This window comes from Psychrobacillus psychrotolerans (assembly GCF_900115805.1).
In the GTDB taxonomy this organism is placed as follows: Bacteria; Bacillota; Bacilli; order Bacillales_A; family Planococcaceae; genus Psychrobacillus; species Psychrobacillus psychrotolerans.
Map to the genome: position 1 here is coordinate 1 of NZ_FOXU01000011.1, position 57,671 is coordinate 57,671.

A 57,671-nucleotide genomic window follows, 5' to 3' on the forward strand; every position below is an offset into this window, starting at 1 on the left:
AGGCAAAATTAAAAATGAGTCCGGTGCAATACCGAACCCATTTTTACCAAGTTGCTTAATGAAATAACCGTGTCTAACTTTTAGGGGTCACTTCATATCAGGCTCTTTTTTTTAAGGAAATAAATAAAAGCGTCTTGTAAACACTGGTTTTATAGAGCTTGAAAGAATGAGAAATACTACTGATTTCGGCCTCAGGTGGTCACTTTCCGCGGGCTTGGCTTCAGCCTCCTCGTCACTACGTTCCTGCGGGTCTTCAGCTCAAGCTACCCTGCCGGAGTCGGCGCCTTTGCGCTCCAATCAATATAATGAGTAGTACTAAACCATAAGAGAAAACATAGCCTCTCGCTTCGAAGATAATAGCAGTCTAAGTTAAAAAGGATAAAACCATCTGCCCGATCAGGAATACTATTTTAGAATGAAAGAAGAGGTACAAGTTCTTATTTATGAGTCCTTTTCATCATTACTTATTTTAATTTAATGCACCTACATTTACGTGGTTTTATATCCAATTATCCAAATATATAAAGTGAATCTAGTTGATTAGAGTGCAGAGCGGCGACTCCCGTGCCCACGGAAAGTGTCCACTGGGAGCGGAAATCAACGGCATATCTACGTTTCTATTTTTAGAAGTTCGGGCGTCTTTTTATCCAGTTTTTTTATTCACCTGTATCTGCGTCGTTGCTCTACCTCCAAAGCATGAAAGTGTATTGTAACGGAAATAAGCGGTGGATTATTGATGGGACAACTAGATTACCCGCTCGATATCTATTTATTTTTATTGTTTTATTTCGATTATTTTTTTCCATAAAAATAACTCTTTTCAACTAGAGGTAAATTTAGTATAGTCTTCTTAACTCCATATAATTACCTCTTATGAAAGAGGCTGATAAATCTGCTCCAACTATTCATCCAAAAATATAAGAAAAAGCTATTACTCCCAGTAGTAGTTATAGGAATAATACTGTTTATCAGTATTCAATCCTTTTTAAAATCGGCAACCCCCCAAGCCGATTCCATTCCAACTATCCCATTAAAAGAAAATCTTACTGTAGAAGAAACAATTGAATATGTAGAAGACCCCATTGTATTCGTAGAAGTAAAAGGTGCTGTGATGAAGCCAGGAGTCTATGAGCTTTCTGAAGGAGACCGTGTGTTAAAGGCGATTGAAATGGCTGGAGGTTACATAGAGTCTAGTAATCCCAAACATATCAATCATGCGGAGCGTGTAAAAGATGAAATGGTTATTTATATTCCAAAAGAAGGCGAAGAAGTAGAAGAATCACCTTTAGCTACTAACGGTAGTTCACAGTCATCATTAGTGAACATAAATAATGCAGATGCCACAGTTCTGACTACTTTACCTGGTATTGGCGTTGCTAAGGCGGAGGCTATTATTGCTCATCGGGAGCAGTCTGGAGCCTTCAAGGACAAACAAGATTTGACGAAAGTGACAGGTATTGGACAAAAGACATTTGAGAAACTCGAACCATTAATAACGGTAAAATAATAAATGCATTATTGATGTTTCTTACACAAACTACTACACTTAAAGAAATATTATTTTGGGGGTAGTTATATGGAGAGAATTACTTGGGATCAATTTTTCATGGCTCAGAGCCATTTACTTGCACTAAGAAGCACATGTACACGTCTTGCTGTTGGTGCAACGATTGTTCGTGACCGCCGTATTATGGCTGGAGGATACAATGGATCTATTTCTGGTGGCGACCATTGTATTGATCATGGATGTTATGTTGTAGATAACCATTGTGTTCGAACGATACATGCAGAGATGAATGCTCTTTTACAATGCGCTAAGTATGGGATTACAGTAAGTGGCGCAGACTTATATGTCACTCATTTTCCATGTCTTCCATGCACAAAATCGATTATTCAATCTGGTATTAGTCGTCTCTACTATGCTCAAGATTATAAAAACAACACCTATGCCATTGAATTATTAAACAAAGCTGGAGTCGAGGTTATCTATGTGCCTTTTGATGAAAGAAAGATAGACTTTCTAAGTGATGAAAAAGTTGCGCTTTACGCAGAGCTGATTTCAAAGCTAAGAGAAAAAGGAGCCAGTAGTGAAGAAATGGAACCGTATGAAAAGAAGGTGGCTGACCTATTTGGATTAACAACTTCCGTGGGAATTTAATATATATTGCAATAACAGCTATAATCGGTGTAATAGCTGCATATGAATCTACCCTTATCCTTTTATTCCTGATTATAATTCTACTTCTGCTTTTATATAAAAAGTTTCGGATATCTTTAATAGTCATTGCTTTAAGCGTTGGAGTCGGTTGCTTTTTTTGGACGGAGGATAGGATGCCTGTTCTTCCATCTGAGCAAAGAGTCACTGAAATTACATGGACTGATACTTATCGCATCAATGGGAGCACTATGAGGGGTTTTGCTATATCGGAGAACAAGGATAAGTGGTATGTTCAATTAAAACTTGAAAGTGAGCAACATAAGGAAGCCTTCCAAAGACATTCGCTTGCCGGTTTGACTATGAATGTTGTGACAGAAGAAACTCCTAATAGGCCTAAGGCACATAAATATGCATTTGATATGGAAAGTTATTTAAAAAGTAATGGTTCTGTTGGACAACTTCAGATATCTCAATACGAACTACTTGAACAGAAATCGGGTTTTATAACGTTTATGGCAGGGCAACGTTTTAAAATGAAACAACATATCCAGGAACACTTCCCAATATCCCTCCAAGCAGAGGCTGAAGCGCTTCTAATAGGAAGTAGGGAGCAGATGTCCACTGATATGCAAACAGCCTATGAGACGCTCGGTATAACCCATTTATTCGCTATTTCAGGTCTCCATGTGGCGTTAATCGTTTGGTTAATCTATGAAATGATGATTCGTTTGGGTGTAAGGAGAGAAACAGCGAACTGGTTGCTTATAATTACTTTACCTTTATATGCTTTGCTGGCAGGTGGAGCTCCTTCCGTTTGGAGATCCGTTTCGGTGACAGAAATCGTACTGATTTCAATGCTTTTACAAAGAAAAATAGCTATAGATGATGCTTTTTCACTAAGTATTATCGGATTTGTTTTTTTAACACCTTGGATTATATTCCAAATTGGTTTTCAACTCTCCTATTTAGCCGCTTTTTCCCTTATTTTCTCCTCCATATTATTGAAATCAAGTCATTACTATTTATTTCAATCCTTTATTATTACTGCAGTTTGCCAACTCATCGTATATCCCATTCTTCTTTATCACTTTTATGAAATTTCTATTTCTTCATTTCTCGCAAATTTAGTTTTTGTTCCGTTATTTTCTTTTGTCATTTTACCCCTCAATCTTTTGATTCTATTGCTAACCTTTATTTTACCGTCCATCACAGAAGTATTATTTCTTTTCTATGAACCTGTTAGAGGGATGCTAGATATCTTCATTTTGAAGTTAGGTACTCTACCATACCAGATGTGGAATCCGGCTAATCCTGCTGTTGAAATTATATTAATAGCATATTTAAGCGTTTGTTTTTTACTTGTTTCTTTAGAAAGAAAAAAGAGTAGGTTTATAAGCATCATCTTATTCTTATTCGTTATAGGATTTATTCAGATTTCACCTTATTTCGATTCCTCTACAAGAATTTCTTTTGTAAATGTCGGACAAGGTGACTGTATACTCATTGAAATGCCTTTTCGAAAACAAATAATTATGATTGATACTGGGGGATTATTAAGGTTTGATCAAGAAAGTTGGAAGCAAACAAATGAACCATATGAAATTGGTCGGCAGGTTGTATTACCTTTTTTAAAAGGAAAAGGGATCAATACTATCGATACGTTAATTATTACGCATGCAGATGCTGACCATATGGAAGGTGCAGAAGAAGTATTGAGGGGAGTAGTAATTAAAGAAATTCATATTACACCGGGATCTGGGGAGAAAGAAGTGATGAATGATTTGTGGATGGAAATTGAGAAACGAGGAATCCCGGTATACGAAAAGAAAGCAGGAGATATTATCGTTTCAGATTATTTTCACTTTCAATATTTATATCCAATGGATGAAATATATGAAGGAAATAATGACTCCCTTGTGCTTTCTATGAGAAATAATTACTTTCATGGATTATTCATTGGTGATTTAGAGGAACAAGGTGAGTTGGATTTGGTGGAGTATTATTCACATGTATTACACCAAATGGATGTCTTAAAAGTGGGGCATCACGGCAGTAAAACATCTAGTATTGAACAGTTTTTGACATTAGTACAACCAGATGTAGCGATTATCCAAGCTGGATTTGAGAATCGATATGGTCACCCTCATCCGGAAGTAGTGGAGCGATTAAGAAAATTAGATATTCCCTATTTACAGACGGGAACGAACGGTACAATCGAAGTCAAAATTAATAAAAGTGGAGACATGTCTGTTATGATTCCATAAAGTAAACGAAAAAAGGGTTTTACCTTCACAAGGCAAAACCCTTTTCATTTTCAATCAGGATGATTGAAGAATATCTCACTAATTGAAGTTTACTTTATCGAGCTACGAACTCAATAACTGTTGCAATAACAAACATGATTGCAAAAAAACCAAAGGAGACTACAAAACCTACACCAGAATCGATCGCGTCGTTACGTTTCGACTGGACATTTTGTTCAAATTCATTCATTGTTACCCCTCCTATTTCCACCTTATTATAAAGGATTGCCTATGAAAAATCTATAAACAAACTTTTCTTTTTCTAGTTAGGCACATAATGTCACAATTTATCCATGTATTTACGATATAATGAAATTTAACTATACATAGCAGGGAGCACTTAATATGATTTCAGAAAAGTGGATGCAAATATCCAATAATAACATTTCTTCTGTGTATTTATTATACGGGATAGAAGCGTATTTTATCGAAGAAACTTTAAAAAGAATTAAAAGACAATTAAGTGACCAAGGCGAATTAGAAGTGATCACTTTTGATATGGAGGAAAGCAAAGTAGACGAGGTGATGTATGAGGCGGATACTATTCCTTTCTTTTCAGATAAGAAACTTGTAATTGCCAAAAATGCTTTCTTCTTAAAAGCAACGGAAAAAGGAAAAGAAAAAATAGCTCATGACACATTGAGTCTAGAAGAGTGGCTTAAATCACCTTCACCATCGGCAATAACCGTTTTTATAGCACCATATGAGAAACTAGATGAACGCAAGAAAATCACCAAGGCAATGAAGCAAGCGGCAAATGTAATAGAGTCAGCTAGTTTACAGGTTCATGACTTAAAAGGGTGGATTTTACATGAACTTTCTTCCCATGGGAAAACGATGTCTGATGGGGCGATAGATTGCCTAATTGAACTTGGAGGAACCGATCTTGTACATCTGCAAACGGAGCTAACAAAAATAGCTACATATGTTGGTGAAGAGCCAGAAATTGATGTGGATACTATCAAGAAGCTTTTAGTTCGGACATTAGAGCAGGATGTTTTTACACTAGGAAATGCATATCTTTCGGGCAATAAGAGTGTTGCGATTGAAATTTATCACGATTTATTAAAGCGAAAAGAAGACCCATTGAAACTAAATGCATTAATAGCAACGCAAGTTAGATTAATGGTGCAAGTTAGTCATTTAAAGAAAAAAGGCTATCATGCACAGCAGATTGCCAATCAGTTGAAAGTACATCCATATCGAGTGAAGTTATTAATAGATCACCCTATGCTTCATAATGAACAAAAACTATTGCAAACACTGAATGATCTAGCAACAGTCGATTTGCAATTAAAGACACTCAATATAAACCGTGATCGCATCTTAGAGATGTTTTTGTTGAAATAGAGAAATTTATAGATGAAAGAGATTCCATAACTGTTAATAGGGGGAATAATTGATGAAAATAACTAAATTTATATTAGCATTAATTATTATTGTTTTTTCAAGTTACGGTCTATTAAGTAAAAATTTCGAGTCACTGCCTTTTATGATGTTCTTCTTAGGTGCGTTTATGCTGCTCTCAGGTTTATCTGAATTTCAGAAAGACAGAAAAAGATTTGAAGGGTACATGTTCATGGCGGTTTCTATATTTATTTTCTTTGTTTCCATACAGGGGTTTTTATTGAATTAATGGAAAAAAAGACTCTAAAATTATTTTTGGGGGACCTAAAATGTTCGATACAATAGATTACTTACAATTAGGAAATGAAAAACAAATTAATGCTTATAATGCTATTAGTAATTTAGAAATAATGGCTGACTTAAGGGAATATAACCCAACACTCTGTGGTACATTTCCCATTGGAATTGATATAGTAGGTTCTGATTTAGATATTATAATGGATGTCTCTGATTTATTGCTGTATGAGAAAAGGATTGAAACATTGTATGGAGGTAAAGAAAAATTCTTTTTAAAAAGGCTAATAATCAGAGGGGTCCCAGTAGTTAAAGCAAAATTTGTATTTGGCGGGTTTGAATTTGAATTATTCGCTCAATCGCAGCCCATAAAAAAACAGTACGCTTTTCTACATATGATAATTGAAAATGCTTTATTGGAACAATTCCCCTACATTAGAGCTGAAGTAATACGATTAAAAAAAGAAGGTATGAAAACAGAGCCTGCTTTTTGTGAAATTTTTGATTTAGATGGAGACCCATATGAGAGTTTGTTACAGTATGGAAGACGTTTGGAAATTATTTAAGTAATGGATGAATTAGATAAAAATGTAACTTATTCTCTTTTCAATCGTATAAAAGTTAAGGAGGGGATATAAATGAAATATACCTTAGTATTATTCATTTCAGTATGTTTGATGCAAATAATAATTTTGACGAATATCACTCTTTTTGATGGACAACTGAATGGAATTACAATGTGGTTATGTACTGCTATTTTTATCTTTTCTGCCACCGTATTTGGTTTAAGTAGAAAACCTGTTATGGATTCAAAGAGGAATAAATATGAAAATTAATACTTATTTTATTCAATTAGCTAGCACGATTATTGTTATTTTTGGAGGCACTTTTACAATTCGTTATTTTAGAGCTGGAGAACTTTTATTAGATCAACTTATTGGAGCAATGGTTGGTATTTTGCTTCTAATGGCAACAATTATTTGGAAAAAGTCTTTGTTAAGCAAACCGTTGCTAAAGTGAACTATAAAATATGTATACTTTAGTGAAGCTACCTCTTATGAATTTGTAGGTTTAGCTGTATTTGAGAATGAGAAACCATTTGGATTTGAAAATGGTTTCTTTTTTTACGTCAAAAATTAATGAAGCACACACCCTTTCAGCATGAAAAAGAATGAGTATCCCCAAAATACTTATAATAGGAAAGCAATTATGAAACTTTTTGAATATTCTAACGTAAATTAGTACAATTATATATAAATTTACGATTGGGAGGGATAAAGATGAATATTGTATTTATGGTGATTTTTGCAGCTATTGCTATTACCGTTGTATATAAAATAGCCCATCTCATCTATTTAGTATTTAAACTGGGTTTTAGCTTCGAAGTGATTAAATTCATACTCATCATTGGCCTCATGGCTACCTTTACAGTATTTATATTAGTAGCAACAGATTTTAGTACAGCAAGTTTCCTTATTTCGTCACTAATAGGTGGCGGTATTTTACCCTCATTATTTGAAATTACAAAGATGAAGCCAAAATCCCATTATGGAGAGAAGAGACCTGTTACCGTATCAGCAAGCACCTACGCATGGAGTTACTATGGTGGAGGAAATGGGGATTGTGGAAATGTAGGTTTTAGTAGCGGTAGTAGCGCTAGTTTTCACGGAGATAGCGGTAGTGGAGGGGATTGTGGTGGAGGTGGAGGGGAATAACATCGCCCACTTCACAATATCAGATCTTATTCTATTAAAATCTTTGGAATAAAAAATAAAGACTATCCCAAAAAATCGGATAGTCTTTTTTTTATTACGCTTTTTTCATTAATTGAGACTTCTTACGAGAAGCTACGTTTTTATGAATTAATCCTTTAGAAGCTGCTTTTTCAAGTTGTTGAATTGCAGTTTTAATAAGATCTTGTGCGTTTTCTTCGTTATTAAGAGCGGCAGTATCAGCTTTTTTTACAGCAGTACGCATTGCTGATTTTGCTTTTGCGTTTTGAGTGTTTAATCTCTCATTTGTCTTAACACGTTTAATAGCGGATTTAATGTTCGGCATACCTTTCACCTCCTAAATAGGTCTGAGATGATACATTTCTTTCTAATACAACAAGCATTATTTTAACAAACACAAAAACAAATTGCAATATATAAATGCAAAGAATATTTACTTGACACTTCGACCACACTAAAAAAGAGGTGATTATATGTGGGGAAGAACTGATTTATTAGACGAATCGGATGAAATGGTAAAGCATCGAACTGGTGGCGAAAAAAACACATTAAAAAACTCCGAGGGCATTTCATTCGACGAAAATCGAGAGGGAGCAGTACTTATTACATCCATTGAGGTAAATGAAGAGGGAGAAAAGAAACTAGGAAAGAAGAAGGGTAAGTACATTACTTTAACAGATTTGACGGTGAGTCCAGATGAGGAAGATAGCTTTAAGCCAATAGAAAAAATATTTATTCAAAAGCTTAAAGAAATGCATCAAGATTTAAATCTTTCGAAGGATTCCAGAATATTAATCATAGGACTAGGTAATGCAACTATTACGCCTGACGCAATTGGTCCGAAGGCAATAGAGTATTTGCAAGGTTCTTCTTTGACTCAAAATACAGAGAAGATAAAGGTGGTAATGTATGCACCAGGAGTAACAGGACAAACCGGATTTGAAACGAGTGATTTTGTCGAAGCGATTAGTAAAGCATATAAACCAGATTTAATCATTGTATTAGATGCTTTAGCAGCTAGGAATAGCGAACGCTTATGCAAAACGATTCAGCTGACGAATACAGGGATACATCCAGGATCAGGTGTTGGTAACCAACGAAAAGAGATTTCAGAAGAGGTATATGGTGTTCCTGTCACAGCTATTGGGATTCCAATGGTTGTAGATGGACCGGTTTTATATGCAGATGCAATGGAGCAGGTAATTCATTATATTGCCTCAAAGGTGGAGGAAAAAGGGAGTCCCTCTGCTGCATTAGCAGTTACTCCAATGGTGTCTAGCAAAAAACCATCCATAGATAAATCTGTACTACAGCCGATTTTTGGAGAATGGGTTACGTGGTCTACAGATGAAAAAAGACAATTATTTGAGGAAGTATTTGTTGGTAAGAATCCATCTTTGTTCGTAACCCCTAAAGAGACGGATGCATGGGTGGAACACTATGCATATTTACTTTCAAATGGCATAGAAAGTTGGATAACAACAAGATAAATTGTTCTAAAATTACTGCTCTCTTCATACGATTGTGTGAGGAGAGTGGAAATTATGGCTAAGTCCTTAAAGAATGTAGTTAGCATTTTATTACTTTTATTTTTAGCACCTATTATTATTGCAACCGTCCAAACGCCTCTTTTTCCGCAACAAAAGCTTCAGACAGCAACAGAACAAGAAGCACCCCCGAAAGAAGAAAGTAAAACAGCGGTTGTATATGCTGCACAGTTAGATACAAAAACTGCTGCTGTTTCCGAAATTTTGGAACCCAAAAAAGCTTTTGTCTATTTTACCCATTCTCAAGAAGCCTTTAAGCCCATGCTAGCTGCTAAAGGTGACAAAATTGCAACTTATCATCCGGAAAACAATATTACTTCTTTTCAAGAGCAGATAACTTCTCAATTTGCATTTCATCAATTAGAAACGGACATATTGGGGCCTGAGACTACAGGAGATGCGAGGCAGTATAATTCGATACGGCCTTTTGTTCAGGAAGCATTGGCGCATGATGAGTATGATATTGTCTTAGACCTTCATCGAGATGCAGTTAAGGCAGACATAGCTACTCTTCAAGTTGGGGATGAGAGTTATGCAAAGATATATATTGTAGTTGGTGGAGAACATGCCAACCACAAATGGAATGAACAGCTAGCTAATAATCTTTCTATCCAATTAAATAAATTAGTCCCAGGGATTTCTAGAGGTGTAGTAGTGAAATCTGGAAAAGGTGTAAATGGTGTATATAACCAGGATTTATCGAAGAATGCTATTTTAATAGAATTAGGCGGAATCGATAGTACAGAAGTGGAAGTAAATAGAACGATTGCTATTTTGGCAAAAGCTGTTTCAAATCTTTTTCATCAACAAATTACATCCTAACATTGATGAATCGCTTGTTCACTGCTATAATTCATTATAGTTTAATTAGGAGTGAACAAGCATGAATAATGATGAGAGACTGGCACGACAGAAAAAAATACGTAACTTTTCGATTATAGCCCATATCGATCATGGGAAATCTACCCTTGCGGATCGTATATTAGAAAAAACACAAACTGTAACATCTCGAGAAATGCAAAATCAATTACTCGATTCAATGGATCTAGAACGAGAACGCGGGATTACCATTAAATTGAATGCTATTCAATTGACTTATAATGCAAAAGACGGCGAAGAGTATATCTTCCATCTTATTGATACCCCTGGACATGTCGATTTCACTTATGAGGTGTCTCGTAGCTTAGCAGCATGTGAAGGAGCTATTTTAGTTGTAGATGCAGCACAAGGGATTGAAGCACAAACACTTGCAAATGTTTATTTGGCTTTAGATAACGACTTGGAAATCCTTCCTGTTATTAACAAAATCGACCTTCCAGCAGCTGACCCCGAACGTGTGAGAGGCGAAGTGGAGGATGTCATTGGTCTGGATGCTTCCGAAGCGGTATTAGCTTCCGCAAAAGCAGGAATTGGTATTGAAGAAATTCTGGAACAAATTGTAGAAAAAGTGCCTGCTCCAACTGGAGATCCAAATGCACCATTAAAAGCATTAATATTTGACTCCTTATTCGATCCTTATCGTGGAGTTATCGTATATATCCGTATCATTGATGGAACAGTAAAACCAGGTGACAAGATTAAAATGATGTCATCAGGTAAAGAATTTGATGTCGTAGAAACGGGTGTATTTACACCTAAAACAACACAACGTTCTGAACTGACTGTTGGAGATGTTGGTTTCTTAACAGCTTCTATGAAAAATGTAGGGGACTCAAGTGTTGGGGATACGATTACATTAGCTGACAACCCTGCTACTGAAGCTTTGGCTGGATATAAAAAGATGAATCCTATGGTATTCTGTGGGTTGTATCCAATCGATAATACAAAATATGTTGACTTACGTGATGCTTTAGAAAAATTACAATTGAATGACTCCGCACTTGAATTTGAGCCAGAGACTTCCCAAGCATTAGGTTTTGGATATCGCTGTGGTTTCTTAGGTCTCCTACATATGGAAATCATTCAAGAACGTATTGAACGTGAATTCAATATTGATCTAATAACTACTGCTCCAAGTGTTATCTATGATGTGAAACTTACGAATGGAGAAATCCTAAAAGTGGACAATCCTTCCATGATGCCAGAATCACAAAAAGTAGATAAAATTGAAGAGCCATATGTTAAAGCATCTATTATGGTCCCAGAAGAATATGTTGGTTCCGTTATGGAACTGTGTCAACGCAAACGTGGGAACTTTGTAACTATGGACTTTTTATCTAAAGCTCGAGTGAATATTATTTATGAAATTCCACTATCAGAAATTGTGTATGACTTCTTTGATGCATTAAAATCAAGTACAAAAGGATATGCTTCTTTTGACTATGATTTAATAGGCTATAAAGAATCCAAATTAGTTAAAATGGACATTTTACTAAACAGCGAAAAAGTAGATGCACTTAGTTTTATCGTTCATAGTGACTTCTCCTATGAACGCGGTAAGCTTATAGTCGAAAAACTTAAAGCATTAATACCGAGACAACAATTTGAAGTTCCAGTACAAGCAGCTGTCGGGCAAAAAATTGTTGCTCGTTCCACTATTAAGTCAATCGGTAAAAACGTTTTAGCTAAATGTTACGGTGGCGATATCTCTCGTAAACGAAAACTTCTAGATAAACAAAAACAAGGTAAAAAACGGATGAAACAAGTAGGTTCTGTGGAAGTTCCACAAGAAGCTTTCATGGCTGTTCTGAAAATGGACGAGCCAAATAAATAATAAAACGAAGGGGGAGGCACTAGCAGCCTCCTTTTTCCTATATGGAAGAAGAAAGTAGGGATAGTTATGGTACGAGGCGTATATATACATATTCCTTTCTGTCATCAAATTTGTAATTACTGTGATTTCAATAAATTTTTCTTTCATAACCAACCGGTAGATGAATATATTGAATCACTTGGAAAAGAAATGGCATTGTGGGCAAATGATTTACAAAAAGCAGAAATTGAAACGATATTTATTGGAGGTGGTACTCCAACTTCTTTATCAGTAGACCAATTAGATCGATTATTAGAGCTGATTACCACATATATACCAATGGAGCATGTCACAGAATTCTCATCGGAAGCTAATCCAGATGAGCTGACACTTGATAAAATGCAAAAGATGCGCGAATTCGGTGTGAACCGGTTAAGTATGGGAGTCCAAACCTTTGATCAGGACCTTTTAAAAGTATTAGGAAGAACCCATTCGAATGATCATGTCTATGAAGTGATTAATCATGCCAAACAAACTGATTTCCCTTCGATAAGTATAGATTTGATGTATGGACTTCCAAACCAAACGATGGATCAATGGAAAGCATCCTTGCAGGAAGCATTCCGCTTAAAAATTCCACATATTTCGGCTTATTCATTGTTAGTTGAGCCAAAAACAATCTTTTATAATCTACTATCCAAAGGGAAACTTTCTCTTCCAGGAGAAGACTTAGAAGCGGAGATGTATGGTTATCTTTTAGAGGAAATGCAAAGTCATGGTTATATTCAATATGAGATAAGTAATTTCGCATATGTAGGAAAAGAATCAAAACATAATTTACTTTACTGGAATAATGATGAATATATCGGTTTAGGTGCTGGTGCTCATGGATATGTGAATGGTAAGAGATACTCCAATCATGGACCAATAAAAAAATACATGCAGACAATCGAAACAGGGGAACAACCTCTTATGATGCAAAAAGAAGTGACAAACGTGGAAAAAATGGAAGAAGAAATGTTTCTTGGTTTACGTAAGAATGAGGGTGTATCACTTGCTAAATTTGAGGAAAGATATGGTCTAACCCTTCGTGATGTTTACGGAAAAGAACTAGATGAGCTACTTCAGAGGGAATTATTAGTTCTGGAAGATAATTTTGTAAGACTGACTTCCCGTGGAAGGTTTATGGGAAATGAAGTGTTTCAATATTTCTTGAAATAATTAAAGCTAAATCGTTGACAGTTTTCTGTAGATTTGATAAGTTTTATATGAGTATTAGCACTCTCTTTGAACGAGTGCTAACAGAGGTGATAATCATGCTAACAAACAGGCAATTATTAATATTGCAAGTAACGGTAGATGATTTTATCGATACCGCTCAACCAGTTGGATCTCGTCAGCTTTCGAAAAAGGAGGAAGTACCATTTAGTCCTGCTACTATTCGAAATGAAATGGCAGATTTAGAAGAAATGGGCTTTTTAGAAAAAACACATACTTCGTCTGGTCGTGTGCCTTCACAAAAGGGATACCGTTATAATGTCGATAATATGTTAACTCCACAAAGAATTTCGCAAAGCGAGATAAAACAAATTCGTTCTATCTTTGAGGAACGAAAGGTGGAGACGGAGCAAATAATTCGCAAATCCGCTGAAATTATATCGGAACTAACGAATTATACCTCTATTATGTTAGGCTTAGATGTGAGAAAACATCGTGTTAAACGATTTTCGATTGTACCACTTTCCAGTGATTCTGCTGTAGCGATAATTGTTACAGACAGTGGTCATGTAGAGAATCGACTATTTTCTATCCCTGAAAATTTTCAGGCATCTGATATCGAACGTATGATCAATCTGATCAACGAACGTCTAGTAGGGGTATATTTGCATGAACTCCCTGCAATGCTAGAGGCGGTAACGCTAAATGTGTTGCAACAAAATAACGGTCGTCTGAATCATCTTTTTGGATCGCTTAACCAAGCGATGACTATTGAGCATGAAGACAAGGTGTATTATGGTGGGAAGTTACAAATATTGAACCAACCAGAATTTAATGATGTAGAAAAAGCACGGAGTATTATGAATTGGATGGATCATGTAAACCAAATTCCAGGTATTTTCCATTTGGATAAAAAGGGAATTCAAATTCGCATTGGATCAGAAAACAATGATCTTGCCATGGAGGGATGTAGTGTTATTACTGCCTCATATGGTATTGGTGAAGAGCAAGTGGGTTCGATAGCGATTATTGGTCCGACTCGAATGGATTATAGGAGAGTCGTGTCATTACTAGATGTCATGAGTAGTGATTTATCTAGAGAATTATCGAAAATATTACATGGACATCAAGGATAAGGAGAGTTCCGAACAATGTCAGAAATCAAAGATGAAAACTTAGAAGAGCAAGAAGTAAAAGAAACTATTCAAGAAGAGTCTGAACAGCCGAAAGAAGTTGTGGAAGAAGTAGATGAACTAACTCTGGCTAAACAGCAAATCGAAGAAGAACAAGATAAGCTTATTCGTCTTAGAGCGGACTTTGAGAATTACAAGCGTCGGGTACAATTAGACAAAGCAGCGGATTATAAATACCGTGCTCAATCCGTTTTAACGGATATTCTGCCTGTGCTTGATAATTTTGAACGTGCACTTGCAGTTGAAACGACTTCTGAAGAAGCAGCTTCTTTAGTTAAAGGAGTAGATATGGTTTACCGTACTCTTCTAGAAGCAGTTAAAAAAGAAGGTTTGGAAGCAATCGAAGCAGAAGGTGTAGCATTCGATCCGAACTTCCACCAAGCTGTTATGCAAGAGCAAGATGATTCAAAAGAATCCGGAGTAGTGCTTCAAGAGCTGCAAAAAGGGTACAAGTTAAAAGACCGAGTATTAAGACCTTCCATGGTCAAAGTAAACGAATAAATCATTTTCATCATTACTTATTTTTATGAAATTGATTGGAATACCCAAAAAAGAATAGCTAGTTATATATTAGGAGGAAAATTAAATGTCTAAAATTATTGGTATTGACTTAGGAACAACAAACTCATGTGTATCTGTATTAGAAGGTGGAGAACCAAAAGTAATTCCGAATCCAGAAGGTAACCGTACGACTCCATCTGTTGTTGCTTTTAAAAATGGTGAAAAACAAGTTGGGGAAGTTGCAAAACGCCAATCTATCACTAACCCTAATACAATCGCTTCAGTTAAGCGTTTAATGGGTACGAACGAAAAAGTTTCAGCTGAAGGAAAAGATTACACTCCACAAGAAGTATCAGCAATGATTCTTCAATATTTAAAAGGATTTGCAGAAGAATACTTAGGTGAAAAAGTAACGAAAGCTGTAATTACAGTTCCTGCTTACTTTAATGATGCAGAGCGTCAAGCAACTAAAGACGCTGGTCGTATTGCTGGACTGGAAGTAGAACGTATTATTAACGAACCTACTGCTGCTGCACTTGCATACGGTTTAGATAAAATGGATCATGACGAGAAAATCCTAGTATACGATCTAGGTGGCGGTACATTTGACGTATCTATCCTTGAGCTTGGCGATGGCGTATTCGAAGTACTTGCTACTGCAGGGGATAACCGTCTTGGTGGGGATGATTTTGACCAAGTATTAATGGATTACCTAGTACAAGAATTCAAAAAAGATAATGGTATCGACTTGTCTAAAGACAAAATGGCAGTACAACGTCTAAAAGATGCTGCTGAAAAAGCGAAAAAAGATTTATCGGGTGTAACATCAACTCAAATCTCTCTTCCTTTCATCACTGCAGGAGAAGCTGGACCGCTTCACTTAGAAGTAACGATGACACGTGCGAAATTTGACGATTTAACTGCTCATTTAGTTGAACGTACAATGGTACCAACTCGTCAAGCGATGAAAGATGCTGGATTATCTGCTTCTCAAATCGATAAAATCATTCTTGTTGGTGGATCTACTCGTATTCCTGCTGTACAAGACGCTATTAAAAAAGAAACTGGAAAAGAGCCGCATAAAGGCGTAAATCCTGATGAAGTAGTAGCAATGGGTGCTGCTGTACAAGGTGGAGTTTTAACTGGTGATGTAAAAGACGTTGTACTACTTGACGTAACACCACTTTCTTTAGGTATTGAAACAATGGGTGGAGTATTTACTAAGTTAATCGAACGTAATACAACAATCCCTACTTCAAAATCACAAACATTCTCGACTGCAGCAGATAACCAACCTGCCGTTGATATTCATGTACTTCAAGGTGAACGCCCAATGTCTGCAGATAACAAAACACTTGGACGTTTCCAATTAGCAGATATTCCACCAGCACCACGTGGAGTTCCACAAATCGAAGTAACTTTCGATATCGACAAAAATGGTATTGTAAATGTTAAAGCAAAAGACTTAGGTACTCAAAAAGAACAAAATATTACAATTCAATCGAATTCTTCCCTTTCTGACGAAGAAATCGAGCGTATGGTAAAAGAAGCTGAAGCAAATGCAGATGCTGATAAAGTACGTAAAGAAGAAGCTGAAGTGAAAAACGAAGCGGATCAATTAGTGTTCATGACTGAAAAAACATTGAAAGATTTAGAAGATAAAGTGTCAGAAGAAGAGAAAAAATCTGCTGAAGATGCTAAAGAAGAGTTAAAAGCTGCTTTAGAAGCTGGAAACTTAGAAGACATCAAAACGAAAAAAGATAAATTAAATGAAATTGTACAACAACTTACGATGAAATTGTATGAACAAGCACAAGCAGATGCTGCAGCTAATGGCGAACAAGCTGGTCCAACTGATGACGGTGTTGTAGATGCAGAATTTGAAGAAGTAAACGACGATAAAGACAAGTAAGATTGTTGAAGTGTCGGTAAGCAAAAAGTCAAAGACCGGTTCCGGCTTTGGCTTTTCTTACTGTATAGGCAAAACAGGAATGTCTCATTTCTCATTAGGTTGATATTTAAGCATATATGATTTTAAAGTCATATTCTTAGGTTGAAACAGGCATGATCCGAATGATTAAATTTTCAAAGTTTTGCTATTAGGATTTTGTACATGGTACAATTATTCCTATGTGCAAGTTAACAGAGCAGGAGAGTGAAAGATGAATAAACGTGATTATTATGAGGTTCTTGGTGTATCTAAGAGCGCAACTCAAGACGAGATAAAAAAAGCTTATCGTAAACTTTCAAAACAATTCCACCCAGATATTAACAAAGATGCTGGAGCGGAAGACCAATTTAAAGAAATTTCCGAAGCATACGAAGTATTAAGTGATGAACAAAAACGGTCATCTTACGACCAATTTGGTCACGCAGGTCCAAACCAAGGATTTGGTGGATTTGGTGGCGGTAGTGCTGATGGGTTTGGTTTTGAAGATATCTTTAGTTCATTCTTTGGTGGTGGCGGAGGTTCAAGAAGACGTGATCCCAATGCTCCAAGAAAAGGGAATGATCTTCAATATTCCATGACTATTGAGTTTGAAGAAGCAGTATTTGGTAAAGAAAGAGAAATAGAAGTATCTAAAGAAGAAAACTGTGAAACATGTTCTGGCTCAGGTGCAAAACCTGGTACAAAACCAGAAAAATGTTCACACTGTAATGGTCATGGTCAAGTAAATGTAACGCAAGATACGCCATTTGGCCGCGTTCAAACTAAACGCGCATGTAATCACTGTCAAGGAACAGGGAATATTATTAAAGATAAATGTGCTACATGTCATGGTAAAGGCGCAGTTAACAAACGCAAAAAAATTAAAGTTACCATCCCAGCAGGTGTGGATGATGGGCAGCAGCTTCGTGTAAGTGGTCAAGGTGAACCTGGAGCAAATGGTGGACCAGCGGGCGATTTATATATCGTTTTCCGTGTTAAAGCAGATCCACGTTTTGAACGCGATGGCGACGATATTTATTACGAGCTACCTTTGACATATGCACAAGCAGCTCTTGGTGATGAAATTGAAGTTCCGACAGTCCAAGGAAAAGTAAAACTTAAAATTCCAGCTGGAACTCAATCACAAGCCAATTTCCGTTTAAAAGGAAAAGGTGTTAAAAATGTTCATGGCTACGGTGTTGGGGATCAACATGTAATAGTAAAAGTAATTACGCCGAAAAAGTTAACAGAGAAACAAAAACAATTATTACGTGAATTTGCAGAAATCAGTGGAGATATTCCAGAAGAGCAAGGCAGTTCATTATTTGATAAGATCAAGAAGACATTAAAAGGCGAATAAAGGAGTTGGCGCAAGTGAAATGGTCTGAACTATCCATCCATACTACAAATGAAGCGGTTGAAGCGGTAAGTAATATTTTGCATGAAGCTGGTGCAAGTGGTGTAGTTATCGAAGACTCAGATGAATTAGGAAGAGAAAGAGAAGATTTATTTGGTGAAATTTATAGCTTAAACCCAGATGACTTTCCGGTAGATGGTGTACGTGTGAAGGCTTATTTAGCTGAAACAAGTTTCTTATTAGAAACAGTGGAAGAGATCAAACTTGCTATCAACAATTTAACAAACTTCGACATAGATCTAGGACATAATGTTGTATCTGTTCAGGAAGTAGACGAAGAGGATTGGGCTACGGCATGGAAAAAGTATTACCATCCTGTGAAAATATCTAATCGATTTACTATTGTACCGACTTGGGAAGACTATGAGCGAGTGAACACAGATGAACTAATCATCGAACTTGATCCTGGAATGGCTTTTGGAACAGGTACGCATCCGACAACAGTTATGTGTCTCCAAGCGTTGGAGAAAACGGTTCAAACAGATTCAAGTGTAATTGATGTAGGGACTGGATCTGGGGTACTTTCTATCGGAGCAGCAAAACTAGGAGCTTCTAAAATTCATGCGCTAGATTTGGATGAAGTAGCTGTTAGATCTGCAATAGAAAATATTGCTTTAAACAAAGTAGACCATATTGTTCGTGTAACACACGGTAATCTTCTAGATAATGTGGACGAACAAGCAGATATAGTCGTAGCGAATATATTAGCAGAAATCATCATGACATTTACGGATGATGCATTCACTATTGTAAAAGAGGGCGGATTATTCATCACTTCCGGAATCATTGCTACGAAAAAAGATGATGTAAGAGAATCATTACAACATGCAGGATTTGAAATTGAGGAAGTCATGATGATGGAAGATTGGGTAACAATTATTTCGAGAAAACCTCTTAAATAAAGGAGATTGTCATGCAACGTTATTTTACAAATGAACCTATAAGTGAGAATAATACAGTGACAATTACCGGAGATGATGCGCATCATATGATTCAAGTGATGCGCATGTCACCAGGTGATCTAGTTTTTGTTGTGGCTAATAACCAAACATATACGATGGAAATTTTAGATGGGTCTTCAAAAGCTGTCCATTTAAAGGTTAAAGAGGTTCTACTCAACACCAATGAAATGCCAAAGAAAGTGTCAATTGTTTGCGGTCTACCCAAAGGAGACAAGCTGGAATTGATCACGCAAAAAGCAACAGAACTGGGAATGTATGAACTCTATCCATTTGAAGCAAAAAGATCTATCGTGAAATGGGATAAGTCTAAAAACGAAAAGAAAGTAGCTCGATTGCAAAAAATTGCTAAAGAAGCAGCTGAGCAATCACATCGTTCTACCATTCCACAAATACATAATCCAGTCTCTATAAAAGAGTTAGTTGAATTGTCCAAAGCATACGATGTAAAGTATGTAGCGGATGAGGAAGACGCCAAAACTGATGAACGACAAAAGTTTGCTGAACAATTAAAAAACGTGTATGATAAACAATCGATACTCATCGTATTTGGTCCAGAAGGTGGGCTCGATCGAGCAGAAATAAAGCTATTATTAGATAATGATTTTCAGACAATTGCGCTAGGACCTAGGATTCTTCGAACTGAAACTGCACCGTTATATGCGCTGTCAGCAATTTCTTATGAATTTGAATGAAAGAGGTGTGAGAACTTGTCATCCGTTGCATTCCATACGTTAGGTTGTAAAGTAAATCACTATGAAACTGAAGCCATTTGGCAATTATTTAAGGAAAATGGGTATAGCCGGACTGAATTTGAAAAACAGTCAGATGTATATGTTATTAATACCTGTACTGTCACGAATACTGGAGACAAAAAAAGTCGTCAAGTTATTCGTCGTGCTGTTCGTCAAAACCCAGATGCTGTTATTTGTGTAACTGGTTGTTATGCTCAAACTTCTCCTGCAGAAATTATGGCAATACCAGGAGTAGATATAGTTGTAGGTACACAGGAAAGAACCAAAATGTTGGATTATATTCAACAATATAAAACAGAACGTAAACCTATCAATGCTGTAGGGAACATTATGAAAAATCGAGTATATGAAGAATTGGATGTGCCATCATTCACAGACAGAACTCGAGCATCCTTGAAAATTCAAGAAGGTTGCAATAACTTCTGTACTTTTTGTATCATCCCTTGGGCTCGTGGACTAATGCGTTCAAGAGATCCACAAGAAGTAGTGAGACAAGCGCAACAACTAGTAGATGCTGGTTATATGGAAATAGTTCTAACAGGTATTCATACAGGTGGATACGGGGAAGATCTAAAAGATTATAATTTAGCACAACTTTTAAGAGATATTGAAAACAATGTAAAAGGCTTAAAACGACTGCGTATTAGCTCGATTGAAGCAAGTCAATTGTCAGACGAAGTAATTGATGTTTTAAGAGATTCTAAGATTGTGGTAAGACATTTACATATCCCTATTCAATCTGGTTCGGATACTGTATTGAAAAGAATGCGTAGAAAATATACAATGGAATTTTTTGCGAATCGCTTAGATCGTTTAAGAGTTGCTTTACCAGATCTTGCGATAACATCGGATGTTATTGTTGGTTTTCCAGGGGAAACAGAGGAAGAATTCATGGAGACATTTAACTTTATACGTGACCAAAAATTCTCTGAACTGCATGTTTTCCCATACTCAAAACGTACAGGAACGCCTGCAGCAAGAATGGAAAACCAAGTGGATGAACATGTGAAAAATGAACGAGTACACCGATTAATCACATTAAATGATCAATTGGCGGTAGAATATGCTTCTAGATTTGAAGGGGAAGTACTTGAAATTATACCGGAGGAAGCTTATAAACTAGATTCAGCTGCTAATATGGTTGAAGGCTATACAGATAACTACCTAAAGGTTGTCATTCCTGGATCTGAGGATTTAATAGGGAAATTAGTTCGTGTGAAAATCACAAAAGCTGGTTATCCCTACAATGAAGGACAATTCGTTCGTGTTCTAGATGAAGTTGCAGAGTTAGTATAAATATAAAGCCGGTGATTAATATTTCACCGGCTTTTTTATTTGAAATTAGGAGGTGCTGTATTGGAAGTGACGGCTTTACTACCAGGTTTGCTATTTATATTTTATTTCGTTCCCGTAATTTTTGTTATTTGGTTTATGGTTACAATTGTAGGGCAACTCAAGGCCCAAACAAAGCTACTAAAACAAATTCATGAGAAAATAAAAATTCCAGAATAAATAGCCATATAGAGAGAAAAATACTATTGACCCGCAAAGTAACCACTATGCTTGCACTTTACCGGCAATTAAGAGTATTATTAAGAGGTACGTACATCTTGAAAGGGGAATAACTAATGACTGAAAATATTGCAGCATTAATAGATCATACTTTACTAAAACAAGACGCAACTAAAAATCAAATTGAAAAATTATGTGAGGAAGCTAAAACATATAATTTTGCATCCGTATGTGTTAACCCTACATGGGTAAATTTAAGTGCATCTCTTCTAAAAGAAAGTCCAGTAAAAGTTTGTACTGTTATCGGATTCCCTTTAGGCGCAAGTACTTCAGCAGTGAAAGCATTCGAAACTACTAATGCTATTGAAAATGGTGCAGATGAAATTGATATGGTACTAAATGTTGGTGCGTTAAAAGACCAAGATTATAACTTAGTACAAAAAGATATCGAAGCTGTAGTAAATGCTGCAAAAGATAAAGCGATTGTAAAAGTTATTTTAGAAACTTGTTTATTAACAAATGAAGAAATTGCGAAAGCAAGTGAATTATCTAAAGCGGCAGGTGCTGACTTCGTGAAAACTTCTACCGGTTTTTCTACTGGAGGAGCAACAATCGAAGCTGTAAAACTAATGCGCGAAACTGTAGGACCTGACTTAGGCGTGAAAGCTTCTGGTGGTGTTAGAAACTTAGCAGACGTTGAAGCAATGGTTGAAGTTGGAGCAACAAGAATTGGTGCAAGTTCTGGAGTAGAAATTGTAAAAGGATTAGAAAGTAAATCTGATTATTAATTTTTACTTGGGCATAATTGCTCTAGATTAGTTGTTAGATTAAATTTCTAACTAAATAAAGTAAAAATTATATCTCAAAGTATTGACCAAGTCTTTACAATACGGTATAATTTTTTAGTACATAGCACTAGGTTATGTGCTTGACGTGTGTTCGGAGGGAGGGAAAAAGAGATGTCAAAAACTGTCGTTCGTAAAAACGAATCGCTTGAAGATGCTCTTCGCCGCTTCAAACGTACTGTATCTAAAAGTGGTACAATTCAAGAGGTTAGAAAGCGCGAGTTTTATGAAAAACCAAGCGTAAAGCGTAAAAAGAAATCTGAAGCTGCCCGTAAACGTAAATTCTAATTTACTTTATTTACTAAGCTTCGAAGCTATGGTTTCTAAAACCTGAGCGGAAACGTAAAAAGAAATCAGAAGCTGCACGTTAACGTAAGTGGTATTTATTCCCAACCATCCCTACGTTCAAAACACGTACTTTATGATTAAAATTTACAATTATGTAAACCGAGAAAATTTATTTTCTCGGTTTATTTTTATTTTATGAAACTTTTTGAAAGTTCATCCGTAAATAGGAGTATACATATAGAAGAAAGGAGGTTAAGTGGTGAAATTGACTCGCTATGTCGTTTCTCTTTGTTTATTCGTCTTATCATTTGGAATGATGATTCCTATTATAACAGCACAAACTACAGAAGTTTATAAAGTACCAGTATACGATGAAGTGGAAAAAGGATTATATGCTTTTCTGAAACGTTCAATCCATGAAGCAGAAGAGGCTGGAGCAGAGGCAATTATTTTTGAGATTAATACACCTGGAGGTTTTGTAGATTCGGCAGAAGATATTGCTAATTTATTGGATTCCACATCGATTCGTAAAATTGCGTATATTAACTCTGAAGCATTATCAGCAGGTGCTTACTTAGCACTTCATACAGATGAAATTTATATGTCCCCTAGCGGAACAATCGGTGCAGCAGCAGTCATTGAAAGTAGTGGAAACACTGCAGGTGAAAAAGCAAATAGTGCATGGAAAGCGAAGATGAAAAACGCTGCTGAGTTAACGGGTAAAGAACCTATATATGCTCAAGCTATGGCAGATGATACCGTAGACTTACCTGAATATAGAGCCCCTGTCGGTAAGTTATTGACACTTTCTTCAGCGGAAGCATTAGAAGTAGGCTATTCAGAAGCAACCGTTAGTTCATTTGATGAATTACTTGAAGTTACTAAGCTTTCTGGAGCGAAAATAATTGAAACAGAAGAGACCTTTATGGAAACGCTTGCACGTTTTATAACCAATCCAATTATCGTTCCAATCCTGTTATCAATTGCAAGTTTAGGTTTAATCGTCGAATTGTATTCGCCAGGTTTTGGTGTCGCTGGTACAATGGGGTTAGTTTCGTTAGTTCTGTTCTTTTTCGGACATTTAGTTGCAGGTCTTGCTGGCTATGAAACAATCATTATTTTTGTGATTGGTGTTTTACTTATTGTCGCGGAGTTCTTCCTGCCCGGAGGAATTAGTGGTATATTAGGGGCGGCAGCTATTATTATAAGTATAGTATTAGCTGGTGGCGATATTGAGCAAATGATTATCGCCGTTATAATTGCATTAACAGTAGCTATAGTGGGAATGGTGATTATTATGAAATTCTTTGGTAGGGAATTAAAAGTGTTAAATAAAGTAATCTTGTCGGATGCGACTACAACTGAAAAAGGATATGTTTCCAATAAAAATCGAGTGGAACTTGTCGGAAAATTTGCAGTGACAATGACACCGCTTAGACCTTCGGGAACTATACGTATCGATAATGAAAGAATTGACGCAGTTTCAGATGGTAGTTTTATCGGAAAAGATAAATATGTTAAAATTATTAAAGTGGAAGGCTCTCGTATCGTCGTTCGAGAAGCAGTAGAAGGGGAGGTAACAGAATGATTACAGGCTCAACAGTTACTTTAATCATCGTTATAGTATTAGCATTTGTAGTACTATCAGTATTTTTCACATTTTTCCCAATTACGTTATGGATTTCTGCACTAGCAGCAGGAGTAAAAATTAGTATCTTTACATTAGTAGGGATGAGGTTACGTCGTGTTATTCCTTCACGTATTGTCAACCCATTGATCAAAGCTCATAAAGCGGGTCTTGAAGTTTCTATCAATCAGCTGGAAAGTCATTACCTTGCTGGAGGTAACGTAGACCGTGTGGTTAACGCTTTAATAGCGGCACATCGTGCAAACATTGAACTAACATTTGAAAGAGCTGCAGCGATCGATTTAGCTGGTCGTGACGTATTGGAAGCGGTGCAAATGTCCGTAAATCCAAAAGTTATTGAAACACCATTTATCGCAGGTGTGGCTATGAACGGTATCGAAGTTAAAGCAAAAGCGCGTATTACGGTTCGTGCCAATATTGACCGTCTAGTCGGTGGTGCTGGTGAAGAAACAATCGTAGCTCGTGTTGGTGAAGGGATTATTTCAACAATTGGTTCTAGTGTAAGTCATGAACGCGTACTTGAAAATCCAGATTTAATCTCTCAAACTGTTTTAGCAAAAGGATTAGATTCTGGTACTGCCTTCGAAATTCTATCGATTGATATTGCGGACGTTGATATAGGTAAGAACATTGGTGCAGAACTACAAACAGAGCAAGCAGAGGCAGATAAGAAAATTGCCCAAGCAAAAGCTGAGGAACGTCGTGCAATGGCTGTAGCATCTGAACAAGAGATGAAAGCAAAAGTTGTAGAGATGCGTTCGAAAGTAGTAGAAGCGGAAGCTGCTGTTCCATTAGCAATGGCTGAAGCGCTACGTGAAGGTAATATTGGTGTGATGGATTACATGAATTACAATAATATTAAAGCTGATACTGGTATGAGAGATTCTATTAGTAAAGTTGGCGGAGAAAAACCTTCTACTGACGAGCTAAAATAATATAGCAGAAAGGAGGCAATCTCCTTGGAAGCCTTTATTCCTATAATCATCGCATTACTTTTTAGTGTTTTCTTTAATAAAAAGAAAGAACCAGACAAAAAGACGGTTGAAAAACCTGTAAATAGCACTCCTTCACGTAAAACTGTTTCAGAAAATCCTTTTAAAGAATTAGGTGATTTTGCTAAACAGTTTACGAATGAACGACAGCAGGAGAAAAAAACAAAACCTCCTGTCGTAAGAGAAGTGCCTGTAGTGGAGAAAATGGAGCGAGAGGTTAAGCGAAATCAAGGAGTGGCAAGATCTTCTGGTAGATTGAGTACTCATCAGGAAAGTGCCCCTCTACGTCCAGAAACTACTCCGGTAAACTCTATGCTGCCTAGCAGTGAGGACGAATTGATCAGAGCAATTATTTTTTCCGAAATACTTGCTCCACCAAAATCTAAAAGATAACTCATGAACACCCCTTTACATGCATAAATTCATGTAAAGGGGTGTTTTTTGTGAAGCAGTTATTTCCACTCCATGCGAGTATTATGTTAGATAATTTTGATGATATTGTATTGGATTATGAATTTTCCTTAATACGGTTAAAAGAAAATAGTTTAGTCTGTTCCTATGACCATTTTCTTTTAGAAATTCATGCCGAAAAGTTGCACATAAAATCGATGTCCAGTGATAAGTTGCATCTACATGTGCATAATCTTCAGTTCTTTAATATAACTAGGAAGGAAAAAACGGTATGAAGCGTCTTATCAAAATTCAAGCACCAATTTCTACAGATCAGTTTACGCTTTATAAGGCTTTAAAGGAACAAAATATTGAAGTTTATCGGCTTCATACAAACGATACTCATATAAACTTTTCTATCCAAGCAAAAGATTTGAATGCGTTTCGGAAATTAAGAAAAAAACTGAAGATGCCGATTAAATTAGAAGATGAACTAAAAGAAAGTACCATCTCTTTTTATTCATGGTCCATAATGGGAGTTTTCTTCTTTATCGTAATTCCAATTATATTTGCCCAATTTATATGGACCGTTCATATTGAGTCGGATTCACCGGAAAGTAATATTCTACTAACTGAGCAGTTAAAAGAGATGGGTATTAAAGAGAGAATGTTTGTCTCAAAGTTGCCGTCAGAGCAAGAGATACGCCAAAATATTTTATTAAAGCATAAAGAGTATTCATGGGTTCACTTTTCAAAATCCGGGTCTATATTTACGGTAGCTCCAATGTTGGCGCCACCTCAAACAGCAAAAGAGCTAAAGGATGCACCTGCTGTAAATCTTGTAGCCAAGAGAAGTGGAGTCATTACAGATTTTATCTTAACAAAAGGGGTGAGAGCTGTTGAAAAGAACATCTCTGTAAAAAAAGGAGATGTCTTAGTTAATGGTTTTGTCACCCAAGGAAACAAAAGGATTTTAACAAGTGCAGAAGGAAAGGTATACGCTAGCTATTGGATAGAGCTATCATTTGAACTGCCAACGCAAGTTGCTGTTACTAATCCGAATTCAAAAGAATTGATCATCCAGAAAAAGGTGGACAATAAACAGAAGTTTTGGAAAGAAATACAGTTACCCGCTTTCATCCAGAAATACGTTCAGGCAGGTTATGTACAAAAGAATCACCATATAACTTATTCACTAACGGAACAGTCCATAGAACATCTCATAAGACCATTACTTTTTCAAAAAATTATGAAAGAATTACCTACAGGAACTCAATTATTAGAAGATAAAGTTTTACAGGTATCAATACAAGATGATAAAGTAAAAGGGAAGATACTTTTACTGATAAATGAAAATATTGCAATACCAAATGTTATACCCCAAGGAGACGAATCATGAGCGAAACTAAACAATTAGATATTAATTTGCAAGATCCAGCAGAAGCGGTAATGCTGCTTGGCATCTCGGATAAAAATGTAAAACTTATTGAAGCGGAGCTAAAAGTTCAACTTATTACTAGAGGTGAACAAATTCAGATTATTGGTGAAGAAAAGAATGTAGAAGATGCTAGACAGCTTATGATTCAACTATTAGCAGTCATTCGAAAAGGGATCAATATCAATTTGCGTGATGTATCTTCCGCAATTGAAATGAGCTTGAACGGTACAATTGAGTATTTTTCAAGTTTATATGACGAAGAAATAGCACGAAATACAAAAGGTAAAGCGATTAGAGCAAAAACAATAGGGCAACGGGAATATATCCAAGGAATTAGACATACAGATCTTACTTTTGGAATTGGGCCTGCAGGTACCGGTAAAACGTATTTAGCGGTAGTAATGGCTACACAAGCACTTAAAAATGCTCATGTGAAAAAAATCATTTTAACTCGCCCAGCAGTCGAAGCAGGAGAAAGCCTAGGATTCCTACCCGGAGACTTAAAAGAGAAGGTAGACCCTTATTTACGGCCGTTATACGATGCGCTCCATGATGTATTAGGAACAGAACAAACGGATCGACTTATGGAGCGAGGTACAATTGAAATTGCACCTTTAGCCTATATGCGAGGTCGTACATTAGATGACGCATTTGTTATTTTAGATGAAGCACAGAATACAACAAAAGCTCAAATGAAGATGTTCTTAACACGTCTGGGATTTGGTTCTAAAATGGTAATCACTGGTGATAAAACACAAATTGACTTACCAAAAGGTGCAGAATCTGGTTTAATCGTTACAGAAAAAATATTGAAAAATGTGGCGGGAATTCATTTCCAATATTTGGAGCAAGGGGATGTAGTACGCCATCCGTTAGTTGCTAAAATTATACAAGCATATGAAGAACTATAATATCCAATTCTTAAAAGAAGCAATTGTCTATGTTTAGACGGTTGCTTCTTTGTTATTTGGGAAACATTAGTGAATTGTGAAAAAAATAAGGTATAATGGAATAACTAGTTGGTGGGGGGATGAGAAGAAATGAAAAAAATCCTTATAAAGTGGAGAGAATGGAAAAATAGTAGGTATCTCCCTTTCATCGTTACTTTTATAACAGCGATTTGTTTGTTCTTTTTACTCATTGGAAATGTAAAGGAAAGTAAATACGATTTTGAATTATTCCAGCTTTCACCTGATACAATCAGAGCAGTTAAAACTATGGAAGACACGGAAAAAACAGAGCAAGAACGTAAAAGAACAGAGCTAGAAGTCCCAGCTGTTTATCAATTTCAAGATGAAACGGCTGCTAACCAGGCTGCTATAGTTAAATCTATTTTTGATAGTGTTTTACACGTAAAAGAAAATGCAAAGCCTGAAGAAGATACCCCAGCAACTTTAGTAGGAAAATTGAAAAAAGATATGGAAGAGCTGGCAGAGAATGCGAGTTATGTTCCACTTAACGATGAAATGTTAGCTACATTAATTAACCAAAATAATAGTATTTTAGAAGATTCAAAAACGAAATTATCGGAACTAGTAGAGAAGAACTTAAGTGAACCAATTAGACTGGAGAATATTTCTATTTCCAGAGAAAAAATTGGTCAGCAAGTAAATAACATTTTTTTATATTCACAGGATTATAGAAATGTGCTCATTAATATTGCAAAAACCTCTATTGTGCCAACGGAAGTAGAAAATGAGATTTTAACACAAGAACGAATAGAACAGGCGAAAGCAAGTGTTGAACCTACTCGTATACTTCAAGGACAAATTCTCGTTCAAAAGGGTGAAATTATTGATCGAGATGTTTATCGACAGTTGGAATTGCTTGGCATGCTTACGAATAAGGCATCCTATAAGCCATATCTTGGAGTAGCTATATTTGTTGCACTCACCATGTGGGTATTATTTGGACAAACAATCAGTAAAAGGAAAAAAACGATAAACAATTCAAAAAATTTAATTGTTGTTGCCTTCAGTGTTATTTTATCTGTACTAATGATGAAGGTAATTCAATCTGTTGCATCTAATTTTGATGTAATTATTGCGTTTTTAATACCTACTGCAATGGTTGCAATGCTAGTTTATTTATTGGTCGATGAACGTGCAGCGTATATTTCCAATTTTGTATCAGCTGCATATGCAGGTATTATCTTTCAAGAAGGCTATACACTCGTATTTCAAATGGAAGCTTCTTTATACATATTATTTGGGGGCGTTGCAGGAATTTTCGCCATGCAAAGGATGCAAACTAATTCTCAAATATTGCGCTCTAGTCTAATCGTATCTTCTGTGAATATTGTCTTTATTATATTTTATTTGTTAATGACGAAGGCTTCATATGAAATTACGGATATATTATTTTACATCGGAGCAGCTCTTGCTTCAGGGATATTATCTGGGGCAATGACTATTGGGATATTACCTTTTTTTGAATCTTTCTTTGGTATTTTATCTTCCATGAGACTCATAGAATTATCAAATCCCAACCATCCTTTGTTAAAGAAAATTTTAACCGAGACACCTGGTACATATCATCATAGTTTAATGGTGGCCAATTTAGCAGAAGCTGCTTGCGAAGTAGTTGGGGCAAACGGTTTATTGGCACGCGTTGGCTGTTACTATCATGATATTGGTAAAACAAACAGGCCAGGATTTTTCATCGAAAATCAAGTCAATGGTTATAATCCTCATGATTCTTTATCACCAGAAGCGAGTAGAGATATTATTATTGCACATGCAGTGGATGGTGCGAAGATTTTGAGGAAACATAAATTACCGAAAGAAATTGTAGATGTAGCGGCGCAACATCATGGTACAAGCCTATTGAAATTCTTTTATTTTAAAGAGAAAGAGATTAATGATAAAGTGGAAGAAGACGAATACCGTTATCCAGGTCCAAAACCGCAAACAAAAGAAATTGCCATCATATCGGTTGCAGATAGCGTTGAAGCAGCTGTTCGCTCGATGAAAGAGCCAAATGCTGATAAAATTAAAAAATTGATACAGTCTATTATTAAAGAAAAAATACTAGACGGGCAATTCGATGAATGTGATCTATCACTAAAGGAAATAAAGAAAATGGAAGAAAGTTTTTGTACTACCATGAATGGAACATTTCACTCTCGGATTGAATATCCAAAATAATTTATGAGGAGCCAAAAATATGCTAGAACTAGATTTAATGGATGAAACAAATTCTATACCCGAAGAAACATTAGCTCTTGTAGGGAAAGTATTACAATCTGCTGGAGAACAACTTTCTGTAAAAGAGGGCAGTGAGGTTAGTGTAACCTTCGTAACGAATGAGGCAATTCAAGAAATTAATAAAACATATCGCAACAAAGATATGGCAACAGATGTAATCTCCTTTGCAATGGAAGAGATGGAAGAAGGGGAAGTTGAAATTATAAATGCAGATATTCCAACCCTTTTAGGGGATATTATCATATCTGTCCAACGTGCAACGGAACAAGCAGAAACTTATCAACACTCATTTGAGCGAGAGCTGTGTTTCTTGGCCGTTCATGGCTTCTTACATTTGTTAGGTTATGATCATGGGACTGAACAGCAAGAAAAAGAGATGTTTGGACTACAGGAATCTATATTACAAGCTTTTGGGTTAAAACGTGAAGGCCATGAACCCTCGTAAATTTTTTCGGTCGTTTATCTATGCTGCTAATGGAATTTATCACGTAGTTAAAAGTGAACAAAACTTTCGTTTTCATTTACTAGCAGCAATAGTTGTTGTAATAGCAGCAGCGGCAACTGGTCTATCTGCATTTGAGTGGATAATCATTGTGATTTCGATTTTTGGCATGTTCATGATAGAATTAGTAAATGCGTCCATAGAACGTGTCGTCGATTTGGTGACGCCGGAATTACACCCACTAGCTAAACAAGCAAAAGACTTAGCTGCTGGAGCCTGCTTAATATATGCTATTTGTACTGTAATTGTTGGTTTAATCATATTTATCCCGAAATGGTCGGGAATCATATTATAGAGGTGAATTATTTTGAATAAAGAAATGTTATTAAAAGCGTCCATAACAGCAAGAGAAACAGCGTATGTTCCATACTCAAAATTTCAAGTAGGGGCAGCACTTTTAACAAGAGATGGAGAAGTATTCCTTGGTTGTAATATTGAAAATGCATCATTTGGATTAACAAATTGCGCAGAGCGTACTGCCATCTTTAAGGCCGTGTCAGAAGGAAAAAAAGAATTTTCTGCAATTGCTATTTCAGGCGATACAGAAGGACCTATTTCTCCTTGTGGAGCATGCAGACAAGTTATAGCTGAATTTTGTGATCCAGATATGCCTGTTTACTTAACAAATTTAAAAGGAAATGTATCGGAAACGACGGTAGCAGAATTATTACCTGGAGCCTTTAAAACGGAGGACATGGATTATGCTGCAAAATAATGAGAATTATAAATCAGGATTTATATCAATAATAGGTAGACCAAATGTAGGGAAATCTACATTTTTAAATCGAGTAATTGGGCAAAAAATAGCAATAATGAGTGACAAACCCCAAACAACTAGAAACAAAGTACAAGGTGTGCTTACTTTAGAAAACAGTCAAATGATTTTCATCGACACACCAGGAATTCATATTCCGAAACACAAACTTGGCGATTTTATGCTTAAAGTTGCCAAAAATACTCTTCGTGAAGTAGATGTAATTATATTCATGGTTAACGCAGTAGAACCAAGAGGCAAAATTGATGAGTATATAATGGAAATGTTAGAAAATAACGAAACCCCTGTATTCCTTGTGATCAATAAAATAGACCAGGTTCATCCTGAAAAATTAGTAGATATAATTGAGTCCTATACAAAGAAATATAATTTCGCGGAGGTTCTACCAATTTCTGCTCTTCAAGGTAATAATGTGGAGAAATTACTAGAAACGATTCAATCCTATTTACCACAAGGACCACAATACTACCCGGCTGACCAAGTAACAGATCACCCAGAAAGGTTTATTATTTCTGAACTAATCCGTGAAAAAGTTTTGCATTTGACGAGAGAAGAAATTCCACATTCAATTGCGGTTGTAATTGATAAAATCAAAAAAGAAGAAGATACCGAAAAAGATATGATTCGTGTTTCTGCAACAATTATAGTAGAACGAGATTCCCAAAAAGGAATTGTCATCGGTAAAAAAGGTGCTTTACTGAAAGAAGTTGGAACAAGAGCACGTAAGGATATCGAAATGTTGTTAGGAACAAATGTTTACTTAGAATTATGGGTTAAAGTACAAAAAGATTGGCGCAATAAATCAGCGCATTTGAAAGATTATGGTTTTAGAGACGATGAGTACTAAGAAAGAAGGGAAGGCAATTGCTACAAAAAGTAGAGGGTATTGTCTTACGAACTTCTCCTTATGGCGAATCGAATAAAATCGTTACCATTTTTTCACGTGAATTAGGGAAGAGAGCAGCGATGGCTCGAGGGGCAAAAAAACCAACGAGTCGTTTAGCTTCGATCTCACAGCCTTTTACGTACGGCTATTTTTTGATTCAGCAAGGAAAAGGAATGGGGACTTTGCAGCAAGGTGAAATTATTGACTCGATGCGGTCTATTCGAGAAGATATTTTTACTACAGCGTATGCAAGTTTTATAATGGAGTTAGTAGATAAATTAATCGATGATGAGGCACCAAAGCCACAGCTATTTGATATTTTGCAGCAAGCGTTACATGCAATTTCAGAAGAGTATGATCCAGAGGCGATAAGTTTGTTTGTGGAATGGAAGCTTCTCCCGACAGCTGGTATTTATCCAACGCTTCATCAATGTACCAATTGTGGTGCAACAGATGGGGAGTTTGCTTTTTCTTTTTCTCAAATCGGATTTCTTTGTCATCGTTGTTTTTCCATTGACCCATATATAATTAGACTTTCTCCATCCCAAGTGAAGCTTATCCGAACTTTCTATACAGTTCCTATCGATCAAGTAGGGAAGTTAACACTAAAAAAAGAAACGAAGGGCTTTATCAAAAAGATTGTGCGCACTATTTATAGTGAACAGGTCGGAATTCGATTAAAGTCCCAACACTTCTTGGACCAAATGGAGAAAACCCCAGAGTTTTTCACACCTAAAAAAGAAAAACCAAGTCCCGAAGAAGAGTAATTCTTTGGACTTGGTTTTTTTATTGGCTATTTTAATGCTATGCTTCACACAGAGAGTTGTGAACTTATATTGAATTGTGGAGTTAATGCATATACAAAAGAAGAGGTTTAATTAAGAATGTGAAACGATGTACTTAAACTAACGAGTGTTTTACTTCAAGAGGAAGCAAAATCATTTTTAAAAGAAAATATAGAGGTGTTAGATGACAATATTTAATGCTAAATCAATAATATTGGATAAATTCGGTATTTCTAAATCAAATTTTTTAGGTTCAGGCATGGAATCCGAGGTTTATGCTTATGACGATAATAAAGTTGTGAAATTGTATAATGATATGTCCGATTCAAATAAGCAAAGAATTCTAAAAGGTTTTTACTCCAAGATTGATTCAAGTTCTTTGAGCTATGAGCTTCCCTTTATTTACGATACCTTTGAGGAAAACGGCATATTAGTAACTATTGAAAAACGAATTGAAGGTAATAATTTACAAAGTATGCTCTCAAAGATGAATTATATAGAACAAAATAATATGATGGAAACTTATCTTAATGCAAATATTGAATTGAAATCTGTGAAAATAAAACCTAATCTCGAAGGATACATCCTATTCAATGATCAGCAGATTTCATCATTAAATATAAATAGTTGGTTTGATTTATTGAAAGAAGAAATTTTTCGAAAACGAAAGGAACTGGAGTCTTATTTAAAAAGAGATGTTGTGAATTATGATGCTAAAGTTAAACAATTAGTAGAAATATTGTCATTAGGGTATGAAGGTGAATATTCTTTAATTCACGGAGATTTTTATCCTGGGAACGTAATGATTAATGAGAGTGGGAAGGTTACAGGATTAATAGATTTTGGATTAATGACAATGTACGGGGACAACTTATTCGATATAGCAATAGGATGGGTATGTTTTGATATGTATAATGAGTTGAATACAAATATATATGAGAGATACCTAAACATAATTATTTCAACACTAGGTGAAGATGTTAGAAAGAGATTATATTTCTATGTTCTAATATATAGCTATATATCTGCCAATTTTTATTCTCATAATTGCGAAGACGGTCATTATCAATGGTGTGTTAGAAATTTAAATAATAAAAATTATTGGGAAGTTCTATAAGAAACGAAAAAAATAACTATATCCTTAAAATAATCAATTAGTAGCAAAGATTGTAACTGGAATACCTTCAATGTAACGCCGCTGTTTAGTTGAAGATGAGAAAGGGAGTTCTATGTCGCATTTTACTTATAATACGACATAAAAAAGGAAATAGACTTAATCGTCTATTTCTTTTAGCATCGCTTTCAATTTTGCTTTATGTTTAGCTTTAGGAATTGCGTAATATTGCTCAAATCGGCACAGCTTACAAGAACAGTGAACTTTTCCTTTGCTTAATGTACCGCGTATAGGCAAGTACTCGTCTTCCAATTGAAAGACAGTGTGTAAAATCGACAACTTTTTTTGAATGATTCGCTCTCGCTGGTGACGAGTATAGGCTTTGGTACGGTTTTTCATGTGAATCAGCTCCCTTGAGAAACCCGAGCTTGCAAGGAGCATCAAGGAATGTAGCGGTACTCCCTACAAGCTCGGTATGCTGATCAACTTGTTTAAAATATTCATGGCAAAATTCCTTTCAATATGTACTAAATGATAGTACCACAGAATGACTGAAAACACTTAGCAAGTTGGTTAATAAGCAGTGCGGCCATAAGGTAATAAAAGAGAAGGTCTTATTCAACTTATGGATGTTTTAGTTCAAGAAGGATTAAATTCTCTTTTGAAAAATTAGCTATAGTGATACATGAGGTCTTCGATAAAATATTTTTGGTGAGTGAAAAACATTCGATTAATAATTGTTATCCAAGTGCATTAAAAATTTGGAACAAAATTAACAGCAGTGAATTTCCAAATGTAAAAAAACGACATAACAAATAAAAACGACATTAAATATTGTTAAGCTAACGGGTGTTTTACTTTAAGAAGAGTAAAGCCTTTTTTATTGAACTAAAGGTGCAGGTTAGTTCAATAAAACAGGAGATATGGGTTTTCTTGTTGAATTAAAGAGGTAGCGTAGTTTAGAAAATAGATAGTTACTTATTATAGTGAAAGGGGTTTTTATATTGACAGAAACAGTTCATATATCATATGGAGATCACCCGTCCCAATTCGGTGTATTGCGTATGCCGGATTTATCTGGACTAAGTCCAGTAGTTATTACGATTCATGGTGGTTTTTGGCAATCGAAATACGGACTTGAAGAAAATTCACCAATTGATGAAGATTTGACTCGTCGTGGTTATGCTACTTGGAATATTGAGTATCGTCGAGTCGGAGAAGATGGTGGAGGTTGGCCGGGAACATTTATTGATGTTATAGATGCTGTAAATCACCTCACCCAACTTAAGGAACGCTTTCAGCTCGATCTCTCTCGGGTAGTTATCCTTGGGCATTCAGCAGGGGGACATTTGGCTCTCTGGTTGGCATCCCGATTTAACAAAGTTCAAACGAACGAGATCGGTAAAACGTTGCTGATACCTATACGGAGCGTAATAAGTTTGGCAGGGGTCTTGGATTTGAGGAGGATGTGGGAAATCCATGAGGAAAAAGGGATGAATAGTCCCATAGCGTCTTTTATTGGAGGATCACCCCAAGAAGTATCTGAACGTTATAGGTTAGCTTCACCGATAGAATTGTTGCCTTTGAATGTCGAGCAAATTTTGATTCATGGTGAATTAGACCTCCATGTGCCAGTTGATTTGAGTATTGAGTATCATCGTAGGGCTATTGAACAGGGCGATAAAGTTCGTTTGGTAGTACTTCCAGAAGTAGAACATTTTATGGTTATCGATCCGTCATCATCGGCATGGAAGTCAGTGACCGATTCACTGGAAACTTTAAAAGAAAGTTCATGTTCTTGAACTAATGAGGTGCTTTAGTTAAAAATCATGGGTTGCCAAAGGCAGCTTTTTTTCTTATTGATATAAAAGCCGTAGGTTATTTTAGGTGGGAGTTGGCAGAACAATATAAAACCGCTAGAGAATGTACTTCTTCTCTAGCGGTTTCCTGTCTTTAAGTTAATTCAATTATAGCATATTATTCCATAAATTATCAGTCTGTTTATCTTCAAGTTTCCTAGGTAGTATGAGTGAAGAAAAGGGAATTAAAGAATATATAGGGAATTGTCATTTTAGGAATAAAAATTATTTGGGGAGGTATTTTGATGGATTATGTTTATCATATGGTGCCAAAAGAAATGAAGAGGGAACTTCTTATTTCTCTTAATGAGATAAAATTGTTGCATCCCGAGCTTTATGAAACCTACTCAAAAAAGTATTTTAACCATCCAGAAAGGGCGAGCTTATTATTGAAAAGCATTCCCAAATTAAATTGTTTATGGAATGATGTAATTTTTTTACTACCCCTTCATCCTTACTATGTCTATGAAGCTTTACATTCTCTTGGAGTAAGTATTAAAAAAGATTTGGTGTTTTATGAAATACCAACGAATAAATTGATAGAAAATAAGAATGCTATATATTTCTATAATAAAGAAAATTATAACGGTCCAGCTAAAGATATACCTGATGAGGAAGTTCAAATCATTGATATAATTTCATATCAAGAATGTTCGTTTTTGCCATCGGACACATTAGCTTACTTCTCAGTTGAACATAAAAAAGGTGTTAACTTTGGGATGTTCGCATATATTCCTCATATTTTGAGTTTAGGAAACATTAATGTAAAAGGTGTTAATAAGATTAACTGGAGTGTTGCTCCAGTTAAAACATAATTAGTTTAAATAATAAGTAAGATAAGTCTGCGACTTGTTCTACTAAGAGGAGTAAAGCCTTTGTTCTAATTGAACCTACGCCGCAGTTCAGTTGAAGAAGAAATATAGAGATGATTTTAAAGGAGGTAGTTGTTATGTCGGAGTGGAAAAAAGAGTTGATTGAAACTAATCGTGGACGCTTTGAGGTGTTTGTAAAGGGAGAGGGTGAACCTGTTTGTATAACTCATCATTATTCGGAATTTAATGAGTCTGGAGACTACTTTGCAGAAACATTTATAGAAAATAATAAAGTCTTTTTAGTTAATTTAAAAGACGCAGGGAACTCCGATAAAGCAGGAAATGCACATGAATTAAGCATGGTGGACGCAGTACTTGACCTTGAAGAGATTCGAAAAGTGTATGGATACCTATCCTGGACATTTGCTGGACATTCAACTGGTGGAATGATTGGTGTTCTTTATGGAATTCATTTTTCATCTTCTTTAAAATCCCTTATTATTGTAGGCTCCTCTGCAAGAGAATATAGTTCAACATCAAGTAGGTGTATTTACAATGAAGGACATCCTAAATTTAAACGGATGCAAGAATTGATGGAACTACTAAAACCGCAAAGCCTTACGGGAGATGAACGGAATAGATTGTCTAAAGAAAGAACTCAACTATCTTTATTTGAACCAGAAAATTTTGAACAATACTTCTCGAAAAATATCTCTAAAAAACTGTCTGCAAATAGATTGAACTTTTTTAGTAGAGAACAACTGATTTTTGATGTTACTCGTCAATTATCAGCAGTTAGAGCAAAAACTATCATTCTTTGTGGTAGACATGATGTTCAATGTCCTGTGGATTTTTCAATTGAAATGAGTGAACTAATTCCAAATGCTTCACTCCATATCTTTGAACAAAGTAACCACTATCCATTTTTAGAAGAAGAATTCGAATTTAAGGAAGTTTTAAAAAGTGTAATATAATAAAAATATTCTTCAAGTGGGTGCTTTAGCTTGCAAGTGGCTGCCTGTAAGGGGTGCTTTTTCTTATTGAACCAACGAGGCAGTTTAGTTGAAGAAAAAAATGCCACTACCTCATGGTAATATAAGGATAAATACAAAGGGGGAATACTTAAATGTCACTTATAACCATTGCAAAAGCTACCATTACGGATGCTGAAAAACTAACAGAAATTAAGAAAAGGACTTTTGATGAAGAATTGAAAAAGTGGCTTCCAAATCAAGAAAATGTAGTTGATTACAATATTCAGCCACCAGGATATACTTCTATTGAGATGACTAAGTATATGATTAGAGAATTGGAGTATTTTAAAATCTTGCGGGATAAAGAAATTGTAGGTGGAATAATAATAACTATTTCTGGTGCGAGTTACGGAAGAATTGACCGTATTTTCATTGACCCTAACTACCAAGGTAATGGAATTGGTTCAAGGGCAATAAATTTAATAGAGGATGAGTTTCCTAATGTTAGAACTTGGGACCTTGAAACGTCAGGTAGACAAATTAACAACCATTACTTTTATGAAAAAATGGGCTATAGAACAACCTTTGAAACCGAAGAGGAATATGGTTATCTAAAGCAAATAGAAACTTCATCGGAAATAGAAAACTTAGTTAAAAATAAAAATATTTCAAGTACCCAATACGAGAATTGCGATATGGCAACAACGGAGTTTTATGGTGTAAATTTAGAAGGAAGTTCATTCAGTAACAGCAATGTAATGAATAGTCATATAAGCAATTGTAATCTCAGCCACTCAAAGTTCCAAAATTTAAATCTTAGAAATTCACTCTATGCCGATTTAAATCTTTCTAACAGTGAAATGATATTCGTCACTTTAGGTGGAGTTAATTTTATTGATACAAACCTTGGAGATGCAAGTATGCCAATCACATTTGAAAGATGTGATCTGGAAGGAAGTAAATTTAGTAACAGTAATCTAAGAAATGTAGAAATACAAAATAGTGATTTGTCTGGTATGAAAATAGATAATGTTCCAGTAGAAGAGCTTATTGATGCTTACAATCAATTGAATAAAAATAATCAAATGAGTATCAGAGAATTTTAAATTTATGCTCTGAATCTACAGTTAATGGCCCTTTTGCTATTAACAAAGAACAAATAGAACTTTCGCAAAAATTCATGAAGCATGCTCTTATCTCTCTGTTAATAAAAACGCAAGAATGATGGTTTAACTTGATAACCATCATTCTTGCGTTATTAATTTTAATAAAGTTTCACTTAGAACTGTAAGTGATCTTCGATATATGCTTTTACATCGGCGATTGGCATTCTTGTTTGTTCCATCGAATCGCGGTGGCGGACAGTTACTTGGCCATCTGTTTCTGAATCGAAGTCATATGTGATACAGAAAGGTGTTCCAATTTCATCTTGACGGCGGTAACGTTTACCGATAGATTGGGATTCATCAAAATCTACCATGAAATGTTTACTTAAGTCTGAGAATAGAGCAGTTGCACCTTCAGACAGTTTTTTAGACAGTGGTAAAATTGCTGCTTTGATCGGTGCTAAAGCAGGGTGGAAGCGTAATACTGTACGAATATCTCCACCTTCTAATTCTTCCTCATCAAATGCTTCACATAGGAATGCCAATGTTACACGGTCAGCTCCTAAAGATGGTTCGATGCAATAAGGTACATAGCGTTCGTTCGTAATTGGGTCAATATAATTGAAATCTTCCCCAGAATGCTCCATATGTTGTTTTAGATCAAAGTCAGTACGATCTGCAATACCCCATAGTTCACCCCAACCGAATGGGAATTTATACTCGATATCTGTTGTTGCGTTTGAGTAATGAGAAAGTTCATCCTCTGAATGATCACGTAAACGGATGCTATCCTCAGACACTCCAAGGTTTAACAACCAGTCCTTACAATAGGTACGCCAAAATTCAAACCATTCCATATCTTCGCCTGGTTTACAGAAGAATTCTAATTCCATTTGTTCGAATTCTCTTGTGCGGAACGTGAAGTTACCTGGTGTAATTTCGTTACGGAAACTTTTACCTACTTGTGCAATACCGAAAGGCATTTTTTTACGCATAGAGCGTTGCACGTTTTTATAATTTACAAATATACCTTGTGCTGTTTCAGGACGTAAGAAGATTTCATTAGTAGAAGCTTCTGTTACACCTTGGAACGTTTTGAACATCAAGTTAAATTGGCGAATTTCTGTGTAATCAAAAGCACCACAAGATGGACAAACTACATTGTGCTCTTTCATGATTTCTTCCATTTTCTCGAATGAAAGTCCGTCAATTACCATCTCAATACCTTTTTTGTCTAAAGCGTCTTCAATAATTTTATCAACGCGGTGACGTGACTTACACTTTTTGCAATCAATCATAGGATCATTGAAGTTACCAATATGACCAGATGCTACCCAAGTTTTTGGATTCATTAAAATTGCTGCGTCTAAACCTACGTTATAAGGTGATTCTTGTACAAATTTTTTCCACCAAGCTTTTTTGATGTTATTTTTTAGTTCCACTCCAAGGGGGCCGTAATCCCATGTATTTGCTAGACCGCCATAAATTTCAGATCCAGGAAATACAAAACCTCTTTGTTTTGCTAAACTAACTACGTTTTCCATTGTAATTGTCATTTAAAAACCTCCATTAATTTTTTCTTTTAACCCGGAATACAAAAAAACTCGTCTCCGGGCAAAAATGCCCGGGGACGAGTTTATAACCCGCGGTTCCACCCCGATTGATTGCTAAAAAACAATCCACTTTAAAAGCATAAGCTCCGAGCTGCCGTTTTCCTACAATGTGGTCTTTCACTATCTCCACTCGCTTTAGTGTAGTACTTATTAATGCTCTTCAACGCTTTATTATTTGTAGCTATTGTATCACGAGCCACTTTACTTCGCAATCACTTAGAAAGAATAGACAAACAACAAAGTGATAAGTTTCATTGATCCCATAAGTATATTAGTAAACGATTTACTAACACGGTCGTTGCGTAAATAATTGCTAAAGTTGGTTTACCTGAAAAGAATAATGCTAATGCAGCTAAACCAAATATTAATAGTTCTAGCAATAGCCGATGAAATCTTTTGAAAGGTATTGGAGCTGCAGGGGATCCAAAAACACCCCATAAAATTGCAATAAACAGCGGTAATCCTATGCCCAATAGCAACCTTATAAGAAGGTCTTGACTACTTTGAAATCCCCAGTACGCCAAAAAAGCAAGGGCACATACTTCTAAAATAAACCGTAACGCTATATTAATTACCATTGAAACCATCCTTTTTAAGTTTATTAGTCTTTATACTTAAACTTTGAGTAAATAGTTTCGTATTTTTACAGGTCTGAAAATGTGACTTTGTAGTAGAAAACTAGAAATATAAAAGCTGAAAACCACCAACCAGGGTAATGGAAGGTGGTTTATTTTAAATATGAAAGGATGGTCCATTTTTGTACTTACGCTTGTCAAGATTATGTTTTTTGTTCCCCCTAAAAATTCTCTAAAATAACTAATATTAGTTGGGTTAAAGGAAAAGCACAAATATGACTTAATTCCTTGAAACATTGGTATATCCAGGATTCTTAATTTTGATTGTAGGGTTTCAATATGCTACAATACTTTAGTATTAAGTATAACACTTTGAGGCGGTGAATCCAATCGAACTCAACAAACGGCAAAATGAGATTTTGGACATAGTAAAAGGAAACGGTCCTATCACTGGCGAACAAATAGCGGAGCGACTTAGTTTAACTAGATCCACTTTACGTCCTGATTTAGCTATATTAACGATGGCAGGCTTTCTAGATGCTCGACCACGTGTGGGATACTTTTATTCTGGCAAAAAAACGAGCCAAGCAATTTCAGACAATATAGCTCAAATGATGGTGAAAGATTTTCAATCAATTCCTGCAGTTGTTGATGAAAGTATGACGGTGTATGATGCTATATGCCATATGTTTTTAGAGGATGTAGGGTCATTATTTGTACTAGATAAAAATTCAATGCTTTCAGGAGTTCTTTCCAGAAAAGACTTTTTACGAACAAGTATTGGTAACCATGATTTGAACAAAATCCCAGTACATATGATTATGACAAGAATGCCTAATATAACATATTGTTTGAAAGAGGATACACTTTTTGAAGTGGCCAAGAAGTTAATGAATCGTCAAATTGATTCTTTACCTGTTGTAAAAGAAGGAAAAGAAGGGTTAGAAGTAATTGGTAGAATTACAAAAACTAATATTACTCGTGCCTTTTTATCATTAGCCGATGACCATGATCTATAAGGAGTGAAACGATGAAAATGCTAAACCTGTTTATAGTCTCGGATTCAATTGGAGAAACGGGCGAACTAGTAGCAAAAGCGGCAGTAAGTCAGTTTAGACCTGGTCTACAGCACACTAAATTTAAGCGATTTACTCATATTGATTCTTTAGACCATATTAAAGAAATTACAGAACTTGCTAAAGAGCAAGGTGCTATAATCTTGTATACACTGGTACAAACTAAAATGCGTCAAGCATTAGTAGAATACTGTAACTTATACAATTTGGAATCTGTAGATTTAATAGGACCGGTTATTAATCTATTTGAAAAAGAATTAAATGAAAAACCATTTGAAGAGCCTGGTTTAGTAAGAAAGTTAGATGAAGACTATTTCAAAAAAATTGAAGCCATTGAATTTGCAGTTAAGTATGATGATGGAAGAGATCCCCGTGGCTTACTCCAAGCTGATATCATTCTAATAGGGGTTTCGAGAACTTCTAAAACGCCATTATCGCAATACCTCGCAAACAAAAGATTCAAAGTGGCGAATGTTCCACTCGTCCCAGAAGTAGAGCCACCAGAGCAACTTTTCCAAGTAGATCCAGCTAAATGTGTGGGTTTGGTAATCACACCAGAAAAATTAAATTCTATTAGAAAAGAAAGACTGAAAGCAATTGGTTTAAATGATGATGCAAGTTATGCTAAAATAGAGAGAATCAACGAGGAAATTCTTCACTTCGAGAAAATAGCTAAAAAAATAGGCTGTAAAGTTATTGATGTGACGAATAGAGCTGTTGAAGAGACTGCTAATTTAGTAATAAATCATATTCAACAAAAATAATTTAGGAATTTTTAAACCGATTCACGTTTGTGAAAAGGTTTTTTCTATTGTTTATCGAATAAATAAAGAATAGATTAATAATCTAAAATGTTTTATAATAGTAGTTTGTGGAAAAATAGCTATTAAGAGATATTTTATATGATTTTTTTGTCGATTCTTGCAGGATTTTTCTTTCCTTTCACGAATTATTAAAGGAGCAAGTAAAGATGGTGAAAAAGTGTCGGGTCGTATAGAAGAAGAGGTAATCGAACAAGTTAGGAATAACAATGATATTGTCGACGTCATAAGTGAATATGTTCAACTGACAAAAAGAGGTCGAAATTATTTCGGTTTATGCCCTTTTCATGGTGAACAGACACCATCTTTTTCAGTAACACAGGAAAAGCAAATTTTTCACTGCTTTGGTTGTGGTGCTGGTGGAAATGTAATTACATTTTTAATGGATATTGAAAATCTTTCCTTTCACGATGCGGTTAGTAAACTTGGTAGTCGAATTGGTATGACTATTGAAGAACGTACTTCTGGTGATACAGAGTCAAAAGCGCCTGTTTCTAAAGAGGTTACTCTGATGAAAAAAGCACATGAGTTTGCAAGTGATTATTATCATCATTTACTACTTCATACAGAGGAAGGAGAAAATGCATTACTTTACCTGGAGGAAAGAGGGTTTTCTAAGGAGATTATCGAAAAGTATAAAATAGGGTGGTCCCTACCGAAATGGGATGCTTTAACTACGTTACTTGAACGTAAAGGTATGGATTTACAAGAAATTGAGAAAACTGGGCTCATTATCCGAAAAGAAAATGAATTAAAGTATTTCGATCGATTTCGTGGAAGAATTATGTTCCCAGTTTTTGATGAAACTGGGCATGTTATCGCTTTTTCCGGTAGAATACTCGAAAAGCATGAGAATGAAGCTAAATATATGAATAGTCCTGAATCTCCAATATTCCAAAAAAGCCATGTGCTTTATAACTTGGACAAAGCAAGATTAGATATTCGAAAACAACGTAATGTAATTGTTTTTGAAGGTTTTCTCGATGTAATCGCTGCCTCTAAAGCAGGTATTGAGAACGGTATTGCAACTATGGGTACCGCTTTGACGTCATCTCATATAACAAAACTAAATAGACTCACTTCTCATGTTACGTTGTGTTTTGATGGGGACCGAGCAGGTATGGAAGCTGCTAAAAAAGCTTCTACTGCTTTACAGGCCCAACAAATACAAACGGAGATTGCAATTATTCCGGATGCAATGGATCCGGATGATTACATTAAAAACTATGGGGAAGAAGCATTTAGAACAAAGATTATTGAAAAACCACATTCTTATTTATCATTTATGATGATTGTTTCAAAAAGGGACAAAAATTTTAATAATGAAAATGATACTTTACAGTATATCCAAGAGATATTGGAAATACTGAGTGATAGAAGTTCTTCAGTTGAACGTGATTTGTATATACGTCAGCTTTCACAAGAAACGAATGTATCAGAAGAAGCAATTTATCAACACCTACGCAAAATTCAAGGAAAAAAAGCAAAACAATCTAAACAGGAATCTTCTATCCCTATAACAATTAAACCAGAAATGACGAAGATAAAGAAAGCAATATCCGCAGATGAAAGAGCTGAGCGGATATTATTATCCCATATGCTTCATAATCCTAGTGTAATTGATATAGCAAGAAGAGACTTGGAAGATCAATGTTTTATCAGAGATGCCTATGAAGTAGTATTTGTTCGTTTAACTGGGTTTTATGAAGAGTATCCAGATGGAGATTATCAACGTTTTTTAGAAGTATTAAACGATGCTGAGTTAAGAAAAATAGTAATGGAAGCAGCGCTCTCAGAACGTGATCCAGAGCATGAAACAGAGGAAGTCATGGACTGTTTGCGCCATATACGAAAATACCGGATTGAACTGCGTATTAAACGTAAGTTACATGAAGCGAAAGAAGCAGAAAAAATGAGTGATATTTCAAAGGCTTTAGAACTCGCTCAAGAAGCAATACAGTTGAAAAAGTCTTTGAAAACTTTAGAGTAACTATCCGGTAGCAAAAGGAGGAATTTCTTATGGCGGACAAGTCCGAACGCACAAAAGAAACAGAAATTGAATTATCTTTAGAAGAGGCAAAAAAACAATTAATCGAATTAGGTAAAAAAAATGGTGAACTAACGTACCATGATATTGCAGAAAAATTAGCTCATTTTGAGCTTGAATCTGATCAAATTGAAGAATTTATCGATAATCTTGAAGGTAGAAATATCGAACTTAGCCGTAAAGATGGCGATGAGGAAGATTTGGATCGTTTAATGAAAGGGAAAGAAGAGACTTTCGACTTAAATGATTTGAGTGTTCCACCAGGTGTCAAAATCAATGACCCCGTTCGTATGTACCTGAAGGAAATTGGACGAGTAGACCTACTAAAAGCTTCTGAAGAGATCGCTTTAGCTGAGCGTATCGAACAAGGTGATGAAGAAGCAAGAAAACGTTTAGCAGAAGCTAACCTTCGTCTAGTAGTAAGTATCGCGAAACGTTATGTTGGACGTGGCATGCTATTCCTAGACCTTATTCAAGAAGGTAATATGGGTCTTATTAAAGCTGTTGAAAAGTTTGACCATCGTAAAGGATTCAAATTTAGTACGTATGCAACTTGGTGGATTCGTCAAGCGATCACACGTGCAATTGCAGACCAAGCAAGAACAATTCGTATTCCAGTGCATATGGTAGAAACAATTAATAAATTAATACGTGTTCAACGTCAATTATTGCAAGATTTAGGTCGTGAACCATCTCCAGAAGAGATCGGGGAAGAAATGGACTTACCAGCAGAAAAAGTGCGTGAAATTCTGAAGATTGCCCAAGAACCAGTTTCCTTAGAAACACCTATTGGGGAAGAGGATGATTCTCACTTAGGAGACTTCATAGAAGATGCAGATGCACAATCACCATCTGATCATGCAGCTTATGAACTGCTTAAAGAGCAATTGGAAGACGTTTTAGATACGTTGACTGACAGAGAAGAAAATGTATTACGTTTACGTTTTGGTCTTGATGACGGACGTACGAGAACACTTGAAGAAGTTGGTAAAGTTTTTGGAGTTACTCGTGAGCGTATTCGTCAAATTGAGGCAAAAGCATTACGCAAACTACGTCACCCTTCTAGAAGCAAGCGTCTGAAAGACTTTTTAGAATAGAATGAAGACATCCACTGCGGATGTCTTTTTCAACATTCTATGAATCTGATAATACTGGTTTACCAGATGAAAAGAGGACTAACATGTCACTTCAGCGTAAACAAATAATAATGAATGAAATTTCATTTTGGAAAAAAAACAAGCTGCTGCCGGAGCATTATTGTGATTTCCTTCTCACTTTATACGCTCAAGGTGAAAATCAGGAAGAAGAGCAAACGGAGAATGCGTCGAAAGCAGTATTAGCAAAAAACCAAAAATATAAAGTTATATTGTATGTAGTAGTTGGTTTGTTGACTGCAATCTTGTTAGCGAGCTTATTTGTGATGACGACTGCTGTTTTTATACCTATTATTCTTGTGGCAGTTGCAATTCTTTCTTTTTTATACATAGCTATTAAACTAGTAAAAAATAAATCTCTAATGGCACCCCTGCTGTTCGTATTTTCCGCGCTTTTGCTGTTAGGTTTATCTTTTAAAGTATGGGACATATATTTTGTTGAGGAACCTTTAGTGTTAATCGGATTAATCTTCGGAAATTGTCTATTATGGCTGTTTTCCGGCTTAATGATGAAGTTAGTATATTTTAGTATTTCCGGAGTTTTAGGAGTTTTATTAATAATTGGATATTATATATTCATTTAAATTTATCACTTGCATCAATAAAAAATACAAATACCAACAAACATTCAGAAATGTGAATGATTGTTGGTATTTTTTTATTAGATGATAAATTATGATATTCATTTGGAAAAGTGAGTATCTAAACCGAATAGATAGACGAGGGAGTCGTGTATTATTGAAGCATTTCCTAGCATTAATTGACGAACAATTGTAAATAGTACTTGATATTGAAAACCCTTTCAATATATAATCATTATAAACCGATTTACTAAACCGATTTATGAAAAAGAATATATTGTTATAGGGGGTTAGGTTCAATGGATACAGATTTTGGTGTACTAACATTAGGAGATGCTTTAATAACATTTAATCCATCTGTAACTGGACCAATGAGATATGTACCGACATTTTCAAGAAAAGTAGGGGGAGCAGAGTTAAACTTTGCGATTGGTTGTGCCCGTTTAGGACTCAACTCTAAATGGGTGAGTCGATTAGGTGGGGACGAATTTGGACGAGTAATATATAACTTTGCACGTGGTGAGGGTATCGATGTTTCTGAGGTTAAGTTGGTCGAGGGCTACCCTACATCCTTGAATTTCAAGGAAATTCGAGAAGATGGATCAGGAAAAACGTTTTATTATCGTTACCAGTCCCCAATATTAACGATGGAACCTAGTGATATTACAGAACAAATGTTAGATGGGATTGACTTAGTTCATCTAACTGGTGTTTTTATGGCAATAGATAAAAAAAATATAGAAATAACGAAAAAACTATTGATACTTGCTAATCAAAAAAATATACCAGTATCATTTGATCCAAATATTCGTTTGAAGTTATGGACAATTGAAGAAGCAACCGCAGCATATATGAATATTTTCCCCTATGTAGATATACTGCTTACTGGGTTAGATGAAATCGAGATGATTTTAGGTGATTCAACAGAACAGGCCTTAGTTGAATGTGCAAAGCGCTTCAAGATTTCAGAGTTAGTCATAAAAGATGGTGGGAATGGTGCAAGAGTTTATACCAATAATAATTGGTATAAACAAGAGGCATTTCAAGTGACGCCAATAGATACAGTTGGAGCGGGAGATGGCTTCGATGCCGGCTATATTTATTCATATCTTCATGAATATGAACCAAACGAGCGACTGGAGTTTGCTAATGGAGTTGGTGCACTTGTGACTACGGTTTCCGGGGATAATGAAGGGCTTCCTGAACTATCGGAAGTACTAGCTTTTATACGAAACGATAAAGTTATTGAGCGATAAGGAGGAAATATAAAATGACAAAGTATTCTACATTGACACAAGTTACAGAGTCAAAGGTCGTTGCAGTAATTAGAGGAAATAGCGCTGAGGAAGCTGTTCAATTAACAAAGGCAGCAGTTGAAGGTGGAATTCGAATTATTGAGTTAACTTATACAACTCCTCAAGTCCAGAAAGCATTTGAAGAACTTCAAGAAATAGATGCAGTTTTAGGTGCAGGTACAGTACTTGATGCGGAAACTGCTCGACATGCAATCCTAAATGGTGCAAAGTTTGTCGTTAGTCCACATTTTAGTGAGGAAGTGGCAACCGTTTGTAATAGATATGCAATTCCATATTTACCAGGGTGTATGACAATTCGTGAGATGGTAAAAGCGTTAGAGTCAGGATGCGATATATTGAAACTATTCCCGGCTAACAATTTTGATCCTTCTTTTATTAAATCTGTTAAAGGTCCTCTTCCACATGTTCAAATAATGCCGACAGGTGGCATTAATGCGAATAATATGCAGGAATGGCTAGCAGCTGGCGCAGTTGCAGTAGGTGTTGGAAGTGATTTGAACAAAGCGTATAAAGTTGGTGGATATGACGCAGTTGTGGAAGCAAGTAAAAAGTATATAGATGCTAGTAAAAACTGAGAGGAGAGAGTATATCATGAATATGACTTTTCGTTGGTACGGAAGAGGCAATGATACAGTAACACTCGAAAATATAAAACAAATACCAGGTGTTAAAGGAATCGTATGGGCCCTCCATCAAAAGCCTGCAGGGGAAATATGGGGAAAAGAAGAGATTAAAGAGGAAATCGATTATATACATTCATACGGTTTTCATACCGATGTAGTGGAAAGTGTGAATGTCCATGAATCTATTAAATTAGGGAACGAAGAGCGTGACCAATATATTGAAAACTACAAGCAATCGATTCGAAATCTTGGAGAATACGGTGTAAAAGTAATTTGTTATAATTTCATGCCAATATTCGACTGGACTCGTACGGAAATGTTCCATCCACTAGAAGATGGTTCAACTGCATTGTTTTTCGAAAAGTCAAAAGTAGATAATATAGATCCACAAGAATTAGTTAAAACAGTAAGTGAATCCTCTGACTTGTCCTTACCAGGATGGGAACCAGAAAGAATGGCTCATATTGCTGAATTATTCGAAGCATACAAGGAAGTTGATGAAGCTAAGCTTTGGGCTAATCTTGCTTATTTCTTAAATGAAATTTTACCAGTAGCTGAGGAAGCTGGCATTAAAATGGCTATTCATCCTGATGATCCGCCGTATTCAATCTTTGGTCTGCCACGTATTATTACTGGCGAAGCAAGCTATGAGAAACTAATTGCAATTTCGAATTCATCTTCCAACGGATTTACCATGTGTACTGGCTCAATGGGTGCAAATCCTGAAAATGATATGGTCCAAGTGGCTAGAAAATATGCAACACGCTCTCCATTTTCACATATTAGAAATATAAAAATTTATGAAAGCGGTAACTTTACTGAAACTTCGCATTATACGAGCGATGGATCTATCGATATAAAAGGTGTGGTAGAAGAGTTAAATAAACAAAATTATGATGGGTATGTGAGACCAGATCACGGTCGACATATTTGGGGAGAGGTCTGCCGCCCTGGATATGGCTTATATGACCGAGCTTTAGGCATCATGTATTTACTAGGGTTATGGGATGCTTTTGAAACAAATAAGGAGGATTCGCAATGATTCCTATTCATGAAAATATAGATGGTCGGGTTGCTGTAATTACAGGTGGTGGCGGTGTGTTATGCTCCCGAATGGCAGTGGAACTTGTACGTCATGGGGTAAAAGTTGCCATCTTGAATCGAACTGCCGCTAAAGGTCAAAAGGTGGTAGACGAGATAACTTCCAAAGGTGGAGTAGCAATCGCCATAGAAACGGACGTCTTAGATCGTGAGTCTCTTGTTCGTGCAAAAAAAGCTATCTTGGAGCAATTTGGTCGAGTTGATATTTTGATAAATGGAGCCGGTGGTAACCATTCAGATGCGATTACTGGCCCTGAAAAATACGAAGAAGATGCGACGAGTAAATCCTTTTTTGATTTGGATGAAAGTGGATTCTCAGATGTTTTTTCCTTGAATTTCACAGGTACATTTCTACCTAGCCAAGTTTTCGGCAAAGATTTACTAAAAGCGGAATCTCCGACCATTATTAATATCTCATCGATGAGCGCATATGCACCATTAACGAAAATTCCAGCATATAGTGCAGCAAAAGCATCTATAAATAATTTTACAATGTGGATGGCAGTTCATTTTGCGGAAGCTGGATTACGTGTAAACTCCATTGCACCTGGATTTTTTGTAACGGAACAAAATAAAGATTTATTACTGGACGAAAATGGCAACTATACAGCTCGCTCAAAAAAAATAATGGCAGCCACTCCGATGAAAAAATTTGGAAAGCCTGAAGAACTATTAGGAGCGCTGTTATTTTTAGTAGATGAATCATATTCGTCATTTGTCACTGGCACAACGATGGCTGTTGATGGTGGTTTTATGGCTTACTCAGGAGTATAAGAGATGAAAAACATTACAATTGCCGATGTAGCAAGACATGCAGAAGTTTCTAAAAGTACTGTTTCCCAATATTTAAACAAACGATATGAGTATATGAGTGAGACAACACGAAAGAAAATTGAGAAAACAATTAAAGAGCTAAATTATAGACCGAATGTTGTTGCTAGAAGCTTAAAGCAAAAATCGACTTTTACGGTGGGAGTCATTGTGGCTAACATTCTACATACATTTTCGACTCAAATTATACGCGCAATCGAAAATAATTTTCACCAAAAGGGTTTTCATATTATTGTTTGTAACGCAGATGATGAACCAGAAAAGGAAAGAAATTATATTGAAATGCTAATGGCTAAGCAAGTCGACGGTTTTATCATCTTTCCGACAGGCGGTAACGTAGATTTATATAAAGAAATGATTAACCAAAATATCCCATTAGTATTTATGGATAGAACGATTGATGAAATGGATATACCAACTGTAATGCTCGATAATATGGATGCTTCAAGGCTTGCAGTACAAAGTCTAGTGGATAAGGGCTATAAACGTATTTCTATTATAACTACTTCAATCATTCGAAACATAAGTCCTCGTGTGGAAAGGATACAAGGTTATAAGAAGGCATTAGAGGATTTCCAAATGCCTGTAGTACCAGATTATATAAAATCTCCGGATGTAAAAAATTTAAATTTAGCTATCGGTGAACTGTTCCAATTAAATGCACCGCCTGATGCGATTATTGCAGGGAATGATCGGGTGTTAATCGGTGTATTGAATTATATTAAAGAACATGATTTGAAGATTCCAGATGACATAGCAGTTATTGGAATTGATGAAGTTTCATTCGCAGGCTTTTTCACTCCTACTATTTCGACCATTTCTCAACCTACCGTAGAAATGGCAAATCAAGCAGTGAAACTATTATTAAATCAAATTAACCAAGAGGTAGATTTGGGGGAGACGGGAGTTTATCGTTTGAAAGCAACTTTAAATTCACGAGAATCCTATTAAGTTAAACAGAATTATAGGTAAGGATATTCTAAACATGTTATAAAATCATCTCAATGAAAATTGAAAAGGGTTAGGGGAAATGAATATGGATTGGTTTATCGAATACGCTCCAATAATTTGGGTAGCATTAGGGGTAGCACTTTTATTATTTCTAAATATAGTTGTGAAACTTAATAGTGTATTGGCTCTATTAATTGTAGCTACATTAGTAGGTATTTTAAATGGTTTAACATTAGATGCAGTTGTTATCTCTATAAAAACTGGATTTGGTAGTACACTTGGAAGTTTAGCAATCATAATTGGTATGGGTGCTGTACTAGGGAAATTAATGGTAGACTCTGGAGCTGCTCAACGTGTAGCTTCCACCTTACTGAATAAATTCGGTGTAAAGAATATTGAATGGGCAATACTAATTGTCGGGACAATATTTGGGATTTCTGTTTTTTATGAAGTAGCATTTATCATTCTTGCACCTCTTGTAATTAGTATTGCTATTGAAGCGAAAATTCCTTATTTAAGATTAGGGATTACAATGGTAGCTGCAGCAACGATGGCACATAGTATTTTTCCGCCACAACCAGGACCAACTGCACTGGTAGATGCTTATGGTGCAGATATGGGTATGGTTTATATTTTAGGAATTGTTGTTGTAGTTCCATCCGTTATTTGTGCTGGTATTATTTTACCAAGAATGTTACGTAATTTAGACTTACCTGTTCCACCTCTTTTGAAGAAATCAAAACAATTCTCAGAAGAAGAAATGCCTGGATTTGCTGTTAGCTTATTAGTGCCTTTACTACCAGCAATTATTATTACTGCCGCAACCATCATCAATATTTTTGTAGATAGAGAGACCACTTTCTCTCAAATTATTAATTTCTTTGGTAGTGCTGAGATTAGTATGATTCTAGCTGTTCTCGTAGCGATTTATGTTTTCGGTACAAGTAGAGGGAGATCGATGAAAGAAGTCATGGGTTCCTTCTCTGGGGCTATTGAAGGAATTGCAATGATTGTCTTTATAGTAGGAGCAGGTGGGGCCTTCAAACAGATCATTCTAGATACTGGTATTGGTGACTTTATCGCTGGAATGATGCAAAATACTAGTGTATCGCCACTAATCATGGCATGGTTAATTACAGCTATTCTGCGTATTGCGACTGGGACAGGCGTTGTTTCAGCCATTACTGCAGCAGGTATAGTAGGACCACTTATTCATACTTTTGATGTTAATCCTGTTCTAATGGTATTAGCAACTGCAGCTGGAAGTAACACTATTACACATGTAAATGATGCATCCTTCTGGTTGTTTAAGGAGTATTTCAATTTATCTATTAAAGACACGTTCAGAACTTGGGGACTTCTTCTATTCACCAACTCTATTGTAGGATTAGGAGTCGTATTATTACTTAGCTTGTTTATATAATTCATGTAAAAATGCTTTGCGATGCTACTGTTTTAGTAGTATAGCAAGGCATTTTTTATATGTAAACCGATACTTCCATTTCCTAAATAGGCATAATCGAGTAATTCTTTTTAGGAATTTACAGATATACTTTGAACAACTGTTGATCTTTGTTTACCGAGGTCAATATAATGATCACGGCTTCTAATTTCAAGTTCGATTATATCTCCTGGTAGTAAATAACCATTTTCTTTTTGGGTATCTACAAAGTAGTTAATTTTTTCTTCGTACGTTGTATTTATATCAATCATTTTTTCAAGTATATCTTTATTTAATCGTAAACAGACTCCACCGGGTGTCCCGGTTAATATTAAATCGCCAATACGTAAATCAAAAATAGTCGACATTTCCGTTAATGTATCAGTCGGCTTAAACAATAAATGATCGCTAAAGGAATGTTGCCGAACTTCGTCATTTACTCTTAATATTAGCTCTAAATCATTCAGATAGTGAATTTCATCTTGTTCTAATAAATACAGGTAGGGGCCAGTAGGACAAAATGTACGATAACTTTTCCCTTTAAACCATTGTTGTTCTACAATTTGTATATCGCGTGCCGAAACGTCGTTTGCAATTACTAATCCACCGATATAATCACCAATATTTTGGGTGGTAATGTTGGTTTCTTCTGTGATATCTTGTTTGAGGACAAGTCCTAATTCAATCTCATAATCAAGCAATTGGACATCTTGCGGACATATTATATTTGTATTAGCTGCACTTAATGTACTTGGGGACTTCATAAATAGTAAATTATATGCAGGCTTTTGTTGAGTAAATCCAGCTTCTTCACGATGTTCAGCATAGTTTGTTCCCTGGCAATAGATATTCCCGTCATGTGTAATAGGTGATAAAAGAGTGATTTCTTCCATAGAGATAATAATACCTTCTGTTTTAGCCCTTGTAATTTGCGAATGTCCATCTGTTAATATGCTCCGAAGCGTTGGAAACGTTCCCTCTATAAGGCGTAAATCTTCTTCATAAATTCCCCAACATTCTTGTCGATCATATTCAAAACGTAATAAACGTGTCCCCATTTTGAATCCTCCTTTTATTTAGTATGTTTCATTATAGGAAGAAAGTGGACTCTAAAAATACAATAAAAGCCTGCTGAATTTTCCAAGGAAAACTGCTAAAAGTCATTGAAAATTAAAAAGAGATATCTTAGAGAGGATGTAAATAATAAAAGGTATTAAAAAAACTAGAAGCATAAGACTCCTAGTTTTTTGTACACCCTTTAGTTGTATTGTTTTTTTATAGGGCAGGAGCATGGGGATCTTTTGCATGTGACTTTGAATTGCTCATTATTAAAATAATTGACCATACAATCGCTAAACCTGTCAAACCGAGTGAAGCAAACAATAATGTAGTGCGCCCACCTTCAAAGCCTGTAATATTTAAAATGGTCTGGTAAAAAAGGGGGCTTAATAAACCGCCAAGACCTTGTGCAGCTACTATGAATCCAACAAATGAAATGCCTTTTTTCTCATTGGATAATTCGGATATTCGTGCAAAAACTCCTGGAAGTGCTAATCCTAGGCCGATTCCACCAATAAAACTAGCGACAAATATCATTGTTAAGCCATTTGATAAATAACACCCAAGTATTCCGCCGCCAGTTAATAAAATAGCTAGAGGTACGTTTTGGATAGGCATGAGTGCACGAATTCTAGAGAAGAACATACCAATAATTAATGTCCCAAAAGTGAATAAGGATATTGCTAGGCCTGCTTCCGTGGCGCTTCCTAATCCTTCTGATTGGATAAGAATAGATATGTTTGTCACATATCCAAAAACTAGCATGGAGAAAAAGACTTGACCAATAGTAAAACCATATACCGTTTTAGGTGCAGTGAATAATGTCTCTTTCAAAGAAGCATGAACTGCAACTTTCTTTGCTGGTTCTGGTAAATAAAGAAACGTAATTGCTAAAATCCAAATAGGGAATAAATAAACTAAGAAACCATATTGCCAACCAAAGTTGTCTGCTAACATACCACCACCAAGTTGGAAGAAAATAGCTCCGACACAAGCGATCGTGGATGTACCGAATCCAATTAAGAAGTCGCGCTCACGATCCTCGAAGAACCTAGTAATAATATCAATCGATAATGGTAATGTAATCCCTACACCAAGTCCTAATAATCCTCGGAAAAGAATAATTAAAAATAAATTATCAAGGAAGAATGGCATAATACCACCAATCATAAAGAATATTAAACCAGCAAATAGTAAACTACGGGATGTGAACTTAGTCGAGAGTTTACCGTAAAATAAGGAAGGGAAAATCATAAATAGTCCAGGAATAGTTGCAATTAACATAACAGTTGATGGTGCATACTCAGGGAAAGCTTCAATTAAATCCGCCATAATAGATCCTGCTACACCAGCTGCTACATCTTGGAATGCGATAATGACAATCAGAAACTTTAAAAAGCCTTTACTCTTTGTTGGAAAAATAATGTTACCTCCTCTTATTAGTAGTAATTTCCTAAAAACTGTCTAGCATCAGAAATGGATAGAATGGAACAATGATTACTTATTTTTATGGACACTTCTTACTTTAGAGAGTGGTACATATCTCTGAAATCTCTAGTTAAGAAAGCGTTTTCATTTTATTCCCCTTTCTTTCAAGTTAGTAAAATCGTAGCATTTTTGATTTTGATATAAATAGATAAACTTTGTTTAAAAACAACGTTTGCTTTCATAAGAATTTATTGAGATACCATTATTTTCTCAAAAAAAACCTACGCCTCTAAAAAGCGTAAGTTGTAAAAAATTATTCGATTTCAACCTCGCCTAGTATTTCTAATGCTTCAATACAGAACATTAATTCGAAAGAATCCTTAGAATTCCGTAAATTTTTGTTTAATAAATCTTCGAGTTTTTGAATGCGATATACTAAGCCACTCATAGATAAACTTAAATCAAACATCGTCTGCTGTAAATTACCATTATTCTTTAAAAATATATAGAGTGTTTTTAAAAATTCAACTTTTTTTGCTTCTTTTAACTCTAAAATTGCCTTTAACTCATGCTTTGCTAATTGAACAATCGAAGCTTTGTTATGTGAATTGATAATCGAGCTAATGATACTAGTATTTTCAAATAAGACAATTGATTGCTTTTTATCTATATTTAAAGCAATAATCGATTGCTGATGTGCTTCGGGAATATCTTCAATATCTTGGATGGTACGACTAATCCCAATTCTAAAATCGTAAATTTTGAAGGAACGCTGTAAATGCTTTATTATACTTTCTGCAATTTCCAATGTATTTGGTTGTTTTTGCATTAAAAAAATTATTTCATCTTGAAATGAGGTGATGAAAATAGGTATTTTATGCATTTCCAAATAGATTGTAAATGTTTGGATGACTTTTGATAGTATTTGTTGCTCTTTAATCTGCATGTTATTTTTGAGGATTTTAACGTTTCCTATAAAAAATGCTTGATTTAAATCTATTTCCATTAAGTAGCTACGATAATTCATACTAGATTTTGATGTATATTGCTTTTGCAATAGCTGTTCAAAAAAGTAAGCTTTCATATTCTCAATAGCCTCTAAACTAGACTTCTCATTTAAATAATGAAGAGAGCATACGGTTGCTGCTCGTTGGATAAAGTCCCGCTCAAATTCTAACTCCTTTGTCTGTGTTGGATAAATAAATGCAATATAACCAATCACTTGATGATGGACTGTAATGGGACAAACGAGTCTCGTATGCTTTTGTCCGTCTATTTGTAAAGGATGTTCGGGTTCAATTGGTTTCAACAAAAGCTTGCCTGAACGGGTTTGACCAACCTGCTTGGCGAAATCGTCGTATAAATTATCTAATTCTTCTAGAGTAATGCCAGCGGTCATGTATGAATTTAAGTTTAAATCTTGCAAGATAACTGGAGTACCAAGCGTTTCATAAATGGTTTCTAATAATTGCTCCAATTTCATTCCTTGTGTAAGTCCTTTTGTTAAATTGTTATGAAATATGGACACTAGTTCCGTTAAGCGCTTTTCTTGATAAAGCTGTTCATAAGTTGTATTTAATTCATCAATCATACGAGAGTGATTCATTTTAATTACATATGATTGTGTTTCTTTATCCCAATCCTCTAGTGCCTTCATTTCAAACGCACATTCCGCATCTCCCCGTGCTCGACACGTTACTTCAATAATATATATCTCTTTTTTTGTTAAATAAGAAGTGAAACCGCTTGCATATCCAGCCAATGTGTGACAAGCAACCTTTTCACTCACTCCGAAATGCTGTAAATGTTCTGAAGCTTCATATGAATTAATCCAAACTCCTTTTGCATAAATCTCTTTAATATTATCGTGGTCAT

59 protein-coding genes (1 of these 59 running past the window's edge) are annotated in these 57,671 nt (G+C 35.6%); 51 read left to right on the forward strand and 8 right to left on the reverse strand.

What is annotated here, in order from left to right:
- Nucleotides 1–1,081: 1,081 nt before the first annotated feature.
- The 3 genes from BM260_RS18725 (at nucleotide 1,082) to BM260_RS16610 (ending at nucleotide 4,422) form a co-directional block, all read left to right on the forward strand.
- Nucleotides 1,082–1,507, forward strand: coding sequence for a helix-hairpin-helix domain-containing protein (locus tag BM260_RS18725; protein ID WP_281249767.1), 426 nt, complete (start codon nucleotides 1,082–1,084; stop codon nucleotides 1,505–1,507).
- Nucleotides 1,508–1,576: 69 nt separating this feature from the next.
- Nucleotides 1,577–2,158: a ComE operon protein 2 gene (locus tag BM260_RS16605; RefSeq protein WP_093538481.1), complete on the forward strand. Its 582-nt coding sequence runs from the start codon at nucleotides 1,577–1,579 to the stop codon at nucleotides 2,156–2,158.
- Nucleotides 2,159–2,331: 173 nt separating this feature from the next.
- The gene (locus BM260_RS16610) at nucleotides 2,332–4,422 is read left to right on the forward strand and encodes a DNA internalization-related competence protein ComEC/Rec2 (protein WP_245762765.1); all 2,091 of its coding nucleotides are present in this window, start codon (nucleotides 2,332–2,334) and stop codon (nucleotides 4,420–4,422) included.
- A 94-nt stretch (nucleotides 4,423–4,516) separates the two neighbouring features.
- Here BM260_RS16610 and BM260_RS16615 read toward each other — a convergent pair whose 3' ends face one another.
- On the reverse strand, nucleotides 4,517–4,651 hold the full coding sequence (locus tag BM260_RS16615; protein ID WP_090563866.1) for a YqzM family protein: 135 nt from the start codon (nucleotides 4,649–4,651) through the stop codon (nucleotides 4,517–4,519).
- 155 nt (nucleotides 4,652–4,806) lie between these two features.
- On the opposite strand from BM260_RS16615, the gene holA reads away from it, so the two are divergent.
- From holA to BM260_RS16645, 6 genes are all read left to right on the forward strand, one after another.
- A complete protein-coding gene (gene holA, locus BM260_RS16620) occupies nucleotides 4,807–5,811 on the forward strand; it encodes a DNA polymerase III subunit delta (RefSeq protein ID WP_093538482.1) in 1,005 nt (334 codons plus the stop codon).
- 52 nt (nucleotides 5,812–5,863) lie between these two features.
- Complete coding sequence (locus BM260_RS16625) at nucleotides 5,864–6,097, forward strand: DUF3953 domain-containing protein (protein WP_093538483.1); 234 nt, start codon at nucleotides 5,864–5,866, stop codon at nucleotides 6,095–6,097.
- Nucleotides 6,098–6,137: 40 nt separating this feature from the next.
- Nucleotides 6,138–6,668, forward strand: coding sequence for a DUF4269 domain-containing protein (locus BM260_RS16630; RefSeq protein ID WP_093538484.1), 531 nt, complete (start codon nucleotides 6,138–6,140; stop codon nucleotides 6,666–6,668).
- A gap of 72 nt (nucleotides 6,669–6,740) precedes the next feature.
- Complete coding sequence (locus BM260_RS16635; protein WP_093538485.1) at nucleotides 6,741–6,938, forward strand: hypothetical protein; 198 nt, start codon at nucleotides 6,741–6,743, stop codon at nucleotides 6,936–6,938.
- Complete coding sequence (locus BM260_RS16640; RefSeq protein WP_093538486.1) at nucleotides 6,928–7,122, forward strand: hypothetical protein; 195 nt, start codon at nucleotides 6,928–6,930, stop codon at nucleotides 7,120–7,122. The genes BM260_RS16635 and BM260_RS16640 overlap by 11 nt, the downstream gene beginning before the upstream one ends.
- A gap of 260 nt (nucleotides 7,123–7,382) precedes the next feature.
- Nucleotides 7,383–7,817 (forward strand): hypothetical protein, encoded by a 435-nt coding sequence (locus BM260_RS16645; protein WP_093538487.1) that lies wholly within the window; start codon nucleotides 7,383–7,385, stop codon nucleotides 7,815–7,817.
- A 94-nt stretch (nucleotides 7,818–7,911) separates the two neighbouring features.
- Here the strand turns inward: BM260_RS16645 and rpsT are convergent, their stop codons facing one another.
- Entirely contained in the window at nucleotides 7,912–8,160 is a 249-nt protein-coding gene (gene rpsT / locus BM260_RS16650) for a 30S ribosomal protein S20 (RefSeq protein ID WP_093538488.1), read from the reverse strand.
- Between the two features lie 148 nt (nucleotides 8,161–8,308).
- Here rpsT and gpr point away from each other — a divergent pair, with 148 nt between their 5' ends.
- From gpr to BM260_RS16780, 27 genes are all read left to right on the forward strand, one after another.
- A complete protein-coding gene (gene gpr / locus BM260_RS16655; RefSeq protein WP_093538489.1) occupies nucleotides 8,309–9,325 on the forward strand; it encodes a GPR endopeptidase in 1,017 nt (338 codons plus the stop codon).
- Nucleotides 9,326–9,379: 54 nt separating this feature from the next.
- Nucleotides 9,380–10,204: a stage II sporulation protein P gene (spoIIP, locus tag BM260_RS16660; protein WP_093538490.1), complete on the forward strand. Its 825-nt coding sequence runs from the start codon at nucleotides 9,380–9,382 to the stop codon at nucleotides 10,202–10,204.
- 61 nt (nucleotides 10,205–10,265) lie between these two features.
- Entirely contained in the window at nucleotides 10,266–12,095 is a 1,830-nt protein-coding gene (gene lepA / locus BM260_RS16665; protein ID WP_093538491.1) for a translation elongation factor 4, read from the forward strand.
- Between the two features lie 66 nt (nucleotides 12,096–12,161).
- Nucleotides 12,162–13,295, forward strand: a complete 1,134-nt coding sequence (gene hemW / locus BM260_RS16670) for a radical SAM family heme chaperone HemW (protein ID WP_093538492.1) — start codon at nucleotides 12,162–12,164, stop codon at nucleotides 13,293–13,295.
- A gap of 95 nt (nucleotides 13,296–13,390) precedes the next feature.
- Nucleotides 13,391–14,428 carry a heat-inducible transcriptional repressor HrcA gene (gene hrcA / locus BM260_RS16675; protein ID WP_093538493.1) on the forward strand — a complete coding sequence of 346 codons (1,038 nt, stop codon included), beginning with the start codon at nucleotides 13,391–13,393 and terminating at the stop codon, nucleotides 14,426–14,428.
- A 15-nt stretch (nucleotides 14,429–14,443) separates the two neighbouring features.
- Entirely contained in the window at nucleotides 14,444–14,986 is a 543-nt protein-coding gene (gene grpE / locus BM260_RS16680; RefSeq protein ID WP_093538494.1) for a nucleotide exchange factor GrpE, read from the forward strand.
- Nucleotides 14,987–15,071: 85 nt separating this feature from the next.
- Complete coding sequence (dnaK, locus tag BM260_RS16685; RefSeq protein ID WP_093538495.1) at nucleotides 15,072–16,898, forward strand: molecular chaperone DnaK; 1,827 nt, start codon at nucleotides 15,072–15,074, stop codon at nucleotides 16,896–16,898.
- 250 nt (nucleotides 16,899–17,148) lie between these two features.
- Complete coding sequence (dnaJ, locus tag BM260_RS16690) at nucleotides 17,149–18,276, forward strand: molecular chaperone DnaJ (RefSeq protein ID WP_093538496.1); 1,128 nt, start codon at nucleotides 17,149–17,151, stop codon at nucleotides 18,274–18,276.
- A gap of 14 nt (nucleotides 18,277–18,290) precedes the next feature.
- Nucleotides 18,291–19,235 carry a 50S ribosomal protein L11 methyltransferase gene (gene prmA / locus BM260_RS16695; protein ID WP_093538497.1) on the forward strand — a complete coding sequence of 315 codons (945 nt, stop codon included), beginning with the start codon at nucleotides 18,291–18,293 and terminating at the stop codon, nucleotides 19,233–19,235.
- A gap of 11 nt (nucleotides 19,236–19,246) precedes the next feature.
- Nucleotides 19,247–19,987, forward strand: a complete 741-nt coding sequence (locus BM260_RS16700; RefSeq protein WP_093538498.1) for a 16S rRNA (uracil(1498)-N(3))-methyltransferase — start codon at nucleotides 19,247–19,249, stop codon at nucleotides 19,985–19,987.
- Nucleotides 19,988–20,002: 15 nt separating this feature from the next.
- Complete coding sequence (mtaB, locus tag BM260_RS16705) at nucleotides 20,003–21,343, forward strand: tRNA (N(6)-L-threonylcarbamoyladenosine(37)-C(2))-methylthiotransferase MtaB (protein WP_093538499.1); 1,341 nt, start codon at nucleotides 20,003–20,005, stop codon at nucleotides 21,341–21,343.
- Nucleotides 21,344–21,403: 60 nt separating this feature from the next.
- Nucleotides 21,404–21,559 (forward strand): hypothetical protein, encoded by a 156-nt coding sequence (locus BM260_RS18540; protein WP_175496336.1) that lies wholly within the window; start codon nucleotides 21,404–21,406, stop codon nucleotides 21,557–21,559.
- Between the two features lie 116 nt (nucleotides 21,560–21,675).
- On the forward strand, nucleotides 21,676–22,347 hold the full coding sequence (deoC, locus tag BM260_RS16710; RefSeq protein ID WP_093538500.1) for a deoxyribose-phosphate aldolase: 672 nt from the start codon (nucleotides 21,676–21,678) through the stop codon (nucleotides 22,345–22,347).
- A 171-nt stretch (nucleotides 22,348–22,518) separates the two neighbouring features.
- The gene (rpsU, locus tag BM260_RS16715) at nucleotides 22,519–22,692 is read left to right on the forward strand and encodes a 30S ribosomal protein S21 (RefSeq protein ID WP_016426884.1); all 174 of its coding nucleotides are present in this window, start codon (nucleotides 22,519–22,521) and stop codon (nucleotides 22,690–22,692) included.
- 313 nt (nucleotides 22,693–23,005) lie between these two features.
- The gene (locus BM260_RS16720) at nucleotides 23,006–24,280 is read left to right on the forward strand and encodes an NfeD family protein (RefSeq protein WP_093538544.1); all 1,275 of its coding nucleotides are present in this window, start codon (nucleotides 23,006–23,008) and stop codon (nucleotides 24,278–24,280) included.
- Nucleotides 24,277–25,275 carry a flotillin-like protein FloA gene (gene floA, locus BM260_RS16725; protein ID WP_093538501.1) on the forward strand — a complete coding sequence of 333 codons (999 nt, stop codon included), beginning with the start codon at nucleotides 24,277–24,279 and terminating at the stop codon, nucleotides 25,273–25,275. Before BM260_RS16720 ends, floA begins: the two co-directional genes overlap by 4 nt.
- A 24-nt stretch (nucleotides 25,276–25,299) precedes the next feature.
- Complete coding sequence (locus BM260_RS16730; protein ID WP_093538502.1) at nucleotides 25,300–25,725, forward strand: hypothetical protein; 426 nt, start codon at nucleotides 25,300–25,302, stop codon at nucleotides 25,723–25,725.
- A 50-nt stretch (nucleotides 25,726–25,775) separates the two neighbouring features.
- Nucleotides 25,776–26,018 carry a hypothetical protein gene (locus BM260_RS16735; protein ID WP_093538503.1) on the forward strand — a complete coding sequence of 81 codons (243 nt, stop codon included), beginning with the start codon at nucleotides 25,776–25,778 and terminating at the stop codon, nucleotides 26,016–26,018.
- Nucleotides 26,015–27,121 carry a sporulation protein YqfD gene (locus tag BM260_RS16740; protein ID WP_093538504.1) on the forward strand — a complete coding sequence of 369 codons (1,107 nt, stop codon included), beginning with the start codon at nucleotides 26,015–26,017 and terminating at the stop codon, nucleotides 27,119–27,121. The genes BM260_RS16735 and BM260_RS16740 overlap by 4 nt, the downstream gene beginning before the upstream one ends.
- On the forward strand, nucleotides 27,118–28,071 hold the full coding sequence (locus BM260_RS16745; RefSeq protein ID WP_093538505.1) for a PhoH family protein: 954 nt from the start codon (nucleotides 27,118–27,120) through the stop codon (nucleotides 28,069–28,071). The genes BM260_RS16740 and BM260_RS16745 overlap by 4 nt, the downstream gene beginning before the upstream one ends.
- Before the next feature lie 129 nt (nucleotides 28,072–28,200).
- Nucleotides 28,201–30,306, forward strand: coding sequence for an HD family phosphohydrolase (locus tag BM260_RS16750; protein ID WP_093538506.1), 2,106 nt, complete (start codon nucleotides 28,201–28,203; stop codon nucleotides 30,304–30,306).
- Nucleotides 30,307–30,325: 19 nt separating this feature from the next.
- Nucleotides 30,326–30,811: an rRNA maturation RNase YbeY gene (gene ybeY, locus BM260_RS16755; protein ID WP_093538507.1), complete on the forward strand. Its 486-nt coding sequence runs from the start codon at nucleotides 30,326–30,328 to the stop codon at nucleotides 30,809–30,811.
- Nucleotides 30,798–31,163: a diacylglycerol kinase family protein gene (locus BM260_RS16760; RefSeq protein WP_093538508.1), complete on the forward strand. Its 366-nt coding sequence runs from the start codon at nucleotides 30,798–30,800 to the stop codon at nucleotides 31,161–31,163. The genes ybeY and BM260_RS16760 overlap by 14 nt, the downstream gene beginning before the upstream one ends.
- Nucleotides 31,164–31,175: 12 nt before the next feature.
- Nucleotides 31,176–31,583 carry a cytidine deaminase gene (locus BM260_RS16765; RefSeq protein ID WP_093538509.1) on the forward strand — a complete coding sequence of 136 codons (408 nt, stop codon included), beginning with the start codon at nucleotides 31,176–31,178 and terminating at the stop codon, nucleotides 31,581–31,583.
- Nucleotides 31,570–32,490, forward strand: coding sequence for a GTPase Era (era, locus tag BM260_RS16770; protein ID WP_093538510.1), 921 nt, complete (start codon nucleotides 31,570–31,572; stop codon nucleotides 32,488–32,490). Before BM260_RS16765 ends, era begins: the two co-directional genes overlap by 14 nt.
- A gap of 17 nt (nucleotides 32,491–32,507) precedes the next feature.
- Nucleotides 32,508–33,296, forward strand: coding sequence for a DNA repair protein RecO (gene recO, locus BM260_RS16775; RefSeq protein WP_093538511.1), 789 nt, complete (start codon nucleotides 32,508–32,510; stop codon nucleotides 33,294–33,296).
- Between the two features lie 202 nt (nucleotides 33,297–33,498).
- On the forward strand, nucleotides 33,499–34,431 hold the full coding sequence (locus tag BM260_RS16780) for an aminoglycoside phosphotransferase family protein (protein WP_093538512.1): 933 nt from the start codon (nucleotides 33,499–33,501) through the stop codon (nucleotides 34,429–34,431).
- Nucleotides 34,432–34,587: 156 nt separating this feature from the next.
- On the opposite strand, the gene BM260_RS16785 is transcribed toward BM260_RS16780, so the two are convergent.
- Nucleotides 34,588–34,827, reverse strand: coding sequence for a hypothetical protein (locus BM260_RS16785; RefSeq protein ID WP_093538513.1), 240 nt, complete (start codon nucleotides 34,825–34,827; stop codon nucleotides 34,588–34,590).
- A 605-nt stretch (nucleotides 34,828–35,432) separates the two neighbouring features.
- On the opposite strand from BM260_RS16785, the gene BM260_RS16790 reads away from it, so the two are divergent.
- The 4 genes from BM260_RS16790 (at nucleotide 35,433) to BM260_RS16805 (ending at nucleotide 39,179) form a co-directional block, all read left to right on the forward strand.
- The gene (locus tag BM260_RS16790; protein WP_245762766.1) at nucleotides 35,433–36,230 is read left to right on the forward strand and encodes an alpha/beta hydrolase family protein; all 798 of its coding nucleotides are present in this window, start codon (nucleotides 35,433–35,435) and stop codon (nucleotides 36,228–36,230) included.
- Between the two features lie 302 nt (nucleotides 36,231–36,532).
- Complete coding sequence (locus BM260_RS16795) at nucleotides 36,533–37,102, forward strand: group-specific protein (RefSeq protein WP_245762767.1); 570 nt, start codon at nucleotides 36,533–36,535, stop codon at nucleotides 37,100–37,102.
- A gap of 134 nt (nucleotides 37,103–37,236) precedes the next feature.
- Nucleotides 37,237–38,073, forward strand: coding sequence for an alpha/beta fold hydrolase (locus BM260_RS16800; protein ID WP_093538515.1), 837 nt, complete (start codon nucleotides 37,237–37,239; stop codon nucleotides 38,071–38,073).
- Nucleotides 38,074–38,225: 152 nt separating this feature from the next.
- Nucleotides 38,226–39,179, forward strand: coding sequence for a GNAT family N-acetyltransferase (locus BM260_RS16805; RefSeq protein ID WP_093538516.1), 954 nt, complete (start codon nucleotides 38,226–38,228; stop codon nucleotides 39,177–39,179).
- Between the two features lie 173 nt (nucleotides 39,180–39,352).
- On the opposite strand, the gene BM260_RS16810 is transcribed toward BM260_RS16805, so the two are convergent.
- Nucleotides 39,353–40,735, reverse strand: coding sequence for a glycine--tRNA ligase (locus BM260_RS16810; RefSeq protein WP_093538517.1), 1,383 nt, complete (start codon nucleotides 40,733–40,735; stop codon nucleotides 39,353–39,355).
- A 308-nt stretch (nucleotides 40,736–41,043) separates the two neighbouring features.
- Entirely contained in the window at nucleotides 41,044–41,370 is a 327-nt protein-coding gene (locus tag BM260_RS16815) for a YrdB family protein (protein WP_245762768.1), read from the reverse strand.
- A 377-nt stretch (nucleotides 41,371–41,747) separates the two neighbouring features.
- Between BM260_RS16815 and BM260_RS16820 the strand changes: the two genes are divergently transcribed.
- The 11 genes from BM260_RS16820 to BM260_RS16870 all read left to right on the forward strand — a co-directional run bounded on the left by BM260_RS16820 (nucleotide 41,748) and on the right by BM260_RS16870 (nucleotide 53,291).
- Nucleotides 41,748–42,386: a helix-turn-helix transcriptional regulator gene (locus BM260_RS16820; RefSeq protein WP_175496337.1), complete on the forward strand. Its 639-nt coding sequence runs from the start codon at nucleotides 41,748–41,750 to the stop codon at nucleotides 42,384–42,386.
- Between the two features lie 11 nt (nucleotides 42,387–42,397).
- Entirely contained in the window at nucleotides 42,398–43,207 is an 810-nt protein-coding gene (locus BM260_RS16825; RefSeq protein ID WP_093538518.1) for a pyruvate, water dikinase regulatory protein, read from the forward strand.
- Between the two features lie 217 nt (nucleotides 43,208–43,424).
- Nucleotides 43,425–45,254: a DNA primase gene (gene dnaG / locus BM260_RS16830; protein WP_093538548.1), complete on the forward strand. Its 1,830-nt coding sequence runs from the start codon at nucleotides 43,425–43,427 to the stop codon at nucleotides 45,252–45,254.
- A 29-nt stretch (nucleotides 45,255–45,283) separates the two neighbouring features.
- Nucleotides 45,284–46,408, forward strand: a complete 1,125-nt coding sequence (rpoD, locus tag BM260_RS16835) for an RNA polymerase sigma factor RpoD (protein ID WP_093538519.1) — start codon at nucleotides 45,284–45,286, stop codon at nucleotides 46,406–46,408.
- A 20-nt stretch (nucleotides 46,409–46,428) separates the two neighbouring features.
- On the forward strand, nucleotides 46,429–47,049 hold the full coding sequence (locus BM260_RS16840) for a hypothetical protein (protein ID WP_139219938.1): 621 nt from the start codon (nucleotides 46,429–46,431) through the stop codon (nucleotides 47,047–47,049).
- A 296-nt stretch (nucleotides 47,050–47,345) separates the two neighbouring features.
- Entirely contained in the window at nucleotides 47,346–48,302 is a 957-nt protein-coding gene (locus BM260_RS16845) for a sugar kinase (protein WP_093538521.1), read from the forward strand.
- A 14-nt stretch (nucleotides 48,303–48,316) separates the two neighbouring features.
- Complete coding sequence (locus BM260_RS16850; protein WP_093538522.1) at nucleotides 48,317–48,937, forward strand: bifunctional 2-keto-4-hydroxyglutarate aldolase/2-keto-3-deoxy-6-phosphogluconate aldolase; 621 nt, start codon at nucleotides 48,317–48,319, stop codon at nucleotides 48,935–48,937.
- 16 nt (nucleotides 48,938–48,953) lie between these two features.
- The gene (gene uxuA / locus BM260_RS16855) at nucleotides 48,954–50,027 is read left to right on the forward strand and encodes a mannonate dehydratase (protein WP_093538523.1); all 1,074 of its coding nucleotides are present in this window, start codon (nucleotides 48,954–48,956) and stop codon (nucleotides 50,025–50,027) included.
- Nucleotides 50,024–50,860 (forward strand): SDR family oxidoreductase, encoded by an 837-nt coding sequence (locus BM260_RS16860; protein WP_093538524.1) that lies wholly within the window; start codon nucleotides 50,024–50,026, stop codon nucleotides 50,858–50,860. The genes uxuA and BM260_RS16860 overlap by 4 nt, the downstream gene beginning before the upstream one ends.
- A 3-nt stretch (nucleotides 50,861–50,863) precedes the next feature.
- Nucleotides 50,864–51,868, forward strand: coding sequence for a LacI family DNA-binding transcriptional regulator (locus tag BM260_RS16865; RefSeq protein WP_093538525.1), 1,005 nt, complete (start codon nucleotides 50,864–50,866; stop codon nucleotides 51,866–51,868).
- Between the two features lie 85 nt (nucleotides 51,869–51,953).
- A complete protein-coding gene (locus BM260_RS16870) occupies nucleotides 51,954–53,291 on the forward strand; it encodes a gluconate:H+ symporter (protein ID WP_093538526.1) in 1,338 nt (445 codons plus the stop codon).
- A 110-nt stretch (nucleotides 53,292–53,401) separates the two neighbouring features.
- Here BM260_RS16870 and BM260_RS16875 read toward each other — a convergent pair whose 3' ends face one another.
- The 3 genes from BM260_RS16875 to BM260_RS16885 form a co-directional block, all read right to left on the reverse strand.
- Nucleotides 53,402–54,367, reverse strand: coding sequence for a fumarylacetoacetate hydrolase family protein (locus BM260_RS16875; protein WP_093538527.1), 966 nt, complete (start codon nucleotides 54,365–54,367; stop codon nucleotides 53,402–53,404).
- A 217-nt stretch (nucleotides 54,368–54,584) separates the two neighbouring features.
- Complete coding sequence (locus BM260_RS16880; RefSeq protein WP_322788101.1) at nucleotides 54,585–55,808, reverse strand: MFS transporter; 1,224 nt, start codon at nucleotides 55,806–55,808, stop codon at nucleotides 54,585–54,587.
- A gap of 301 nt (nucleotides 55,809–56,109) precedes the next feature.
- Nucleotides 56,110–57,671 carry the 3' portion of a V4R domain-containing protein gene (locus BM260_RS16885; RefSeq protein ID WP_093538529.1) on the reverse strand. It continues 262 nt past the right edge of the window, so 1,562 of the gene's 1,824 nt are visible here — the last part of the coding sequence; its start codon lies beyond the right edge, outside the window; it ends in the stop codon at nucleotides 56,110–56,112.

Coding starts and splice junctions, on each gene's coding strand:
- ybeY (WP_093538507.1), top strand. CDS start 30,326: ATGCTAGAACTAGATTTAATGGATGAAACAAATTCTATACCCGAAGAA.
- BM260_RS16720 (WP_093538544.1), top strand. CDS start 23,006: ATGATGATTCCTATTATAACAGCACAAACTACAGAAGTTTATAAAGTA.
- BM260_RS16875 (WP_093538527.1), bottom strand. CDS start 54,367: ATGGGGACACGTTTATTACGTTTTGAATATGATCGACAAGAATGTTGG.
- spoIIP (WP_093538490.1), top strand. CDS start 9,380: ATGGCTAAGTCCTTAAAGAATGTAGTTAGCATTTTATTACTTTTATTT.
- BM260_RS16750 (WP_093538506.1), top strand. CDS start 28,201: ATGAAAAAAATCCTTATAAAGTGGAGAGAATGGAAAAATAGTAGGTAT.
- BM260_RS16785 (WP_093538513.1), bottom strand. CDS start 34,827: ATGAAAAACCGTACCAAAGCCTATACTCGTCACCAGCGAGAGCGAATC.
- BM260_RS16615 (WP_090563866.1), bottom strand. CDS start 4,651: ATGAATGAATTTGAACAAAATGTCCAGTCGAAACGTAACGACGCGATC.
- BM260_RS16860 (WP_093538524.1), top strand. CDS start 50,024: ATGATTCCTATTCATGAAAATATAGATGGTCGGGTTGCTGTAATTACA.
- BM260_RS16815 (WP_245762768.1), bottom strand. CDS start 41,370: ATGGTAATTAATATAGCGTTACGGTTTATTTTAGAAGTATGTGCCCTT.
- BM260_RS16610 (WP_245762765.1), top strand. CDS start 2,332: ATGCCTGTTCTTCCATCTGAGCAAAGAGTCACTGAAATTACATGGACT.
- BM260_RS16640 (WP_093538486.1), top strand. CDS start 6,928: ATGAAAATTAATACTTATTTTATTCAATTAGCTAGCACGATTATTGTT.
- BM260_RS16850 (WP_093538522.1), top strand. CDS start 48,317: ATGACAAAGTATTCTACATTGACACAAGTTACAGAGTCAAAGGTCGTT.
- BM260_RS16870 (WP_093538526.1), top strand. CDS start 51,954: ATGGATTGGTTTATCGAATACGCTCCAATAATTTGGGTAGCATTAGGG.
- rpoD (WP_093538519.1), top strand. CDS start 45,284: ATGGCGGACAAGTCCGAACGCACAAAAGAAACAGAAATTGAATTATCT.
- BM260_RS16745 (WP_093538505.1), top strand. CDS start 27,118: ATGAGCGAAACTAAACAATTAGATATTAATTTGCAAGATCCAGCAGAA.
- BM260_RS16825 (WP_093538518.1), top strand. CDS start 42,398: ATGAAAATGCTAAACCTGTTTATAGTCTCGGATTCAATTGGAGAAACG.
- floA (WP_093538501.1), top strand. CDS start 24,277: ATGATTACAGGCTCAACAGTTACTTTAATCATCGTTATAGTATTAGCA.
- BM260_RS16810 (WP_093538517.1), bottom strand. CDS start 40,735: ATGACAATTACAATGGAAAACGTAGTTAGTTTAGCAAAACAAAGAGGT.
- BM260_RS16645 (WP_093538487.1), top strand. CDS start 7,383: ATGAATATTGTATTTATGGTGATTTTTGCAGCTATTGCTATTACCGTT.
- era (WP_093538510.1), top strand. CDS start 31,570: ATGCTGCAAAATAATGAGAATTATAAATCAGGATTTATATCAATAATA.
- BM260_RS16700 (WP_093538498.1), top strand. CDS start 19,247: ATGCAACGTTATTTTACAAATGAACCTATAAGTGAGAATAATACAGTG.
- dnaK (WP_093538495.1), top strand. CDS start 15,072: ATGTCTAAAATTATTGGTATTGACTTAGGAACAACAAACTCATGTGTA.
- BM260_RS16740 (WP_093538504.1), top strand. CDS start 26,015: ATGAAGCGTCTTATCAAAATTCAAGCACCAATTTCTACAGATCAGTTT.
- BM260_RS16780 (WP_093538512.1), top strand. CDS start 33,499: ATGACAATATTTAATGCTAAATCAATAATATTGGATAAATTCGGTATT.
- BM260_RS16795 (WP_245762767.1), top strand. CDS start 36,533: ATGGATTATGTTTATCATATGGTGCCAAAAGAAATGAAGAGGGAACTT.
- rpsT (WP_093538488.1), bottom strand. CDS start 8,160: ATGCCGAACATTAAATCCGCTATTAAACGTGTTAAGACAAATGAGAGA.
- BM260_RS16635 (WP_093538485.1), top strand. CDS start 6,741: ATGAAATATACCTTAGTATTATTCATTTCAGTATGTTTGATGCAAATA.
- uxuA (WP_093538523.1), top strand. CDS start 48,954: ATGAATATGACTTTTCGTTGGTACGGAAGAGGCAATGATACAGTAACA.
- BM260_RS16605 (WP_093538481.1), top strand. CDS start 1,577: ATGGAGAGAATTACTTGGGATCAATTTTTCATGGCTCAGAGCCATTTA.
- BM260_RS16800 (WP_093538515.1), top strand. CDS start 37,237: ATGTCGGAGTGGAAAAAAGAGTTGATTGAAACTAATCGTGGACGCTTT.
- rpsU (WP_016426884.1), top strand. CDS start 22,519: ATGTCAAAAACTGTCGTTCGTAAAAACGAATCGCTTGAAGATGCTCTT.
- grpE (WP_093538494.1), top strand. CDS start 14,444: ATGTCAGAAATCAAAGATGAAAACTTAGAAGAGCAAGAAGTAAAAGAA.
- BM260_RS16840 (WP_139219938.1), top strand. CDS start 46,429: ATGTCTTTTTCAACATTCTATGAATCTGATAATACTGGTTTACCAGAT.
- BM260_RS16805 (WP_093538516.1), top strand. CDS start 38,226: ATGTCACTTATAACCATTGCAAAAGCTACCATTACGGATGCTGAAAAA.
- BM260_RS16845 (WP_093538521.1), top strand. CDS start 47,346: ATGGATACAGATTTTGGTGTACTAACATTAGGAGATGCTTTAATAACA.
- deoC (WP_093538500.1), top strand. CDS start 21,676: ATGACTGAAAATATTGCAGCATTAATAGATCATACTTTACTAAAACAA.
- BM260_RS16625 (WP_093538483.1), top strand. CDS start 5,864: ATGAAAATAACTAAATTTATATTAGCATTAATTATTATTGTTTTTTCA.
- BM260_RS16865 (WP_093538525.1), top strand. CDS start 50,864: ATGAAAAACATTACAATTGCCGATGTAGCAAGACATGCAGAAGTTTCT.
- holA (WP_093538482.1), top strand. CDS start 4,807: ATGATTTCAGAAAAGTGGATGCAAATATCCAATAATAACATTTCTTCT.
- BM260_RS16630 (WP_093538484.1), top strand. CDS start 6,138: ATGTTCGATACAATAGATTACTTACAATTAGGAAATGAAAAACAAATT.
- gpr (WP_093538489.1), top strand. CDS start 8,309: ATGTGGGGAAGAACTGATTTATTAGACGAATCGGATGAAATGGTAAAG.
- hemW (WP_093538492.1), top strand. CDS start 12,162: ATGGTACGAGGCGTATATATACATATTCCTTTCTGTCATCAAATTTGT.
- hrcA (WP_093538493.1), top strand. CDS start 13,391: ATGCTAACAAACAGGCAATTATTAATATTGCAAGTAACGGTAGATGAT.
- BM260_RS16760 (WP_093538508.1), top strand. CDS start 30,798: ATGAACCCTCGTAAATTTTTTCGGTCGTTTATCTATGCTGCTAATGGA.
- dnaJ (WP_093538496.1), top strand. CDS start 17,149: ATGAATAAACGTGATTATTATGAGGTTCTTGGTGTATCTAAGAGCGCA.
- lepA (WP_093538491.1), top strand. CDS start 10,266: ATGAATAATGATGAGAGACTGGCACGACAGAAAAAAATACGTAACTTT.